Origin of the sequence: Streptomyces sp. NPDC096205 (genome assembly GCF_044763135.1) — a bacterium.
Lineage (GTDB): Bacteria > Actinomycetota > Actinomycetes > Streptomycetales > Streptomycetaceae > Streptomyces.
Window position 1 is genome coordinate 192846 of sequence record NZ_JBIWFS010000006.1, and the last position, 57671, is coordinate 250516.

Sequence of the window (57671 nt, forward strand, 5' to 3'; positions counted from 1 at the left end):
CCTGTGAGGACCGCCACGACGATCATCACCGGTGCCTCCTCGGGTCCGGACCCCGGGATGGCAGGCTTGGGGCATGCGCCGACGCCTTGCCGCCCTCCTGTCCGCGGCCGCCTGCCTGTTGTCCGGGCTCGCCGTGCCCACGACCGCGTACGCCGCCGACGGCGACGAGAGCTTCACCATCGAGGACCCGCGCATCACCGAGTCCAGCGGCCTCGCCGCGTCCCGGCAGCACCCGGGCATCTACTGGACGCACAACGACCAGGACGAGGGCGCCTACCTCTACGCCGTCGACAGCCGGACCGGGGAGACCGTCGCGACCGTCACCATGACCGGCGTCGGCGACCCGCGTGATGTGGAAGCCATCGCCGTGGGGCCCGACAACCAGCTCTACGTCGGCGACATCGGAGACAACGACGGGGTCGTCTGGGACCACGTCTGGGTCTACCGGCTGCCCGAACCCGCCCAGCTCAAGGACCAGACCGTCCGCGCGACCCAGTACGTCGTGAAGTACTCCGACGGCCCCCGCGACGCCGAGTCCCTGCTGGTGCACCCCAAGACCGGCCGCGTCTACATCATCGACAAGGGCGAGGACGGCGGCCATCTCTACTCCGGTCCCGCCGAGTTGTCCGCCTCCGGCACCAACGTCTTCTCGCCCGGCCCGCCCATCGACCTGTGGGCCACCGACGCCGCCTTCTCCCCGGACGGCGAACAGTTCGTCGTACGGGGCTACATGGGCGGCATCGCGTACGACTGGAACGGCGGGCAGCCCCGGCGCCTGGGCCGCGTCAGCGTGCCGCTGGGGCAGGGCGAGTCCGTGTCCTACTCCGCCGACGGCACGAAGCTGATGCTCGGCATGGAGGGCGCCCAGAGCCCGGTCGAGGCGCAGGACGCGCCCGGCGGCGATTCCAAGTCGCCCTCGTCGAAGGGCGGTTCCGGCGCCTCAGGTGACGACGGCGACTCCGGGCTGCGGATCGAGTACGTCGTCGTCGCCGGCATCTGCGTCGGCCTCTTCGGCATCGCCCGGCGCAGGCGCAGGTCCTAGCCGTCCGGCCCCGCCGTAGCGTCCGGCCGCTTCCCCAAGGGCGCGGATCTCAGCTCGGCGCTCAAGGGCCTGCCCGACGACCTGTGCCAGTGCCCGCACTACGGCTATGTGCTCAGCGGCAGGATCAAGATGCGGACGAAGCACGGCGAGCACGTCTACGAGGCGGGCCAGGCCTACTACTGGGCGCCCGGCCACGCCCCCGAGCCGCTGGAGGACACCGAGCTGGTGGAGTTCTCGCCGACCGGGGAGTTCAAAGAGGTGGTCGAGCACATCAGCAGGTCGGCCGAAGGCTGAGCCGAGACGCGCAGGCGGCTGAGACGCGTACGGCCCCGGAGGGCTTCCCCCTCCAGGGCCGTGCCGCAGGACCGTAGGCCGTAGCCAGGATCGCTTACAGGTGCTCGATCACGTAGTCGACGCACTTCGTCAGCGCCTCGACGTCCGCCGGGTCGATCGCCGGGAACATCGCGATGCGCAGCTGGTTGCGGCCGAGCTTGCGGTAGGGCTCGGTGTCCACGATGCCGTTGGCGCGCAGCACCTTGGCGACCGCGGCCGCGTCGACGTCGTCGGTGAAGTCGATCGTGCCGATGACGGCCGAGCGCTTGGCCGGGTCGGTGACGAACGGGTTCGCGTACTTCACGTCCTCCGCCCAGCCGTACAGCGTGCGCGCGGAGGCCGCCGTGCGGCGGGTCGCCCAGTCCAGGCCGCCCTGGCCGTTGATCCACTCCAGCTGCTGGTTCAGCAGGAAGAGGGTGGACAGCGCCGGGGTGTTGTACGTCTGGTTCTTGCGGGAGTTGTCGATCGCCGTCGGCAGGCTGAAGAACTCCGGGATGTGCCGGCCCGAGGCGTGGATCCGCTCGGCGCGCTCGATCGCGGCCGGGGAGAACACGCCGATCCACAGGCCGCCGTCGGAGGCGAAGGACTTCTGCGGGGCGAAGTAGTAGACGTCCGTCTCGGCGATGTCGACCGGCAGGCCGCCCGCGCCGGAGGTGGCGTCGACCAGGACCAGGGAGCCGGCGTCGGCGCCCTCGACCCGCTTGATCGGCATGGCCACACCGGTCGAGGTCTCGTTGTGGGTGAACGCGTACACGTCCACACCGGCCTCGGCGGCCGCCTCGGGGTGCGTGCCCGGGTCGGAGGCGATGACGGTGGGCTCGGCGAGCCACGGCGCGAGCTTGGCGGCCTTGGCGAACTTCGAGCTGAACTCGCCGAAGTTCAGGTGCTGCGACTTGTTCTCGATCAGGCCGTGCGTCGCGATGTCCCAGAACGCGGTGGAGCCGCCGTTGCCGAGGATCACCTCGTAGCCCTCGGGGAGCTGGAACAGCTCGGAGATGCCCTCGCGCACCTTGCCGACCAGGTTCTTGACCGGGGCCTGGCGGTGGGAGGTGCCGAGCAGAGAGGTACCGGTGGCGGCCAGGGCGTCCAGCGCCTCCACCCGCACCTTGGAGGGGCCCGCGCCGAATCGACCGTCGGCGGGCTTGATGTCAGCAGGAATCTGGATCTCAGCCACGAGGTGAGGTTAGCCGGTGGAGGAAACGGGGTCGAAACACCGTCCGTCGGCTGAGACACGCGCGGGGACCGGACGGACTGATTGGCTGGGTGCATGACGGATCTGGAAGCCGCACTGCGCAGGGCCGTCCGGGGCGATGTCCGTTTCGACGTCACCGCCCGCGCCCTGACCACCATGGACGCCTCCAACTACCGGCGTGTCCCGCTCGGGGTCGTCGCGCCGCGCGACGCGGACGACGTGGCGGCCGCACTGGCGGTGTGCCGGGAGCACGGCGTGCCGGTCGTGCCGCGCGGCGGCGGTACGTCGATCGCGGGCCAGGCGACCGGCACGGGCGTGGTCCTGGACTTCACCCGGCACATGAACGGCCTGGTCTCCCTGGACCCCGAGGCCCGCACCGCCGTCGTCCAGCCCGGTCTCGTCCTCGACCGCCTCCAGGAGGCCGCCGCCCCGCACGGCCTGCGCTTCGGCCCCGACCCCTCCACCCACAGCCGCTGCACCCTCGGCGGGATGATCGGCAACAACTCCTGCGGCTCCCACTCGGTGGCCTGGGGCACGACCGCGGACAGCGTGCGGGAGCTGGCCGTCGTCACCGCGCGCGGGCAGCGGCTGCGGCTCGGACAGGGCTGGGCCGGGGCGCCCGAGGGGCTGCGGGAGCTGGTCCTCGGCGACCTCGAACGCCTGCGCACCGGCTTCCCCGACCTGCCCCGCCGTATCTCCGGCTACGCGCTGGACGCGCTGCTGCCCGAGAAGGGCGCGGACGTCGCCCGCTCCTTCTGCGGCTCCGAGGGCACGCTGGGCGTCCTCACCGAAGCGGTCGTCACACTCGTCGAGGCGCCACGCGCGCGTGCCCTCGCCGTCCTCGGGTACGCCGACGAGAGCGCGGCCGCGGAGGCGGCGGCGGGCCTGCTGCCGTACGGGCCGCTGACCGTGGAGGGCATGGCGGCCGACCTGGTGCCGGCCGGCACGGCCGGGCTGCCCCGGGGCGGGGCCTGGCTGTTCGTGGAGACGGGCGGGGAGACGGCGGTCGAGGCACACGCGCGTGCGGAGGCGGTCGTACGGGCTGCCGACGCCGTGGACGCGCGGATCGTCGCCGACCCGGCCGGGCAGCGCGCGCTGTGGCGCATCCGCGAGGACGCCGCCGGCACGGCGACCCGTATGCCCGACGGCACCGAGGCCTGGCCGGGCTGGGAGGACTGCGCCGTACCGCCCGCCCGCCTGGGCGCCTATTTGCGCGACTTCCGCGCCCTGCTCGCCTCCCACGGCCTGCGCGGCAGCCCGTACGGCCATTTCGGCGACGGCTGCATCCACGTCCGTATCGACTTCGACCTGCTGACCGCGCCGGGCGTGGCCCGCTTCCGCCGCTTCTCCGAGGAACTCGCCCGTCTGGTCGTCGCCCACGGCGGGTCCCTGTCGGGTGAGCACGGCGACGGGCAGGCGCGGGCGGAGCTGCTGCCGGTGATGTACGGGCCGGAGACGGTCGCGCTCTTCGAACGCGCGAAGGCGGTCTGGGACCCCGACGACCTCCTCAACCCCGGCATCCTGGTCCGCCCGGCGCCCCTGGACGCCGACCTGCGGTTCGCGGTCCTGCCGCGCGAGCCGGTGGACGTGGCCTTCGGCTACCGGTCCGACGGCGGCGACTTCACGGCGGCCGTACGGCGGTGTGTCGGGGTCGCGAAGTGCCGTACTCCCTCTCCGGCGGGCCAGTCCGTGATGTGCCCCTCCTTCCGCGTGACGGGCGAGGAGGAGCACTCCACGCGCGGGCGCGCCCGCCTGCTGCACGAGATGCTCGCGGGGGAGCTGGTGACCGACGGCTGGCGCTCGCCGGAGGTCCGGGACGCGCTGGACCTGTGCCTGGCCTGCAAGGGATGCCGCTCGGACTGCCCGGTCGGCGTCGACATGGCCACGTACAAGGCGGAGTTCCTGCATCACCACTACGCGGGCCGGCGCAGGCCTGCGGCGCACTACAGCATGGGCCGCCTGCCGGAGTGGCTGCGGTGGGCGGCACGCCTGCGGGCGGCGGGCCTGGTGAACGCCCTGGCAGGGCTACGGCCCCTCGCCCGGCTCGCCCGGCGTCTCGGCGGCATCGCGGCCGAGCGGGAGATCCCGAAGCTGGCGCCCGAGCCGTTCAGCCGGTGGTGGCGGCGCAGGGAACCCGCTGTGGGTCCGGGTGAGCCGGTGGTGCTGTGGCCGGACACCTTCACCGAGCATCTGTCGCCGGGCGTGGGCCGGGCGGCGGTACGGGTCCTGGAGGCGGCCGGACTGCGCGTGGCACTGCCGCCGACGCTCTTCCCGCGCGGGGGGCGGCTCGCGGACGGACGCACCCGGTCCGCGTTCGCGCTGGCGGGAGTCCGCAGGGGGCGGGTGTGCTGCGGGCTGACGTACGTCTCCACCGGGCAGCTCGACCGGGCCCGGAAGGTCCTGCGCGACACTCTGGACCTGATGGAGCCGGTGCTTCGGGCGCGGATGCCGGTCGTGGTGCTGGAGCCGAGCTGCGCGGCGGCGCTGCGGACCGATCTGCCCGAGCTGCTGCCGGACGACCCGCGAGCGGCGCGGCTGGCGGAGCGGGTGGTCACGTTCGCTCAGGCGCTGGAGCGGTACGCGCCCGGCTGGCGGCCGCCGGTGCTGGACCGGCCCGTGACCGGACAGACGCACTGCCACCAGCACGCGGTCCTCGGCGACGCGGCCGAGCGGAGGCTGCGCGCTGCGGCGGGACTGACCGGCGAGCTGTCGGGCGGCTGCTGCGGCCTCGCGGGCAACTTCGGCTTCGAGCGCGGCCACTACGACGTCTCGGTGGCCTGCGCGGAGGAGCACCTGCTGCCGTCGGTGCGGTCGGCCCCGCAGGACGCGGTGGTGCTGGCGGACGGCTTCTCCTGCCGCACCCAGCTGGAGCAGCTGGCCGGGGTGCGGGGGCGGCATCTCGCGGAGGTGCTGGCCGAGGGGCTGGACGAAGGGCCGGCCGACGGGGAGTCAGGGGCGTGAGCGCTGTACATGCCTGACCCTAGTCCATTACCGTGGACTGGCAAGTGCATCGTAATGAACAAGATCCCCTTCGCGCCCAGTCCTCAGGAAGCCCCGTGAGCACTTCGAGCACCACCTCCACGCCCACCACGGTGTCAGCGCCGGTCGCCTCGGCAGGGACCGGCGGGCGACGAGGCGGCTCTCTGGGGCCGGTCGGACTGGTGCTGGCCGGCGGGATCTCGGTGCAGTTCGGCGGGGCCCTCGCCGTGACGCTCATGCCGCGCGCGGGCGCGCTGGGCGTGGTGACCCTGCGGCTCCTGGTCGCCGCGATCGTGCTGCTGATCGTGTGCCGCCCCCGGCTGAAGGGGCACACGCGTGCCGACTGGGGCACGGTGGTGGTCTTCGGCATCACCATGGGCGCGATGAACGGCCTGTTCTACGAGTCCGTGGACCGCATCCCGCTCGGCGCGGCCGTCACCCTGGAGGTACTCGGCCCGCTCGCGCTGTCGGTGATCGCCTCCCGGCGGCTGGTGAACCTCGTCTGGGCCGGGCTCGCCCTCGCGGGAGTGTTCCTGCTCGGCGGCGGGGGCTTCAGTGACCTCGACCCGGTAGGCGTGGCCTTCGCCCTGGGAGCGGGCGCGATGTGGGCGGCGTACATCGTCTTCAGTGCCCGCACCGGCCGCCGCTTCCCCCAGGCGGACGGCCTCGCCCTGGCCATGGCGGTGGCGGCCCTGCTCTTCCTGCCCCTGGGCATCGCCGAGTCGGGCGCCAAGCTCACCGACCCGGTGACGATCGGCCTGGGCGCGGGCGTGGCGATCCTGTCCTCGGTTCTGCCCTACACGCTGGAGTTGCTGGCCCTCCGGCGCCTGCCCGCCTCCACCTTCGCGGTCATGATGAGCCTCGAACCGGCCATCGCCGCGACAGCCGGCTTCCTCATCCTGGACCAGACCCTCACGACCACGCAGTCCGCGGCGATCGCCCTGGTCATCGGGGCGAGCATGGGGGCTGTGCGGACGCAGGTGGGGCGGCGGAAGGCAGTTCCCGAGATCTGAGGGGCCCGGCCTGGTCCTGCCGGACTAGGGTCGGACCCGTGCAGCTCACCGAGACGGCCGACGACCGCCCGCTGATCCCTCGCCCTGAGCGCTCGCCGGGCGCTCTGCGCGCGGCCTGCACCGTCGTGGCCCCCGCGCTTCTCCTGGCCTACGACAGGGCCAAGGACCAGGCGCTGGCCGAGGCCGTCGAGCACGGGTCACTGAAACCCGTGCACGCGTACCTGGCTCACTGGGCCGCTCTGATCGAGATCGAGCGGCACCCGGAGACAGCGAAGCGGTACCACCGCGCCGAATACCTCGCCCGGACAGCCGCCTCTCCGGAGGAGGCCCGCGAGCACCTCACCACGGCGAGTGTCCTCTACTGCGCCGCGGCCGAAGCGACCCCGGGTTGTGGCGGTGTCAGTGCTTGACCGACTCCACGAAGGCGGACCAGGCCGTCGCGGGGAAGCGCAGGACGGGGCCGTCCGGGTTCTTGGAGTCCCGGACGGCGAGGTGGGGCCGGAGATCGGCGACCTCTACGCAGTCCCCGCCGGTGTCACCGCTGTAGGAGGACTTGCGCCAGGTGGCGGTGCCGAGGGGGGCGCACTCGACGCATTCGCCTCCGGTGCCGCCGCTGTAAGAGGACTTACGCCACTCCGCTCGTGTCCGGTTCTGGCCGTTCTGCATAGCGTTCCTCCCGTACGCGGGCGATCAGCGCTGCCGAGTCCTCCACGGAGAGGGCCGCAGCCTGCAGATGATCGTAACGATGCGAACAGTCCCTGACGACAGTCGGGTTGGCGGTCAGGTACCCCTTGTCGTAGTTCTCGGAGTAGGTGATGTCAGGGTCGCTCGTGAAGCGCAGGATGGTGAAAGAGCCTGTTGTGGCCGGGTGCTGACCCACGCCGAGCGGCAGCACCTGGACCCGCAGCTCACGACGGTCTCGCAGACTCAGCAGGTGGGTGAGCTGATCCCACATGACCTCCCGGCCGCCGAACGGTCGGTGCAGCACCACCTCGTCCAGCACTACCCAGGTGAATGGTGGGTCTTCCCGTTCGAGGATTCGCTGCCTCTCCATCCTCGCGGCTACCAAGTCGTCAGGCTTGTCCGCCAGGCCCGCCTCCAGAACCGCCCGCGCGTAGGCCGGTGTCTGAAGCAGGCCATAGACCACCTGGCATTGGAACGTCGCGATGTTCGTCGCCCGCGCTTCCAGCTCCGCGAACGGCTGAAGCCAGCTCGGCAACTGGCTCCGCAGCACCAGCCCGATCAGCCGCGAGAACAACCCGTCCGTCCCCAGCGCCGCGTCCACCCGCTCCGAGAACTCCCGGGTCGGCACCTTCATCGTCGTCTCGATCTGCCCGATCAGGGACCCCGTGCAGAAGACGATCGAGCCGAGGGCCTTCTGGGTGAGCCCGGCCGCTTCCCTGGCGCGGCGCAGCTCATAGCCGTAGTAGTCCAACGGGGACGCGCTCGGGTCGAGTTCGCGGATGTGCACGACGACCACCTCCTGTCACTGACGGTAGCCACCCGAGCGCGCACAGGTCTCGGAATCCGGGAAAGAAATTAATGCAAGCACGCTTGCTTGTTTCTGGCGGCGCTGCCATCCTCGCCGCATGGCCGACCCGACGCCCGTCTTCGACGACCTGCGTGCCGAGAGCGACGAACTCGACCGAGCTGTGGCCGAGTTGGCGCCCGAACGGTGGAGACTGCCCACGCCCGCCCCCCGCTGGACCATCGCCCATCAGATCGCCCACCTCGCCTGGACCGACCACTCCGCCCTGCTGGCCGTCACCGACGCGGAGGCCTTCCAGGGGCTGGTGGAGCAGGCCCTGAAGGCGCCGGAGTCGTTCGTCGACGAGGGCGCCGACGCCGGGGCCGCGCTGCCGCCCGCCGAGCTGCTGGAGCGCTGGCGGCGCGGCCGTGAGGCCCTGGACGCGGCACTGCGGGCGGCCCCTCACGGCGCGCGCTTCCCCTGGTACGGGCCGCCCATGTCGGCCGCGTCCATGGCGACGGGCCGGCTGATGGAGACGTGGGCGCACGGCCAGGACGTCGCCGACGCGCTCGGGGTCGTACGGGAGCCGACGGACCGGCTGCGGCATGTGGCGCGGATCGGGGTGCGGGCCCGTGACTTCGCCTTCCACGCGCGGGGGATCGCCCCGCCGGAGGGCGAGTTCCGGGTCGAGCTTCTCGCCCCTTCCGGTGCCCTGTGGACCTACGGCCCCGAGGACGCCCCCCAGCGCGTCACCGGGCCCGCCCTCGACTTCTGCCTCCTGGTCACCCAGCGCGCCCACCGGGACGACCTCGCGCTGACCGCCGTAGGGGAGGACGCCGACCGGTGGCTGGGCATCGCGCAGGCCTTCGCGGGGCCGCCCGGAGAGGGCCGCGCGCCCAAGGAGGCCTCGGCGTGACCCTCCGCATCGGCAACGCCTCCGGCTTCTACGGTGACCGGTTCGACGCCCTGCGCGAGATGCTCACCGGCGGCGAACTCGACGTAGTGACCGGGGACTACCTCGCCGAACTGACCATGCTGATCCTCGGCCGCGACCGGCTGAAGGACACCTCCGCCGGGTACGCGCGCACCTTCCTCGGGCAGTTGGAGGAGTGTCTCGGCCTCGCGCACGAGCGCGGGGTGCGGATCGTCACCAACGCGGGAGGGCTGAACCCCGCCGGACTCGGGGTCAAGGTACGGGAGTTGGCCGACCGGCTCGGCATCGCCGTCCGTGTCGCCCATGTCGAAGGTGACGACCTCACCCGCGACCATCCCGGCAGCCTCGCCGCGCACGCCTACCTCGGTGGGTTCGGGATCGCCGCCTGTCTGCGCGCGGGCGCGGACGTGGTCGTCACCGGGCGGGTCACCGACGCGGCCCTGGTCACCGGTCCGGCCGCCGCGCACTTCGGGTGGGGGCCGGGCGACCTGGACCGGCTCGCGGGTGCGGTCGTCGCCGGGCATGTGCTGGAGTGCGGCACGCAGGCCACCGGCGGCAACTACGCCTTCTTCACCGACGGCGATACCACCCGCCCCGGCTTCCCGCTCGCCGAGCTGCACCAGGACGGCAGCAGCGTCATCACCAAGCACCCGGGGACGGGCGGCTTCGTGGACGTGGGGACCGTCACCGCGCAGCTGCTGTACGAGACGCAGGGCGCCCGGTACGCCGGACCGGACGTCACGGCCCGGCTGGACACCGTACGGCTCACCCAGCTCGGCCCCGACCGCGTCCGCATCGAGGGCGTGCGCGGTGAGGCCCCGCCGCCCACGCTGAAGGTCGGCCGCAACCGGCTCGGCGGCTGGCGCAACGAGGTCGTCTTCGTGCTCACCGGGCTCGACATCGAGGACAAGGCGGACCTGGTGCGGCGGCAGCTGGAGCCCGCTCTCGCCAAGGTCGCCGACGCCCGCTGGGAGCTGGCCCGCACCGACCGCGAGGACGCCGGCACCGAGGAGACCGCCAGCGCGCTGCTGCGGCTCGTCGTACGCGACCCCGACCAGGCCGCCGTGGGCAAGGCGCTCAGCGGGGCCGCCGTGGAGCTGGCGCTGGCCAGCTATCCCGGCTTCCATGTCGCCGACCTGCCGGGCAGAGGCACGCCCTACGGCGTCTTCGACGCGGTCTACGTCCCCCAGGACGCGGTCGCGCACACGGCCGTGCTCGACGACGGGCGGCGTATCGCCGTGACGCCGTCGGCCGACAGCCTCGTACTCGACGACGTGCCGCAGCCGCTGCTGCCCGCGCCTCTGCCCGCGGGGCCGGTGCGGCGCGCCCCGCTGGGGCTGGTGGCCGGGGCGCGCAGTGGGGACAAGGGCGGGGACGCGAATGTGGGCGTCTGGGCGCGGACGGAGGAGGCCTGGCGGTGGCTGGCCCATGAGCTGACCGTGCGGAGGTTCCAGCAGCTCATCCCCGAGAGCGACGGGCTCAAGGTCACCCGGCACGTCCTGCCCAATCTCCGTGCCCTGAACTTCGTCGTCGAGGGCGTCCTCGGCGAGGGCGTCGCCGCCCGGCACCGCTTCGACCCGCAGGCCAAGGCGCTCGGCGAATGGCTGCGCTCGCGCCACCTGGACATACCGGAGGCTCTTCTGTGACGGTCATCGGCTCGGCCCTGGACACCGCGAGCCCCGACTACCGGGCGAACCGCGAGGCCATGCTCGCCAAGCTCACCGCCCTCGAAGCCGAGCAGGCGAAGGCGCTGGCGGGCGGGGGAGAGAAGTACGTCGAACGGCACCGGAAGCGGGGGAAGCTGCTCGCGCGCGAGCGCATCGAGCTGCTCCTCGACCCCGACACGCCGTTTCTGGAGCTGTCGCCGCTGGCCGCGTGGGGCAGCGAGTACGCGGTCGGGGCCTCGCTCGTCACGGGGATCGGGGTCGTCGAGGGCGTGGAGTGCCTGATCACCGCCAACGACCCGACCGTGCGCGGCGGGGCGTCCAACCCCTGGTCGCTGAAGAAGGCCCTGCGCGCCAACGACATCGCGCTCGCCAACCGGCTGCCCTGCATCAGCCTCGTCGAGTCCGGCGGCGCGGATCTGCCGTCGCAGAAGGAGATCTTCATCCCCGGGGGCGCGATCTTCCGCGACATCACGCGGCTGTCGGCGGCCGGTATCCCGACCGTGGCCGTCGTCTTCGGCAACTCCACCGCGGGTGGCGCCTACATCCCCGGCATGTCCGACCACGTGATCATGGTCAAGGAGCGGGCCAAGGTGTTCCTGGGCGGGCCGCCGCTGGTGAAGATGGCCACCGGGGAGGAGAGCGACGACGAGTCGCTGGGCGGCGCCGACATGCACGCGCGTGTGTCGGGTCTCGCCGACCACTTCGCCGTCGACGAGCACGACGCCCTGCGCCAGGCCCGCCGCGTCGTCGCCCGCCTCAACCACCGCAAGGCGTACGAGGATCCGGGCCCGGCCGAGCCGCCCAAGTACGACCCCGAGGAACTGCTCGGCATCGTCCCCGGTGATCTCAAGGTGCCGTTCGACCCGCGCGAGGTGATCGCCCGGATCGTCGACGCCTCCGACTTCGACGAGTTCAAGCCGCTGTACGGGACCAGCCTGGTGACCGGGTGGGCGTCGCTGCACGGCTACCCGGTGGGCGTGCTCGCCAACGCCCAGGGCGTCCTGTTCAGCGAGGAGTCCCAGAAGGCCGCGCAGTTCATCCAGCTCGCCAACCAACGCGACATCCCCCTCCTCTTCCTCCACAACACCACCGGCTACATGGTGGGCCGTGAGTACGAGCAGGGCGGCATCGTCAAACACGGCTCCATGATGATCAACGCGGTCTCGAACTCGAAGGTTCCCCATCTGTCGGTCCTGATGGGCGCCTCGTACGGGGCCGGGCACTACGGCATGTGCGGGCGGGCCTACGACCCGCGCTTCCTGTTCGCCTGGCCCAGCGCCAAGTCGGCCGTCATGGGCCCGCAGCAGCTCGCGGGCGTGCTGTCGATCGTGGCCCGGCAGTCGGCGGCGGCGAAGGGACGGCCGTACGACGACAACGCGGACGCCGCGCTGCGCGCGATGGTCGAGCAGCAGATCGAGTCGGAGTCGCTGCCGATGTTCCTGTCCGGGCGGCTGTACGACGACGGCGTCATCGACCCGCGCGACACCCGCACCGTTCTCGGCCTGTGCCTGTCCGCCGTCCACACCGCGCCGTTCGAGGGCGTGCGCGGCGGCTTCGGCGTCTTCCGGATGTGAGGGGACATTCACGTGATCAAGAGCCTGCTCGTCGCCAACCGGGGCGAGATCGCCTGCCGCGTCTTCCGCACCTGCCGTGAGTTGGGAATCCGGACGGTCGCCGTGCACTCGGACGCCGACGAGAACGCCCTCCACGCGCGCGTGGCCGACACGGCCGTACGCCTCCCGGGGGCGGCCCCCGCCGACACCTACTTGCGCGGCGACCTGATCGTGAAGGCCGCTCTCTCCGCCGGCGCGGACGCCGTGCACCCCGGCTACGGCTTCCTCTCCGAGAACGCCGACTTCGCGCGGGCCGTCCTCGACGCCGGCCTCGTCTGGATCGGCCCGCCGCCCGAGGCCATCGAGGCGATGGCGTCCAAGACCCGCGCGAAACAACTGCTGGGCATCGCGCCCCTCACCGACGTCACGGACGCCGACCTGCCGGTGCTGGTGAAGGCGGCCGCGGGCGGCGGAGGGCGCGGAATGCGCGTCGTGCGCCGCCTGGAGGACCTGACCGCCGCACTGGAGGGAGCGCGGGCCGAGGCCGCGAGCGCCTTCGGGGACGGCGAGGTGTTCGTCGAGCCCTACGTCGAGAACGGCCGCCACGTCGAGGTGCAGATCCTCGCCGACACCCACGGCACGGTGTGGGCGCTCGGCACCCGCGACTGCTCCCTCCAGCGCCGCCACCAGAAGGTCGTCGAGGAGGCGCCGGCACCCGGGCTCCCCGAGGAGCTCGCGCAGGAGTTGCGGGCGCTGGCCGTACGCGCCGCACGCGCCGTGCACTACACCGGCGCGGGCACCGTCGAGTTCCTCGTCGCCGACGGCACGGCGCACTTCCTGGAGATGAACACCCGCCTCCAGGTGGAGCACCCGGTCACGGAGGAGATATTCGGCCTCGACCTGGTCGCCGAACAGCTCCGGATCGCCGAGGGCCACGCCCTTGCCGCCGACCCGCCACACGCGCGTGGCCACGCCGTCGAGGTCCGCCTCTACGCCGAGGACCCCGCCCGCGACTGGGCCCCGCAGACCGGCACCCTGCACCGCCTCGCCGTCCCCGACGGCATCCGCCTCGACACCGGCTACACCGACGGCGACGACATCGGCGTCCACTACGACCCCATGCTCGCCAAGCTCGTCGCCCACGCCCCCACCCGCGCCGAGGCCCTGCGCAAGCTGGCCGGCGCCCTGGAACGCACGGTCCTGCACGGCCCGACGACGAACAGGGACCTGCTCCTCGCCTCCCTGCGGCACGAGGAGTTCACCGACGCCCGCATGGACACGGGCTTCTACGACCGCCACCTCGCCGAGCTGACGGCACCCGCGCCCGACCCGTACGCCCCCCTGGCCGCCGCCCTCGCCCACGCTCACGGCCGCTCCCGCTTCGGCGGCGCCTGGCGCAACGTCCCCTCCCAGCCGCAGACCAAGCGCTACGAGATGGCCGGCGAGGAGCACGAGGCCCGCTACACGCCCACCCGCGCGGGCTTCCAGGTGGAGGGCGCGCGCGTGGTGCACGCCGACGCGCGTCTCGTCGTACTGGAGGTGGACGGCGTACGGCGGAAGTTCGAGGTGACGGCGTACGGCGACCAGGTCCACGTCAACAACACAGTCCTACGTGCCCTCCCGCGCTTCCCCGAGCCCGAGACCCAGCACGCCCCGGGGTCGCTGCTGGCCCCCATGCCGGGAACCGTCGTCCGAGTGGCGGACGGACTGAAGGCGGGCGTTCTCGTCGAGGCCGGTACCCCGCTGATCTGGCTGGAGGCGATGAAGATGCAGCACCAGATCACGTCCCCGGAAACGGGAACGCTGACGGCTTTGCACGCGGCCCCAGGACAGCAGGTGCAGCCAGGCGCTCTATTGGCCGTGGTGCAAGAGACCCAAGGGGCGCGGGGAACTGCGCGACCAGCCACCGACCACCGGCAGCCCGAAGGAGAGCAGTGACCACCCACATCGAATCCGAAGAGCACAAGGCCCTCCGCACCGCAGTCCAGGCCCTCGGCAGACGCCACGGCCCCGACCACAACCGAGAGCAACTCTGGCAAGAGGCGGGCAAGCTCGGCTACCTCGGCGTCAACCTGCCGGAGGCATACGGCGGTGGCGGCGGCGGCATCACCGAGCTCTCCATCGTCCTGGAGGAACTGGGCGCGGCAGGCGCACCCTTGCTCATGATGGTGGTCAGCCCGGCGATCTGCGGCACAGTGATCGCCCGCTTCGGGACGGAGGCCCAGAAGCGGGAGTGGCTGCCCGCCCTCGCCGACGGCACCCGCACCATGGCCTTCGGCATCACCGAACCCGACGCCGGCTCCAACAGTCACCGCATCACCACCACGGCCCGCAAAGACCCGGCGTCGGCCGACTGGCTCCTCACCGGCCGCAAGGTGTTCGTCTCCGGCGTGGACATCGCGGACGCGACCCTCATCGTCGGCCGCACGGAGGACGCCCGCACCGGCAACCTCAAGCCCTGCCTGTTCATCGTCCCCAGGGACGCGGAGGGCTTCCAGCGGCGGCAGATCGACATGGAACTGCAGGCGGCGGAGAAGCAGTTCGAGCTGACGCTGGACGACGTACGACTGCCCGCCGACGCGCTCGTCGGCGACGAGGACGCCGGTCTGCTCCAGCTCTTCGCCGGCCTCAACCCCGAGCGGATCATGACGGCCGCGTTCGCGATCGGCATGGGCCGCCACGCGCTCGGCAAGGCGATCGAGTACGCGCGTGACCGCACGGTCTGGAAGACGCCGATCGGCGCGCACCAGGCGATCGCGCACCCCCTCGCACAGGCCCACATCGAGCTGGAGCTGGCCCGGCTGATGATGCAGAAGGCGGCCCATCTGTACGACGCCGGGGACGACATGGGCGCGGGCGAGGCGGCGAACATGGCGAAGTACGCGGCCGGGGAGGCGTGCGTGAAGGCGGTCGACCAGGCCGTGCACACGCTCGGCGGGAACGGCCTCACGCGCGAGTTCGGGCTGGCGAAGCTGATAACGGCCGCGCGCGTGGCTCGTATCGCGCCGGTGAGCCGGGAGATGATTCTCAACTACGTCTCGCATCAGACTCTGGGTCTGCCCAAGTCGTACTGACGTCGTACCGATCCGGCACAGCGCCCCGCGAGGAGGAACCGTGTTCCGCAGCGAGTACGCCGATGTTCCGCCCGTCGACCTGCCCATCCACGACGCGGTCCTGGGCCGGGCCGCCGGCTTCGGTGACACGCCCGCGCTCGTCGACGGCACGGACGGCACCACGATCACGTACGCCCAACTGGACCGGTTCCACCGGCGGATCGCCGCCGGACTCGCCGAAGCAGGGGTGCGCAAGGGCGATGTCCTCGCCCTGCACAGCCCCAACACCATCGCCTTCCCGACCGCGTTCTACGCCGCCACGCGCGCGGGTGCCTCGGTGACCACCGTGCACCCGCTCGCCACGGCCGAGGAGTTCGCCAAGCAGCTCGGCGACTCGGCGGCCCGCTGGATCGTCACCGTCTCCCCGCTGCTCGCCACCGCCCGGCGGGCCGCCGAACTCGCGGGCGGCGTACGGGAGATCTTCGTGTGCGACAACGCGCCCGGACACCGGTCGCTGATCGACATGCTCGCCTCGACGGCCCCCGAGCCCGAGGCGGCCGTCGACCCCGCCGAGGACGTGGCCGCGCTGCCGTACTCCTCGGGCACCACCGGCGTACCCAAGGGCGTGATGCTCACCCACCGGCAGATCGCCACCAACCTCGCCCAGCTCGAACCGGCCGTCACCGCGGGCCCCGGCGACCGCATCCTCGCCGTGCTGCCCTTCTTCCACATCTACGGCCTCACCGCCCTGATGAACGCGCCCCTGCGCAAGGGCGCCACCGTCGTCGTACTGCCCCGCTTCGAGCTGGACACCTTCCTGGCCGCGATCCAGAACCACCGGATCACCGGCCTGTACGTCGCCCCGCCGATCGTCCTCGCGCTGGCCAAGCACCCGGCGGTCGCGCAGTACGACCTGTCGTCGCTGAAGTACCTGATCAGCGCGGCCGCTCCGCTGGACGCCCAGCTCGCCGCGGCCTGCTCGCAGCGGCTCGGCCTGCCGCCCGTCGGGCAGGCGTACGGCATGACCGAGCTGTCGCCGGGCACGCACGTCGTCCCGCTCGACGCCATGGAGCAGGCGCCGCCCGGCACGGTCGGGAAGCTGATCGCCGGCACCGAGATGCGGATCGTGTCCCTCGACGACCCCGGCAAGGACCTCGGCACCGGCGAGTCCGGCGAGATCCTCATCCGCGGCCCACAGGTGATGAAGGGCTACCTCGGACGGCCCGACGCCACCGCCGCGATGATCGACGCCGACGGCTGGCTGCACACCGGCGACGTCGGCCATGTGGACGGCGACGGCTGGCTGTTCGTCGTCGACCGGGTCAAGGAACTGATCAAGTACAAGGGCTTCCAGGTGGCGCCCGCCGAGCTGGAGGCGCTGCTGCTGACCCATCCCGGCATCCTCGACGCCGCCGTCATCGGCGCCCACGACGAGAACGGCAACGAGATCCCGCACGCCCACGTCGTCCGCCGGCCCGACGCCGACGGGCTCACACAAGGGGAGGTCATGATGTACGTCGCCGAGCGCGTCGCCCCCTACAAACGCGTCCGCCGCGTCACCTTCATCGACACCGTGCCACGGGCGGCCTCCGGGAAGATCCTGCGACGGGAACTGAGGGAATCACCGCAGGCGCGGGAACTCGGGGAGCTGACGTGACGTTCATCAGTCGTACGCGCACCCGCGGGATCGAGACCCTCGCCCTCGACTCCCCGGACACCCGCAACGCCCTGTCGGCCGCCCTCGTGGGCGAGCTGGCGGACGCGCTCGCGGACTGCGGCAAGGACACCGACGTGCGCGCGGTCGTCCTGACCCACACCGGCAACACCTTCAGCGCCGGGGCCGACCTGCGCGATCCGCCGCACCCGGACACGCTCGTCGCCCTGCTGCGGCAGATCGTGGAGCTGCCCAAGCCGGTCGTCGCCCGCGTCACCGGGCACGTCCGCGCGGGCGGCCTCGGCCTGCTGGCGTGCTGCGACATCGGGGCGGCGTCGAGCGCGTCCAGCTTCGCCCTGACCGAGGTCCGCATCGGGGTCGCCCCCGCGGTGATCTCCCTCCCGGTGATCCCGCGGGCCGACCCGCGCGCCCTCGCCCGGTACTACCTGACCGGGGAGCGGTTCGACGCCGCCGAGGCCGCGCGGATCGGCCTGCTCACGGCGGCGGGCGAGGACGTGGACGCCGTACTGGAGCCGATCCTCGACGGTCTGCGCAGGTCCGAGCCGCGGGCCCTGGCGGAGACCAAACGCCTGCTCACAGCTAGGGTGCTGGAGGCCTTCGACCGGGACGCGGGCCGCCTCACCGCGCTCTCGGCCCGGCTGTTCGCCTCCGCGCCCGCCCGCGAGGGGATGACGGCCTTCCTCGAACGACGGGATCCACCATGGGTGCTGTGACGACAGACGGCACGGGCGCTGTGACGACGGACGGCACGGGTGCTGTGACGACGGACGGCACGGGTGCTGTGACGACGGACGGCACGGGTGCTGTGACGACGGACGGCACGGGTGCTGTGACGACGGACGGCACGGTCGACGGCGCGGCCGGTGACACGGCCAGCGACTCCGCCGGTGACACGGTCGGCGACACCGCCGGCCGTGCCGAGCGCGCCGACCGCGTGCCCAAGCAGGACCGCAGCCGGGCCACCCGGCAGCGGCTCCTGGAGGCCGCCGTGGCCTGCCTCGCCGAGCACGGCTGGGCGGGCTCCACGGTGTCCGTCGTCGCCGAACGCGCGGGCGTCTCCCGAGGCGCCGCACAGCACCACTTCCCGACCCGCGAGGACCTGTTCACCGCCGCCGTGGAGTACGTCGCCGAGGAACGGTCGACAGCCCTGCGCGCCCTGTTCCCCCAGGGCGCGGCCGGTGACCGGCGGGCCGTCGTCGCAGCCCTCGTCGACCTCTACACCGGCCCGCTGTTCCGTGCCGCCCTGCACCTGTGGGTGGCCGCGTCCAACGAGGAGCAGCTGCGCGGACAGGTGACCGAGCTGGAGGCGCGCGTGGGCCGGGAGACCCACCGGATAGCCGTCGACCTGCTCGCCGCCGACGAGACCCGGCCCGGCGTGCGCGAGACCGTCCAAGGCCTGCTGGACATGGCCCGCGGCCTGGGCCTGGCCAACCTGCTCACCGACGACGGGGCGCGGCGGGACAAGGTCGTGGCGCAGTGGGGCGCACTGCTGGAGGAGGCGCTGGGCTGACGCCCCGCAGGGTCGGTGAGGCGCACTGCGGGAAGGGGCGCTGGGCCGGAAGGGGCGCTGGGCTGACGCCCCGCCTCACGGGCTCAGCCGCTCCACCCGCCAGCTGCCGTCCGGCTGCTCCACGTACCGCAGCCGGTCGTGCAGCCGGTTCTCGCGGCCCTGCCAGAACTCCACGCTCTGCGGCGCCACCCGGAACCCGCCCCAGTGCGGCGGCACCGGCACCTGCCCGCCCTCCGGATAGCGGGCCTGAAGCTCGATGTACGACGCCTCCAGCTCGGCCCGGGTCGCGATCACCGACGACTGGCCGCTCGCCCACGCGCCGAGCTGCGAGCCGTGCGGCCGGCTGCGGAAGTACGCCGCCGTCTCGTCCCGCCCGGTGCGCCGCGCGACGCCCGTGACGATGACCTGGCGGGCCATGGCGTGCCAGGGGAACAGCAGCGAGACGTACGGGTTCTCCGCCAGGTCACGGGCCTTGCGGGAGTCGTAGTTGGTGTAGAAGACGAAACCCTGCTCGTCGAAGTGCTTCAGCAGCACCGTACGGGAGCTGGGCCGGCCCTCCGCGTCCGCCGTGGCCACGATCATCGCGTTCGGCTCGAACAGATGAGCCTCGACGGCAGCCAGCTTGAACCAGCGCGCGAACTGCTCCACGGGCGTCGCGGCCAGATCGGTCTCGGAGAGCCCGTCGGTCCGGTACTGCTTGCGCATCGCGGCGGGGTCGGGCACATCGGTCGGCAGGGCGTCTGCGTCGGTCACGCGGCCATCTTGCCGTATCACCCCGCGATCACGGACGGCAATGAAGGGGCACGTGATGGCACTCAGTGCCGCGAACGCTCCCCGAAGTTGGCACTCAGGGATATGGTGCTGATGCCAACCAGGTTGGGTGACCGCCGACCGTACGGGGCATCACTGGGGAGACAGCCCAGGACCGCCAGTCCCCGCACGGACCGTGGAGCCATCGGCGTCATCTCTCGTACTGATCATGAGGAGCCGCATGATGTCCGACTTCGTACCCGGACTCGAAGGAGTCGTCGCGTTCGAGACGGAGATCGCCGAACCGGACAAGGAGGGCGGCGCACTCCGGTACCGGGGCGTCGACATCGAGGACCTCGTCGGCCACGTCTCCTTCGGAAACGTATGGGGTCTGCTCGTCGACGGCGCCTTCAACCCCGGCCTGCCGCCCGCCGAGCCGTTCCCGATCCCCGTCCACTCCGGCGACATCCGCGTCGACGTCCAGTCCGCGCTCGCCATGCTCGCGCCGGTCTGGGGCCTCAAACCCCTGCTCGACATCGACGCCGAAGAAGCCCGCGACAACCTCGCCCGCGCCGCCGTCATGGCCCTGTCCTACGTCGCCCAGTCCGCACGCGGCCAGAGCCTGCCCATGGTCCCGCAGCGCGAGATCGACAAGGCCCAGTCCGTCGTCGAACGCTTCATGATCCGCTGGCGCGGCGAGCCCGACCCCAAGCACGTCAAGGCCGTCGACGCGTACTGGACGTCCGCCGCCGAGCACGGCATGAACGCCTCCACCTTCACCGCCCGCGTCATCGCCTCCACCGGCGCCGACGTGGCCGCGGCACTCTCCGGCGCCGTCGGCGCCATGTCCGGACCCCTGCACGGAGGCGCCCCCTCCCGCGTCCTCGGCATGATCGAGGAGATCGAGCGGACCGGCGACGCCGAGGCCTACGTCAAGAACGCCCTCGACCGCGGAGAGCGGCTCATGGGCTTCGGACACCGCGTCTACCGCGCCGAGGACCCCCGCGCACGCGTCCTGCGCCGCACCGCGCGCGAACTGGGCGCACCCCGCTTCGAGGTCGCCGAGGCGCTGGAGAAGGCCGCGCTGGAGGAGCTCCACAACCGGCGGCCCGACCGGGTCCTCGCCACCAACGTCGAGTTCTGGGCGGCGATCATGCTCGACTTCGCCGAGGTGCCCGCCAGCATGTTCACCTCGATGTTCAGCTGCGCCCGTACGGCCGGCTGGTCGGCGCACATTCTCGAGCAGAAGCGGACCGGACGGCTCGTGCGGCCGTCCGCCCGGTACGTGGGGCCCGGGCCGCGGAATCCTCGTGAGGTCGAGGGGTACACCGACATCGCCCACTGACCTGCGGCTGAAGGAGCACGGGCGACTGCGGGCCGGTTGTGGCCGGCCGCGCAGTTCCCCGCGCCCCTCGGGGCACCGGCTCAGGCCGGAGTCAGCAGCGCCGCGTGATGCCGCTCGGCCACCAGCGGGTGGGCCCGCAGCTTGCCCTTCAGCTCGTTGTAGCCGTACTCCGCGAACAGCGGGTTGGTCGGGTCGTCGGTGACACCCGGGGCCGTGGCGGCGTACGGGAAGGCCAGCGGCTCCACGCGCGCATCCAGCCGCGGGTTGTAGAAGAACGGCACGGAGAAGCGCTCGGTGGCGCCGGGCGGGGAGACCACCCGGTGGTTGGTCGCCAGGAGGTACCCGTTGGTGGCGACCTCCAGCAGCTCGCCCAGATTGACCACGAACGCGCTCGGGATCGGCGGCACCTCATGGAACAAGCCGTCCTCGCGCTGCACCTGGAGCCCGCCCACCTGGTCCTGCAGCAGCAGGGTCAGGAAGCCGTAGTCCTTGTGCGCACCGACGCCCTGGTCGGCCCCGTCCCCGGCGCTGCCCGGGTAGCGCACCAGCTTCAGGTGCGGATGAGCGTGCTCACCGAAGACACGGTCGTAGAAGGCCGGGTCGGCACCGATCGAGGCCAGCAGCTCGTGCAGCAGCTTCTCGGCGACACCGCTGAGCCGCTCGATCCAGGCGAGGGCGGCGGCGCGCAGCTCGGGCAGCGCCTCCGGCCACTGGTTCGGACCCTGCAACCACCAGTACGCCGGCTCACCCGCCGCGGGCACCCGCGCCGGCCGCTCCGCACCGATGTCCAGCTGGTCCCGCCAGTCCTGCCGCCCGCCGGTGCGCTCGTCACCGGTGCGCGTGTAGCCGCGGAAATGCGGCGAGTTCACATTGTCGATCGCCAGCCGCTGCTCCTCCGGCAGCGCGAAGAACCGCCGCATGGCCGTGAGCAGCCGGTCCGTCTCCTCCTGACCGATCCCATGCCCGATGAGCTGGAAGAACCCCACATCATGCGCGGCACTGTGCAGCTGCGCACGCAGCAGCGCCCGCGCCTCGGGGCCACGGTCGGCTGCGGAGAGGTCGATGATCGGCAGTTGCTGGTACGACGGGTTCGTCGAGACGTTCGTCATGGTTGCGCATCCGCGGGTGTACGGGGTCCCGGACGCCGCGAGGGGTGGGGCGGCGCACGGGTGCCAAGTGGGCAGAGAGGCGGGAAGAAACCCAGGAGCTGCCACTGAGGCAGCGAGGAAGGCGGGGCCGGAGGCTCAGACGGAGCGTCGACAGCCCATGCTCGTGACGCGGACGTAGTCCACGTGGCGGCGTCGAACGAGCGAAAGCATGGCCCCAGCGTACTGCGCGCCGAAGAATCCGTACGTGACCCAGGTCACGACCGCAGATCCTCTGGCCAATCTCTCTTCTGCCCTGAAAACGCAGCGACCCGCGAGTCTGGTCCTCCAGCGGAGGAGCCGGCCGGACGTACCGGCGACTCGCGGGTCGGGTGACTGCGTTGGATTGGCCGGCTGCGCGCATCTCTCGCGCGCGGGTCCGGCGCCGAACCGAGTACGACGACGGGCTGCTAGCCCGCAGTCACCTCTTCCGTCCGGTATGCATACATCTGCCGAACCACCTCCTCTCCGAAGTGTCTGCAACCTTAGGAACCGTTCGGCTCCGGCTCAAGCGCTTTTTTCGAGATGGCCCAGAAACAGTGCCGACAGGCGCGGCAGCCGGTGGTGCATCTCTGCGTCGTCGTCGAAGTCGAAGTCCTCGCCCGCGGGGGTGCCGGTGTTCGAGCCGCCGGCTTCGGGATGGGCCACCAGGTAGTCGTCGTACGCCTTGTCGAAGGCGTCCGGGTCACCGGTGAGCTGCTCGTAGGCGTCGTCGGCGGCGTAATTGACCTCCTCGTGGAAGAGGGCCTCGTCGGAGTCCTCGGCCGCCACGGCGACGACCTCGGGGTGGTCGGCGAGGACGTCGGGGGAGGCACAGGCGCGTTCGTACCAGGTGCGGCCCTGGGCTATCAGGCCGGCGCGGAAGTCCATGAAGCTGTCGTCGGAGCAGCCGCCGCCGATGAGGTAGGCGGCGGCCCAGACGTCCCAGCGGTACAGGGCGTCATGGAGAGTGTCGAAGCGGGCCTCGAAAGCGAGGATCTCCTCCTTCGGGCAGCGGGTGAGCACGTCCACCAAGGCTTCGTCGAAGGGCACCTCGTTGGTGGTACGTGCGCGGGCCGTGTCGATGAGCCGCCAGAACTCGTCCGTGTCCATGGGTGCACTGTGACAGGTGGGTCCGACAATCACTGATCCGTCATCGTCGCCAGCAAGTTGGCCACCAGCGGACTCGTCCCGTCCCGGCGCCACGCCGCGGCGACCGTCGTCTCCGCGGTCGGGGGCTGCAGGGGCCGGAAGGCGACGCCCTTGAGGCGGATGCGGCGGATGGCGGCCGGGGCCACGGAGACGCCCAGGCCGGCTTCGACCAGGGCGCAGACCGTCTGCCACTCGACGGCGTGCTGGCCGATGCGGGGTGTGAACCCGGCGGCGGCACAGGCGGCGGTGATGCGGTCGTGGAGGCCGGGGCCCGCCTCGCGGGGCAGCAGCACGAACGGCTGGTCGGCCAGGGCGGAGAGCGGGACCGTACGCGGGCGGGCCAGGGGGTGGGACAGCGGGAGGACCGCCACCAGGGGTTCCGTGAGGAGCGTGCGGAAGGCCAGGTCGGGCGCGTCCTGCGGAGGCTCGCGCAACAGGCCGACGTCGATCGTGCCGTCGCGCAGGGCCGTCAGCTGAGGCGCCGTCGTCATCTCGCGGATGTCCAGCTCGACACCGGGGAAGCGGTGGCGGTGGGCGCCCAGGAGACCCGGCAGGACGGTCAGGGCCAGCGACGCGGCGAAGCCCACCCGCAGCCGGCCCGTCTGACCGCTGCCCACCGCGCGGGCGGCCGCCAGACCCTGCGCGAGCCCGCTGAGGGCCTGGCGGGCGGCGGGAAGCAGCTCCCGGCCCGCCGCAGTGAGCGCCACACGGCCCGGCGGGCGCGTGAACAGCGCATGGCCGACCTTCTCCTCCAGCCGCCGGATCTGCTGGCTGAGCGGCGGCTGGGCGATACCCAGACGGACCGCCGCATGACCGAAGTGGAGTTCCTCGGCCAGGACGACGAAGGCGTGCAGTTGCGGCAGAGGCAGTTCCGGGCGCTCCATGCCCCGGATCATATTGCTCGGCGTATCAGAGCTGTTCACGGTACGTATTCGACGTATCGGATCAGCTCGCCTAGCGTGCCCGCCATGACTGAGCGACGCGCCATTCTCAGCGGTTCCGTGTTCGAGGAGCAGATCGGCTACGCCCGGGCCGTGGTGGACGGCGACTGGGTCCATGTGTCGGGGACGACCGGCTTCGACTACGCCACCATGACCATCTCCGACGACGTCGTCGAACAGGCCGAGCAGTGTCTGCGCAACATCGGGGACGCGCTCGCCGAGGCGGGCTGCGGCTTCGAGGACGTGGTGCGGGTGCGGTACCTGCTGCCCGCGCGCGAGGACTTCGAGCCGTGCTGGCCGGTGCTGCGCCGCCACTTCGGGGACGTACGGCCCGCCGCGACGATGATGATGTGCGGGCTCGCCGACCCCCGGATGCGGATCGAGATCGAGGTCTACGCCAGGCGCCCGCAGACAGGTTGACGACCGCGCGGCCGCAAACGCGTTGACGACCGGGCGGCCGTGGCTGTTCGCTGCTGCCGTGACTGATCTTCGTGTCGAAGTTGTCGAAGTTGTCGAAGGCGAGGACGGCGACGCCATGCTGCGGCAGTGGCAGCACGTCCACAACGTGATCGTGCCGCCCGCCGCGATGTCCCTCGACGAGGTCCGCGAACGCGCCGCACGCCACCGGCTGTGCAACGCCTACGTCGGTGAGGAGCTGGTCGGCTGCTCGACCGTACGGGCGCCGCAGGGCGAGGAGAAGGCGGTGATGGTCATCGCGCGCGTGCTGCCCGGACACCGCCGGCGCGGCTTCGGCACGGCCCTGTACGAGGACGGCCTCGCGCACGCGCGCGTGCAGGGCGCCGGAGCCGTTGACACCTGCGTGCTGGCGGTGAACGAGGAGGGCCTCGCCTTCGCCCACGCGCGCGGGTTCACCGAGACCGAGCGCTACACGCTGCCGGGCGGGAACGACGTATGGGTCGACCTGCGTCTGACCTCCGACAGCTGATGGCCGGATTGCCGCCGTACAACGATTCCCCGGCAATCTTGCGGGAACCATATGTGGGCTGCGTCACGTTCCAGTTGAATGATTGCAAGTGAGCGAACCGACGCGCCGTTCGTGCGGACGCAGCCTGCAGGGGGTCCAGGTGAGTGCTTCACGGCGTAGTGGGACCACAAACGAACTGGGGCCGGACGAGCCCGAGCAGCCCGACCGCGACGGCGCGGACCTGCTCGCCGCGCTCCTCGACGGCATGGACGCGGCCCTGTGCGCCTTCGACGCGGACGGCGTCGTCACGCACTGGAACCGCGAGGCGGAACGCATCCTCGGCTGGACGGCCGCCGAGGCCGTAGGGCGGCCCGGACTGGCCGGCTGGGCCCTGCGCGCCGCCGACGCCGAGGAGGTCGAAGGACGGCTGCTGTCGGCCATGCACGCGCCCGGCCGTCAGGTGCACGAGTTCGCGCTGCTCACCAAGGACGGCGGCCGCGTCCTGGTGCGCACCCAGTCCGCCGCCGTACGCGGACCCGACGGCAAACCCGCCGGCGTGTACTGCGCCTTCAGCGAGGTGCACGCCCAGATCGACCTCGAGCGGTCCATCGCCCTGAGCGAGGCCCTCTTCGAGGACGCCTCCTGGGGCGTCGTGCTCGTCGACGCCGACCTGCGGCCCGCTGTCGTCAACGCCCACGCCGCCCGCGCGCTCGGCACCGGACGCTCCTCCGCACTGGGCCGCCCGCTCGGCGAACTCCTCTCCCAGGGCGTGGAGGAACTGGAGAGCGCCCTCACCCATGTGCTCGCCGAAGGGGCGCCGCCCGCCCCCGCCGAGATCTGGGTGAGCGTACGCACCCCCGACGGCGAACGCCGCCGCTGCTGGCGCTGCGGATTCGTCCGGCTCGCCTCCCCCCTCGCCGAGGAACCCGTCCCGCTGGGCGTGGGCTGGCTCTTCCAGGACGTCACCGAGGCCAAGCAGGGCGACCAGGAAGCCTCGCTGCTGCGGTTCCGCTCCAACCAGCTGCACCGCGCCGCCCGCGCCGCCGCCGAGTGCGAGGACCCCGTCGAGGCCGCCACCGTCCACCTCGACTTCGCCCTCGCCGGATTCGCCGACCACGCGCTGATCGACCGCATCGCGGGCGGCGGCACCGCGGCCGAGGGCGAGGACGCCCCGCCCGTACGGCTCGTACGACTGGCCGCCACCCCCTCCGGCGCCCCCGGCCCCAGCCTGCTCGCCGGCCGCGCGGGCCTCCCGGTCCGCTACCCCGCGGGCCACCCCGCCCTGAGCTGCGTCGACCGCGCCGGCTCCGTACGCGCCAGCATCGGCTCCGCCCCCGCCGACCAGGCCCGCGAGTGGGCCCTGGCCCGCCAGTGGCCCGACGACGCGGTCCACGCCCTGTGCGCCGTGCTGCGCAGCCGCGGCCGGACCCTCGGCGTCGTCACCTTCCTACGAGGCGCAGGCCGCAGCCAGTTCGAGCGCTCCGACGCCGTGTATGCCGAGGATGTGGCGGTGCGGATAGCGGGGGCGCTGGATCTGGCCGGGTTGGTGGGGCGGGAGTGACGGGTCCCTCTCCGGGGAGCCCCGCCCGGCCCGCGCTGGGTCAGTGCCGGTAGAAGATCCGGTCCCGGTACTGCTCCATCACGCGGCTGTTCCACTCGTGGCCGCCGTCGACGTTGCCCGAGCGCAGGAGGGGTGGTTCGAGGCCGCGGTCGGCGAGGGAGCCGGCGGCGGTGGCGAGGACGGCCTGGAGGAGGGCGGTGGTGACGACGGTGGAGGCGGGGCCGAAGGGGGCGGGGACGGTGTCGAGGGTGAGTTCGGCGTCGCCGACGGCGATCTTGGAGTCGAGGACGATGTCGCAGTGGTCCTTGAGGAAGGTGCCGGAGGTGTGGCGGGACGTCGTCTCCGTCGCGTAGGCGACCGAGGTGACGCCGATGACCTTCACGCCGAGGGCGCGGGCGTGCATGGCCATCTCCACGGGCAGCGCGTTGCGGCCGGACAGGGAGATGATCACCAGGACGTCGCCCGCGCGGAGGGGCGAGGAGTCCAGGACGGCGCTCGCGAGGCCGTCGACGCGCTCCAGGGCGGAGCCGAGGGGCGCGGGCATGACGTCGACGCCGACGACTCCGGGGACGGCGAGCAGGTTCATCAGGGCGAGACCGCCCGCGCGGTAGACGACGTCCTGTGCGGCGAGCGAGGAGTGTCCGGCGCCGAAGGCGAACAGGCGGCCGCCCGCGGCGACGGTGTCGGCGAGGAGTGTGCCGGCCGCGGCGACGGCCTCGGCCTCCTCGTCGCGGACGCGGCGCAGCAGGCCGATGGCGGCGTCGAAGTACTGGTCGGCCAGCTTGCTGTCGCCCATGCGGAGCCCCTTCGCTCTTCGCGGTGCCGTGCTCGGGACACCCGGGACGCCCGGGAATCGGTACCCGGGGTGTCCGTGGATGCTGTTGACTGCCTGTGTCGCGGATCACCGTGCGGTCTGGACCAGTGGGATGTCAATACGGCCCCTGGCGCTTCGGGCCGTGCGCTGCTCGGCGGGCAGGAAGCCTCCGGGGCCGGGAGCGGTTGACGGCGGGGGAGGGGGTGCCGGGCGCGGCCGCTTCGGGCTGCGCGGCACGGTTGTCAGTGGTATCCGGCAGAATTGATGCCAGGGCCAGCGCACGGGCCGGAGACCGTCGAGCCTCCGGCAGATCTCACCGAGGGGCACGTATGTCCGGACTGATCGACACCACGGAGATGTATCTCCGCACCATCCTCGAGCTGGAGGAGGAAGGTGTTGTCCCCATGCGTGCCCGCATCGCCGAGCGGCTGGACCAGAGCGGGCCGACGGTCAGCCAGACGGTGGCGCGGATGGAGCGCGACGGCCTGGTGTCCGTGGCCAGCGACCGGCACCTGGAGCTGACCGACGAGGGCCGTCGGCTGGCCACGCGCGTGATGCGCAAGCACCGGCTCGCCGAGTGTCTGCTGGTGGACGTCATCGGCCTGGAGTGGGAGCAGGTCCACGCCGAGGCGTGCCGCTGGGAGCACGTGATGAGCGAGGCCGTGGAGCGGCGCGTGCTGGAGCTGCTGCGCCACCCCACCGAGTCGCCGTACGGCAACCCGATCCCGGGCCTGGAGGAGCTGGGCGAGAAGGACGGCGCCGAGGCCTTCCTGGACGAGAGCATGGTCTCCCTGGCGGAGCTCGACCCGGGCAGCGACGGCAAGACGGTCGTGGTGCGCCGGATCGGCGAGCCCATCCAGACGGATGCGCAGCTGATGTACACCCTGCGGCGCGCGGGCGTGCAGCCCGGCTCGGTGGTCAGCGTGACCGAGTCGGCGGGCGGTGTGCTGGTCGGCAGCGGCGGCGAGGCGGCCGAGCTGGACAGCGACGTCGCCTCGCACGTGTTCGTCGCCAAGCGCTGACGCCTCTCCCGTGTGAGCGGGTGACGTCCGGGCGCGGTGGGGCTGCTGTGGTCCTTCGCCGCCGCGTCGAATCCCGGCCCGGCTGCGTCGAATCGCAGCGGCGGCGCGCCGCGCGTGCCAGGCTGTCGCGTGAGGCATACGACCGGGAGGGGCGGGCGGGCGGATGTGCCGAGAACGAGCGGAGGGCCCCGGCGCCGTGTGGCGCCGGGGCCTGTCCTCCCCTGTGTCGACCCGGAGCCCCGAGCTCTCAGGGTCGTTCCCCTCGGACCGTTTTCCCCGAGCGGTCCGCCTCCCGTTGAAGGTCTCCCCTCGGCGGCGGCGATCATTCCTTGAGCGGTGTCACTCGAATGAGCGGTGTTACCGGGCAAGACCGCGTTTTCGAATAGGGGTTCGATAGTCTGCCGGTGGGCGATCCGCCCGAGCAGCAGCACAACGGCGGTACGGCGGGCAGGGCGCGGACGCAGTACGGGCGGACCGCGCCGCCCGAGCGGGAGCGGGCGGTCCGAGCGGAGCTTGGGGGTACCGGGAGCAATGGCGCGGCGCATCGATGTGACGGGAAGCGGCGGGGTACGCCTCGCGGCATGGGAGTTCGGCGACCCTCCCAAGCCGGGCGACGGACCCGGGCCGGACGACGGACCCGGGCCGGGCGACGGACCCGGGCCGGGCGACGGACCCGGACGGGACGACCCCTTCGGGCTGGGCGACGCCCCCGAGCCCAGTGACGCCCCCGAGCCGGGCAGTGGCTTCGGTGCGGAGGGTGAATCCACCCCCGGCGTGCTGTTACTGCACGGCCTGATGGGCCGTGCCTCGCACTGGGCGTCCACCGCCCGCTGGCTCTCCGGACGGCACCGTGCCGTCGCGCTCGACCAGCGGGGCCATGGACAGAGCGAGAAGCCCCCACAGGCCGCGTACACGCGTGAGGCGTACGTCGAGGACGCCGAGGCCACCCTCGAACAGCTCCGCCTCGGGCCGGCCGTCCTCATCGGCCACGCCATGGGCGCGCTGACCGCCTGGCAGCTCGCCGCGAAACGCCCCGACCTCGTCCGCGCCCTGATCATCTGCGACATGCGGGCCTCCGCCCTCGGCGCGGCCTCGCAGCGCGAGTGGACCGACTGGTTCGAGTCCTGGCCCGTGCCCTTCGCCACCCTTGCCGACGTACGCAAGTGGTTCGGCGAGGACGACCCCTGGGTGGAGCGGCCCAACCCGTCCCGCGGCGCGTTCTACGCCGAGGTCATGCAGGAGTCGCCCGACGGCTGGCGGCCCGTCTTCGAGCCCGGGCAGATGCTGAAGTCCCGCGAGACCTGGGTCTACGACGCGCACTGGGAGGAGCTGGCCCAGGTGCGGTGCCCCGCACTCGTCGTCCGCGGCCTCGACGGCGAACTGGGCCGCGCCGAGGCGCAGGAGATGGTCCGCGTCCTGCCCCACGGCCAGTACGCGGAGGTCGCCGACGCCGGGCACCTCGTCCACTACGACCAGCCCGAGGCGTGGCGGGCCGCGATCGAGCCGTTCCTGGACGGCGTGCTGACACAGTGACGCACTCGGCGCACCTGACACAGTGACGTACCCGGCGCACCCGGCGCACCCGGCGCACCCGGCGCACTCGGCGCGCCCGGGAAACCGTCACGCCTTCTCGATCTCGCCCACGCACCGGAGCACCGCCGCCACCAGCGCCCGGTGCGCCGGAAGCGCCGGCCGGGCCGTGAGGGCGGGATCGCGGGCGCCGGCCAGGATCTCTTCCAGGGCCGAGGCCAGGGCGGGGTCGGTGCGGAAGCCGTCGAGGATGCCGCGGGTGACCTCGGCGGTCGGGCCGTAGGACGTCGCGGCGGCCAGGAGATTGCCCAGGGCCAGGCCCAGATGCATCACCGGCCACAACTCCGGCGCCACGTCCGCCACCTCGCCCCGCAGCGCCGCCAGCGCCCGTGCCGCCACCGGCGAGTCGAACGGCCCCAGCCCCGCCAGCAGGACTCCCGGCTCCCGCTCACCCGCGAGGATCCGCCCCAACACCCCTGCCAGCGGGCCGAACCGGGGGTCCGTCCCGGCGTACCGCTCCAACTGCTGCCGCACCTTCACCCGGGCCGCCGTGTTCCCCCGCTCGGCGGCGACGAGCGCGCCCAGCACGGGCTCCCACGCCAGCGCCCACACGGCCCGCGCGACGGCCTCCCCGGACGGCCTCCCACCGGCCCCCGCCTCCCGCCGTACCTCCCGGACCGCCGTCTCCAGCAGGGCCCGCACCCGGCCCGCGTCCGGCGACAATCGCTCCAGGAGCCGGTCCAGAGCCACCCCGGGCACCTGGGCGACCCGGGCGCACAGCTCGGCCGGATCGGCGGGCAGGAGGGCGGCGTCGGCGCCGAGGACGAGGACGTCGTTCACGACCGCCCCCAGCGCGTCGGCGGTCCGGCCGCCCGTGAGGAGGCCGAGCAGCGCGCCCGCGAGGTGGTGGGCGACGGCGGCGGGGGCGTCACGGGTGTGGGCGTGCAGGTAGGAGCCGTAGTTGGCGTGGCTGACGGCGATCGCGGCGGGGAAGCCGCCCCGGTAGGCGTAGCGCAGACAGTCGCGGCCCCGGGCCAGCGCGAGCGCCCCGCGGCCGCGCGCGTCCTCGACGGTGGCGAGCGCGCCGAACACCTCGCCCAGGTGCAGAGGGTCGTCGGCCGCCTCGAACACCTCCCGGCACCCCTCCAGCACGGACAGCGCGTCGGACAGACGCCCCAGCCGCAGCAGCGGCAGGTAGGCGGGGAAGCGGGCCTGCGCCACATCGATGCCGGGTGCGCCCCGGGAGGCCTTCACCGTGCACAGCTCGGCGTTGAACTTCAGGGCCGTCGCCCACTGTTCGGCCACGATCGCGGCCCGCTGCCCGGTGTCGCAGAACTCCTCCCAGACCTGCCACCACACCGTGCCGTCCGTGGAGCGCGACTCCGAGGTGCGCGGCAGCGCGTCCATACGGCGACGCAGTACGGCCGCCTCGGCCAGCACCTGCGCGGCCCGCCCCTGCTCCGCCAGTACATGCAGCCGGTGCACCTCGCCGACCAGCCCCGCCCAGCCGCCGAGCCCGGCCGTACGGGCGTGGGCGATCTCGGTGCCGGCGAGGTCCAGCGCCTCCTGGAGCCGCCCGTTGCGCACACACAGCCCGACCAGCCGTCCGGCCGCCGCGGACACCCCCGCCGCGTCACCCCGCTCCGACGCCCGCGCCAGCGCCGTACGCGCCATCCGCTCGGCCGTCGCCGGATCGGTCGCCCACAGCACCTCCGCCAGCGCGTCCGTCGGGGGCGCCGTACCGTCATCGGACGCGGCCAGTACGGCGATCCGGCGCAGCACCGGCATCACGCGCGCCACCGTCGGCCGTGAGTCGTCGCGCCGCAGCACCGCCTGCAGCAACGCCTCCGCGCCCTGCGCCAGCCCGATCCGGAGCAGATACGGCGCCGCCGACAGCCCCGCCCGCGCCAGCACCGGCCCCGCCGCCGACGCCCCCTCCGCGTCCGTGCCCTCGCGCCGCCACGCCATCTCGAAGATCCGCGCCCAGTACCCGGCCATCCGCTCGTCGACCAGCCGCCGCAGCTCCGCCCCGGCGCCCGCCCGGCCCTGTTCGGCGACCGCGGCCTGGATGTCGTACGACTGTTTGGCATACGACGATGTCGGGCGCGGCGTGATCAGGCCCTGCTCGGCGAGGGTGGCGAGGCCGGTGGACGGTGGCTCGGCGGGGTGGCCGAGGCGGGCGCGGAGGTCCGGCCAGTTGTGTGCGACGCAGGCGTCGACGCGGTCGGGTTCCTCCAGGCAGCACAGGAAGCGGAACAGGTCGGCGTGGGCGGGGGTCAGGCTGTCGGTGATGCTGTCGGTCCAGGCACTCAGCAGCCGCAGGTGGTCGGTGTCGTCCGGCTCGTCCCGGCCCTGCGGTCGGCCGTCGGTGAAGTCGGTGAAGAAGCCCTCCGGCAGGCCGCCGCCCTCGGACCAGGCCCGTCCCGCCGAGCCCAGCAGTGCCGCGAGCCGCGCCGGGTCGGCGGCCTGCGCGTCGGCCAGTTCGAGGAGCCGGGGGTGTCCTCGGGTCACCTCCAGCAGGGCGGTGGCGTACCGGCGGCCGGTACCTGGGGCCAGGCCGGCCGCCCGGCCCTCGGCCAGCGCCGCCAGGTGGGGCAGCTCACGGGCCAGCAGCAGCGCCTCGTCGGGGGTGAGCAGGTCGACCGGGGCGGTGGGCAGCCGGGGCCCCGCTCCGGGCGGCCGGACACGGCAGGTGAGCAGCGTTCGGCCGGGCCCCGCATGCCCGGACAGGGCTTCCGTCACCCGCGCCCAGCGGGGGTCCCGCCAGGTGCCGTCCGGGCCGAGCAGCGCGTCGACGTGGTCGAGGACCAGCAGGACCCGGCGCCGGGCCAGACAGGATGCCAGGGCGGCGGCGAACTCCTCGCCGTCGCCGAGGGGCTGGCCTGCTTCCCCGGGGCCCGCTTCCCCCAGCCCCACCCCCCAGAGCCCCGACTCCTCCATCCCCGCCGCGAACTCCGCCCTCACGTCCCGCGCGTCCGCGTCGGACTGTCTGCGCTCCGGCACCTTGAACCACACCACCGTCTCGAAGGCGTGGGCGTGGGTCTCGACCAGTTCCCGGGCGCATGCCGTCTTGCCGGCCCCGGGCATGCCCTGGAGCACCGCCCCGCACGCCCCGCTGCCGGGGGCGAGGAGTGTGCTGAGGTGGGCCATGAGAGGGACGCGGCCGACGAAGCGGTCGGGGAGTGGGGGTACGCCGGAGGTGTGGGGCGCTGTGGGCGGGCCGGCCGGGTGCCGGGACGGGGTCAGTCGCAAGGTGGCCGCCCGTGCGCCGAACAGTGCGGGTGTGGCTGCCGAGAGGGCCGGGCCGTGCTGCTGCGCCGTCTCGGACAGTGCACCGGCGAGCGCGCGGGGCAGCGGCAGGCCGTCGACGACGAGCCGCCGGTAGAGGCGCTCGGCCAGCGCGACGGCGAACTCGTCGGCGACGGGATAGCGCATCGCGAGCACGGCACACCCCAGCCGCGCCACCAACTCCCCGGCGACGACACCGACATCGGGTGCGCGGCCGGAGTCGTCCTCGGTCGGCTCCGCGGCGACGACGCTGACATCGGGTGCGCGGCCGGAGTCGTCCTCGGTCGGCTCCGCGGCGACGGTCCTGGCATCGGGTGTGCGGCCGGAGTCGTCCTCGGTCGGCTTCGCGGCGACGGTCCTGGCATCGGGTGCGTGCCCGGAGTCGTCCTCGGTCGGCTCCGCGGCGACGGTCCTGGCATCGGGTGCGTGCCCGGAGTCGTCCTCGGTCGGCTTCGCGGCGACGGTCCTGGCATCGGGTGTGCGGCCGGAGTGGCTCTCGGTCGGCTCCCCGGCGACGACACCGACATCGGGTGCACGGCCGGAGTCGCCCTCGGTCGGCTTCGCGGCGACGGTCCTGGCATCGGGTGTGCGGCCGGAGTGGCTCTCGGTCGGCTCCCCGGAGGCCGTCGGTATCCCCAGCGCCCTGCGCTGTTCCCGTACCGTCAGCGCCGCCGACCAGCAGGCCGAGAGGGTGACCAGGCCGACCCGGCGGGCCGTGGCCAGCAGATCGGCGAGGTCGGCGGCCGTGACGCGGTCCGGCCGGCCGGTGTCGGTCTCCAGGAGCAGCTCGCCGGGTGTGCCGTGGCCGGAGACGTGGACGATGTCCCAGCCGCCCGGCTCGGCCAGCACGGCCCGCAGCCGCTCACGGCTCACCCCGTACTGGAGGACCCGCAGCTCCACCGCGCGCCCGGAGCGGGCCGCCTCGGTGAACAGGCCCGCCAGCGCGGTGCGTTCGCGGCGCAGGTTCAGGGCCCGGCTGCCCTGCGGCAGGCTGAAGAGCGCCAGCACCCGTACCGGGCGCCCACTCCGCTCCTCCGCAGTCGTGGCCTCCTGCCCCACCTGCATCACCGGTGTCACGTCCTGGACGGCCAGCGGCCGCCCCCGCACATGCGCCAGCTCCAGCGGCACGAACAGCAGCCGCCGCGCGGCCGGTACGTCCGCCGGGACCACGACCCGGACCACCGCGGGTGCCGCCGCGAGCAGCAGCGGCCCGATCGGGCCGAGCACCTCCGCACCGATCCAGGCCCCGACCTCCCGCACGATCTCCCGCTCGCGCGCCGCCCGCCGGTCCGGCGGGGCATGCCGGCGCACAAATCCGGCGAGGTCCAGGAACGCCTCGTACTCCGGGCGCGAGACATCGAGCCGTACGTCGTGCCGGGCCCGGACGTCCGGCCCGGTCAGCTCCCAGCTCCACCGGTCGGATCCCGCGAAGTCGCGGACATGCAGACGCAGTTCGCGCACGCTCAGAACCCGAACCGCTGCCGGAGCTGCCGGAGCTGCCGTACGGCGCCCTCCACCTGCCCGCGCGCCAGATGGCCGGGCGGCAGCTCGCGCAGGCCCTGTTCGTACCGCTCGTGCGCCTCGATCAGATGCGTCACCTGCCCGCTCTGGGCCAGCGCGAACAGCACGCCGCCGAGGTTGACCAGCCGTATCGCGTGCAGCGGATCGGCGGGCGGTGTGCCGGCGAGCGCGGCGCGTGCGTGCTGGACCGCCTCGTCGAGAACGGCCGGGTCGGGGAAGCGCCGGGTGCGGCGCAGAAGGGAGTTCGCCAGATTGGACTGGATGCCGGCACGCTCGGGGTGGTCGGCGGGCAGCAGGTCCAGGCTCGAACGGTAGAGGGTGATCGCCTCGTCGATGTCCTGCGCCCGCCCGTCCCGGTCGAAGGCCTCCTGGAGCGAGGTGGCCAGGGACGACATGTGCCGGGGCAGCTCCGGGTCACCCGGCGGTGAGGCCTCGACCGCCTGCCGCCCGTACTCCAGCGACTGTTCCAGCAGGCGTACGTCCCGCTCGCGCTCCCAGCGCAGCCGGGTCAGCATGCACAGCGCCGACAGGGCGGAAGCCTGCCGGACGTCCTCGGCCGGGTACTGGCTCACGGCCTGCTCGGCGGCCCGCGCGGCCCGCACCAGAAGGGCCGGGTCGCCGGTGCGAGCGTACTCCAGCCGCAGCCGGTCGGCGTGGGCCAGCGGCTCCTCCTCGGCGCCCCTGCCCGTACTCCCCGATCGCCTGAACCATCTGGTCACGCCCGCTCCCCCGCTCGTCGGTACGCACGGTGTACCCAACTAGAGGGGCGGGCAGCCCGGTTGATTCAGCCCTTGCTGACCGCCGCCAGGATCTCCGGCAGCCGCCGGGCGGTGCGCGGCGCGGCCAGCCGGAGCCCGGCGAGGGTGAGGAGCGCCCCGTACGCCGTGCCCAGCGGCAGCAGCAGCCACAGCAGGTGCTCGCTGTCCGCGTCGACGTGAAGCCAGATGGTGGCGGCGATGACGGGTGAGCACAGCAGGGCCGATGCGACCATGCCGCCGAAGATGGAGATCCAGGCGAGCCCGGCCTGGCCGGGGACGACGTTCTTGTAGCCCTCCTGCGGAATGGAGTACGGGAAGGAGGCGGAGGTCCACGCCCCGGTCGCCAGCATCGCGCCGAGCAGCGCGAAGGACAGTCCCAGCGCCTCCGGCAGCCGCTCCCAGTCGCCGAGCAGAGCCGTCGTCACGACGGTCACCAGCGTCGCGTACGGCAGCGTGATCACCAGCAGGGCCAGTGCCCGGGCCCGCAGTTCGACGTAGGCGTCCCGGGGGGAGGAGATGGTCATGGCGACCATCCAGAAGGCGGAGGTGTCCTGCCCGAACTGGTTGTACATCTGGATGCCGAGCATTCCGGCGGCGAAGCAGGCGAAGTAGATCGAGCCGGTGCCCTGGAGGGCGTTGAACACGGGCACGATCAGGCCGATGGCGAGCGAGGTCACCCAGGCGGCCTTGGTCTTGGGGTCGCGCCAGATGTAGCGCAGGCTGCGTTCCATCACCGTGCCGGTGCGTCCGGCGGGCAGCAGCCGGGCCAGGCCGGTGGAGGTACGCGCGCGGGGGCCGGGGTCGGCGGCCTGGAGGGTGGAGCCGTCCGGCGAGGTCATCAGCCGGGTCAGCTGCCGCGCCCACACCACGAGCGCCGCGACCAGCGCCGCCACGCTGACCGCGAGCTGCGCGGCGGCCGTGCCGTACGACCCCTCGCTCACCGAGTGCACCGCCCCGAGCGCGGAGGCGGGCGGCAGCCAGCGCAGCACGTCGGCGACCGGGTCGAGCTGCCCTAGCCCGTTGGAACCGAGGCGCTGCACCCCGAAGTTGACGACCTGCGCGCCGACGGCGATCACCAGCCCGCTCAGCACCGCGAGGTCGCGGCCCTTGCGGCTGGTCAGCAGCCGCAGGTTGGCGGCGGCGACGGCCCGCGCGAGCGCCACGCACACCAGCAGCGTCAGCGCGACGCCCAGGACTCCGACGGCGTACGCCGCGCCGCCGTGCGCCACCGCGATCACCGAGCCGACGGCCAGGCACAGCGTGAACAGCGGCCCGATCCCCACCAGCGACGCCACGAGCAGCGCCCGCACCAGCGGCAGGGGCCGCAGCGGCAGCATCACCAGCCGGGTCGGGTCCAGGGTCTCGTCGCCGCTGGGGAAGAACAGCGGCATCACCGCCCAGCCCAGCCCCAGCACGGCCGCCAGCAGGACGACGACGGCGTCCGCGTGGGCGTGGCCGCGCAGCGCGACCAGGCCGAGCAGTTGCCCCACCGCGAACAGCAGCACGATGACGGCCGACGCCACATAGGCGGCCCGGCGTCCGCCGGACTGGCGCAGGCCGTTGCGCAGCAGGGACAGCTTCAGTCGTACGACGGTGGAGGTGAGCGTCGTGGAGGAGGGCGTTGTCGTGGAGGTGGGCGTCGTCATCGCGGGCCGCCGCCCAGCCAGTCGAGGTCGCTGCCGGTGTCCCGTCCGTGGGCGCCGACCAGTTCGAGGAAGGCCTGCTGGAGGGTGGGCGCCTTCCCGCGCACCTCGGCGATCGGGCCGTGCGCCCTGATCCGCCCGGCGGCCAGCACGGCCACCCAGTCGCACAGCGACTCCACCAGCTCCATGACGTGCGAGGAGAACACCACGGTCGCCCCGGACGCCGTGTACCGCTCCAGCACCCCGCGGATGATCTGCGCGGACACCGGGTCCACGCCTTCGAACGGCTCGTCCAGGAACAGCACTTCGGGATTGTGCAGCAGGGCCGCCGCCAGCCCGATCTTCTTGCGCATCCCGGTGGAGTAGTCGACCACCAGCTTGTGCTGCGCGCCCGCCAGGTCCAGTACGTCCAGCAGTTGCGCGGCCCGCTTGTCGACCTCCGCGCCGGGCAGCCCCCGCAACCGCCCGGTGTAGGCCAGCAGTTCCCGCCCGGACAGCCGCTCGAACAGCCGCAGCCCCTCCGGCAGCACCCCGATCCGCGCCTTGACCTCGACGGGGTCCCGCCACACGTCGTGCCCGACGACCTCGACCGTTCCCTGGTCCGGCCGCAGCAGTCCGGTGACCATGGAGAGGGTGGTCGTCTTTCCGGCCCCGTTGGGTCCGACCAGCCCGATGAACCGCCCGGCGGGCAGGTCGAGGTCGATCCCCCCGACGGCGACTTGCTGCCCGAACCGCTTCCAGAGGTCGTGAATACGCACGGCTGACGTCATGAACGCACCTTAGGCGCACGTCCCCAAGGGGCGTGGGGAACTGCGCGAGCAACCACGACGGGCAAGCAGTCGCCCGACTACCGGTCCCGCCCACACGCATAGGCGAGCGGCGACACCAACTCCTCCGCATCCGGCAGCCACCGATTGGCGGGCGTGGGCCGGCACGCCCACTGCACAGCCCCACGAGACCCGAACCGAGTGGGAGGCGCAGCCACGTAATCACCCTCTCCCAGCGCCACGAGGTCCAGCGACGAAGGCGACCACCCCAACTTCCGCACCAGTTCAGGCACCTTCACAGACGCGCCCGGCAGCACGAAGAAGTGCATCCGCCGCTCCGGCGTCAACGTCACAGGACCCAGTGTCAGCTGCATCCGCTCCATCCGGGCCAGCGCCAGGAACCCGGCCGTCTCCGGCACGGAGATCGCGTCGAAGGTGCGCCCGGTCGGCAGCAGGATCGACGCGTTCGGCTGCTTCTGCCACATCCGGCGCGCGACGGTCGCGCTGCCCGTGGCCTGCGTCGCCCAGTCGTCCCGCGCCGGATGCGCCCCGGGCACGGGGCACGCGGGGTTCTCGCAGGAGCAGCGCTGCACCCCGTCGACGGCTTCCAGCCAGGTGCCCGGGAACACGTCCCAGTGGCGCTCCTCGGCGTAGCGTACGGCTGTCTCCAGCAGGGATTCCCCGCGCTGCTGCGGGATCTGCGCGGTCTCGGTGCCCGGGATCGTCTCTTCCACGCTGAACACAACTCCACCGCCCACCGCGGGTTACGGGCGCGCTCGCGCGCGGGGCAGGAGCATCGATTCGGCGTCCGGGGCGCACGGATGCACAGGCGGGGGCGCGCGGGAGGATTCGCGGCGCGGGAAGGGTAGGCACCGGTGGGTCGGCTGCACCTTCACCTCGGTAACTACCCCGGCAATTCTGGCATGCCTCGCATGTGCGGTATGTCCATGGGGCATTGATCTTCACGGCCGGAATTCGTTCCGGAGTCTTTGCAGGACACGTCAACCCGGTGCACGGGCAGGCACCGCAGCCACAGGGGGTCACCAGCATGGCCGCAAGGCCTCTCGTCGCGCGGCAGCCGAACGAACGGCTGCAGGCGCTCATCCAGGAAGCGGGTTGCTCGAACGCCGGGCTGGCCCGCCGGGTCAACATGTGCGGCGCCGAGCACGGTCTCGACCTGCGCTACGACAAAACGTCCGTGGCCCGCTGGCTGCGCGGACAGCAGCCACGCGGACGCGCCCCGGCGATCATCGCCGAGGCCCTCGGCCGCAAACTCGGCCGTACGGTCACGATCGACGAGATCGGCATGGCCAACGGCAAGAACCTCGCCTCCGGCGTGGGTCTCCAGTTCTCGCCGACGGTACTGGGGGCCATCGAGCAGGTGTGTGAGCTGTGGCGCAGCGACGTGGGCCGGCGGGACTTCCTGTCCGGCTCCTCCGTGGCCGCGTCCGCGCTGGTCGAGCCCAGCCGGGACTGGCTGATCTCCTCGCCGGACGCGCAGGTGGCGCGCTCGGCGGGGCCCCGGGTGGGCCTTTCGGACGTGGCCGCCGTACGGGCCATGACGCAGGCGCTGACCGACCTCGACCATCAGTACGGCAGCGGGCATGTGCGCCCGGTCGTCGTGCACTACCTCAACAGCGTCGTCTCCGGGCTGCTCGCGGGCTCGTACCGGGAGGCGGTGGGGCGCGAGTTGTTCGCCGCGGTCGCGCGCCTGACGGAACTCGCCGGGTACATGGCCGTCGACACCGGGCAGCCGGGACTCGCCCAGCGCTACTACATCCAGGCGCTGCGTCTCGCCCAGGCTGCGGGAGACCGCGGCTACGGCGGCTATGTGCTGGCCGCGTCCATGAGCCATCTCGCCGCGCAGCTCGGAAACCCGCGCGAGATCGCCCAGTTGGCGCGGGCGGCGCAGGAGGGGGCGCGTGGAGTCGTGACCCCGCGCGCGGAGGCGATGTTCCTCGCGGCCGAGGCACGCGGGCACGCCCTGCTGGGCGACGTACGCGCGGCGCAGACGGCGAGCGGGCGGGCGCTGTCGGCGATGGAGCGGGTGGACCCCGCCTCCGGGGACGATCCGGCGTGGATCGCGCACTTCGACGAGGCCTACCTCGCCGACGAGTTGGCGCACTGCCACCGCGACCTGGGGCAGGCCGAGGCAGCCGCGCGCTGCGCCGAACAGTCCCTGGCCGGGCATCCGGCCTCGCGCGCCCGGCGCCGTGCCATCGGCTATGTGCTGCTGGCCACGGCCCAGGTGCAGCAGCGGGAGATCGAACAGGCCTGCAGCTCGGGCCTGAAAGCCGTGGAGATCCTGGAGACCCTGCGCTCCAACCGGGGCGCCGAGTACCTGGAGGACTTCCAGCAGCGCTTGGAGCCCTTCCGGGACGAGGCGGTGGTACGGGAGTTCGGGGCGCGGCTGGACCTCCAGCAGGCGGCATGAGCCCTCGTCATGGGCGTACGGCCTTGTAACCGTCGTCACAGGAAGGGAGATCGCTCTCTGAGCTGCGTGGCACGCGGCTCGGGGGACCCGGTAGCGTGAGCCGACGATTGACGAAGGTCCCCCATTGGCAGGAGTCCCGGTGACGCAGAGTGGACAGGGCGAGGAGCCCTCGGCGCGGCCCGCGCGCGAAGGCGTCGTGCTGCCCTCCGACGGCGGCGCGCCGTTGGTGCCGGGCGGCCCGGCCGCCGCGCCGCCCGGCGGCCAGGCGTGGGGCACGCCCTGGGGGCCGGAGGCAGCGCAGCACGACCCGGCGTCCGGTCAGCAATGGCCGACCCCGCCCGACCAGCAGCAGTGGGGCTCCCCGGACCAGTCCGGCTGGTCCGCCGCGCCCGCCCCCGGGCCGGCCCCGTCGGCCGGCCCGCTGCCGCCCGAGACGCCGCCGGGCGCCCAGCCGCCGTACGGCACGCAGGGCGGCGGGTACGGCGGCCAGGGCGCGTACGGCGCTCCGCAGGGTGGTGGTGGTCAGGGCCCGTACGGCGGTCAGGGCCCGCAGGGCGGTGGCGCTCAGGGGTCGTACGGGGCTCCTCAGGGTGCGCCGGGTGCGCACGGTGGTGGTCATGGCGGCGGGCAGGGCGCGTACGGCGCGGCTCCGCTGCCGCCCGCCGTCGACGAGGCCACCCGTTACATACCTCCGGTGGCGGCCGCTCCCGCGCCCGACGCGCACGCGGACGCCACCCAGTACCTGCCGCCCGTGGCACCCGGCGCGCCCGCCGCGCCCGCCGCGGAGGACGGCGCGACGCAGTACCTGCGGCCCGTGAACCCGGGCGCCCTGCCGCCCGAGACGCCGGGCGGCACCTACGGCGGCCCCGGAGCCGCACCCCAGGGTTCCTACGGCGGCCCGCAGGGCGCCCCCTCCGGGGCGTACGGCGGTCCGGGGGCCGAGACGCCCGCCGAGATGACGACGTATCTGGGCCGGGCCCAGCAGTCGGGGCCCGCGGCCGGCGGGTCCGACGCCGACGCCACGCAGTACATCCCGCCCGTGCCCGCGGCCGGCGGTGACCGGCAGGAGCCGCCCGCCGAGTTCGCGGGCCTGTTCCGCAGCGAGCCGGGCGAGGGCGGGGCCACGCAGCAGATGCCGCGGATGCAGGCGCCGCAGGGCGGCTACGCCCCGCAGCCGTCGTACGACCACGCCGGCGGTCCGGGCGGTCCCGGGCACGGGGGCGCGTACCCCGGCGACGGCGGGCGGCGGGACGGCCGGGACGACGGCGGGCGCGGTGGGCGCACCGGTTCGCGGGTGGCGGTCATCGCGGCGGTCGGTATCGGCATCGCGGTGCTGGGCATCGGCGCGGGCGCGCTGATGGGCAGCGGCGGCGGTGACGAGGACGACTCCAAGAACGTCGCCGCGTCGGCCCCGGCGACCGAGCAGAGCACCGAGTCCTCCCCGTCGGCCTCGCCGAGCGAGGACCCGGCGAAGGCGCAGGCCGTGGAGCTGGACAAGCTGCTGGCGGACAGCGGCACCAGCCGCCAGTCGGTGATCAGCGCGGTCGGCAATGTGAAGTCGTGCAGCAACCTCGGCCAGGCGGCCAAGGACCTGCGGGCCGCGGCCGAGCAGCGCAGCGGCCTGGTGACCCGCCTGGAGGCCCTCTCCGTCGACCAGCTGCCCGCGCACGGCGAGCTGACCACCGCCCTGACCAACGCCTGGAAGGCGTCCGCGTCGGCCGACAACCACTACGCGGCGTGGGCGGACCAGGTGGCGGGCAACAAGAAGAAGTTCTGCAAGGGCGGCCAGGCCCGGGCCACCGGGCAGGCCCAGGAGGGCAACAAGGCCAGCGGCACCGCCACCACGGAGAAGAACAAGGCCGCTGGGCTGTGGAACGCCATCGCCCGCAAGTACGGCCTGACCGAGCGGCAGCCGACCCAGCTGTGAGGCGCGCGGGGCGCGGGCGTCGTCAGACGTCCGCGCCCTGGAGTGTCTTCGTCATGTCGAGGAAGCCCTTGCGGGCCGAGACCAGCCGGCCCTCGCGGACCACCTGAAGGGTCACGTCCGTGTTGACCAGGCGGGGGAAGCCGATGGAGGCGAGCCGGTCCTGGAACTTCCAGCGCAGGGTCGGCGTGAGCCCGCCGGTGTCGATCTCCATGCCGTCGTCGAGGGTGCGGCGCACGGTGTCCGGGGACACCTCGCCGCCGCCGATCTTGTCGAGCGCGGCCTTGAGGACGGTGTAGGCGATCCAGGTGGTCTGCACCCCGGCGTCCGCCGGGTCGATCCGGGTGTCGGTGAAGGCCTGTTCGCGGATCACCTTCTTCATGCCGTCCCAGCGCGGGTCGGTCTCCACCGGGTACCAGCCGGTGATGAACGACCCCTCGTACGGCCCCGACCTGCCGCCGGAGGCGTCGATGACGGTCTGGTCGACGCTGCCGAGGACCGTGCCGGTGCGGACGTCGGGGTACTCCGCGCGGGCGCGCCGGAAGGAGTCCATGAAGGTGCCGGTGCGGTCGCCGAGGGCGGAGAGCACACAGCCCGTGCGCTCCGGGTCGCGGGTCGCGCCGCTCAGCGCGGACCGGGTCTGGGTGGAGAACTCGGTGGCGTCCTCCGCGGCCCGTACGTCGTCGGCCTGCGTGTGTCCGCGCGCCTTCAGGCCGGCGTTCAGCATGACGGGGAGTTCGTCGCCGGCGATGGTGTCGGGCCGTACCAGGGAGACGGGGCCGCAGTCGTCGGCGAGTTCCTGGCCGAGGCCGGCCAGGAGGGCGGGCTGGCCGCCGTTGACGGGGTAGGACAGGGGCGAGGTGAACTCGTCGTCGGTGATGCCGTAGCCGCCGATGAAGGGGATGCCGGCGCTCTCCAGGATGGGGAAGAAGGAGTTGGCGTGCTGGCTGTAGGAGCCGACGACAGCGACGGCGTTCTCCTTCACCGCGCGCCGCGCGCACTTGGCGGCCGAGACGGAGTCGTTGCGCTCGTTGCAGGTGGCCACGTGCAGTTTGCGTCCGTTGATGCCGCCGTGGGAGTTGACCCAGCGGGCATAAGCGCGGGCGAAAGCGGGCATTCCGGGCTTGTTGGTGAGGTTGGTGTCCTCGGGGGCCCAGGTCATCACGGTGATCGGGCCATCCCCGTCGCCCCCCGAGACGCCGGGGATGAGCCCGCACCCTGCGGCGAGCGACGCGCACGCCACCAGGACACCCGCAGTGCGGATGCCCGCTCTGACGGGCCTGGTGAGCGTGGGGAGGAAGGTGCTGCGGTCATGTCGCCTGCCGGTCATGTCCACGCACGATTCCGCCACATCCCTAACCCTGGAGTGTCCGTCGGGCAACAGCGGGTGACATCGAGGTGAATTGCGGGGGACCGGTCCGGACCGTGAGACGAGGAACGTACGATCGATGACCGTGCAAGGTTCGGAGAACTCTTCCCGTCGCGGCCGTCGCTCCTCCACCATGGGCGGCATGCCGCTCAATGACATGCCGTGGTGGCGCTGGCGCAGCAACGTGCGCTCCGCGCTGCACATGCTCTCCGACCCCGTCTTCCAACGCGACGTCTGGCTGGCCGGCGTCGACGGCTACGGAGACGTCACCGACGCCGTGTACCGGCTGGTGGAGGACACCTGGCTGGACAACTGGTCCGCCGAGAAGTACGTCGGCACGATCTTCCGCGACTCGCAGGAGGCCGCGCTCGTCGACACCGCCGTGCTGCGGGTGCTGCGGATCATGCACCAGGTCGGCCCGGACGCGCCGGTCTCCTCCTACATGGAGCACCCGGCCTGGCCGGAGGCCGTCCAGGCCGCGCGCGACGCCCACGTACGGATGGCGACCAGCGACGGCGAGGACCCGGACACGCCGCCGCGCACCCTGGAAGTACTGCGGATTCTGACCCGGTCCGCCTAGCGGAACGATTGGGGGCCGTGCTGCCGCGTGTGGGACCCTTTCCTGCATGAACGAACAGCCCACCCGAGCCGCGGCCCCGGCCGAGCAGTACATCCTCACCCTGTCCTGCCCCGACAAGCAGGGCATCGTGCACGCCGTGTCGAGCTACCTGTTCATGACCGGCTGCAACATCGAGGACAGTCAGCAGTTCGGCGACCACGACACGGGTCTGTTCTTCATGCGCGTCCACTTCTCGGCCGAGCCGCCGGTGACCGTGGACAAGCTGCGCGCCAGCTTCGCGGCGATCGGTGACTCCTTCCACATGGACTGGCAGATCCACCGGGCCGACCAGAAGATGCGGGTCCTGCTGATGGTCAGCAAGTTCGGGCACTGCCTGAACGACCTGCTCTTCCGCGCGCGCACCGGGGCACTGCCCGTCGAGATCGCGGGCGTGGTGTCCAACCACACCGACTTCGCCGAGCTGGTGGGGTCGTACGACGTGCCCTTCCACCACATTCCCGTGACGAAGGACACCAAGTCCGACGCCGAGGCGCGGCTGCTGGAGATCGTCCGCGAGGAGGGTGTGGAGCTGGTCGTTCTCGCCCGCTACATGCAGGTCCTCTCCGACGACCTGTGCAAGCAGCTCAGCGGGCGGATCATCAACATCCACCACTCGTTCCTGCCGAGCTTCAAGGGCGCCAAGCCGTATCACCAGGCGCACGCGCGCGGTGTGAAGCTCATCGGCGCGACGGCCCATTACGTCACCGCCGACCTCGACGAGGGGCCGATCATCGAGCAGGAGGTCGAGCGGGTGTCCCACGACGTCACCCCCGACCAGCTCGTCGCCGTCGGCCGCGATGTGGAGTGCCAGGCGCTCGCGCGGGCGGTGAAGTGGCATGCCGAGCGGAGGATTCTGCTGAACGGCCGGCGGACGGTTGTGTTCGCCTAGGGGCTCGGGTGGTTCTGTCGTCTGGCGGCTGCGGGTGATTCGTGGTTTCTCGCGCAGTTCCCCGCGCCCCTCAAGGGGCGCGGGGAACTGCGCGATCAGCCACATACGGCCCGCGGCCGCCGGTGAAACGGCAACCCGCCCCTACAGACGGCTCAGCGACGCCGCAGCGTAGAGCACGTCTCTGATCGCCTCCCGGTCACCGACCTGCCCCACCGCCGCATCCTCCGGCGCGAGCCGCCCGGCGGCGAGGTGGCAGAACTCCACGTCGTCCAGCGCCACATGAGCCACCTCGTGCGCGGCGGAGCCCACCGCCGCGGGGGAGTCGAGCGGGATCAGCCACTCGCCCCCACCCGTGCCCTCGATCTCCAGGCGGAGGGTGCGGCCGGGCTCACCTGCGGGGACGAGATGCCGCTCGGGCCCCGGCGAGGCGAGCCCCGCGCGGCGACGGCTGGCGAGCGCGGTCGGAAGCGTACGGGCGGCCAGGTCGATCATGGCGTTGAGGTGGCGGCCCGAGGGCGCCTCGTACGGGTAGTCGACGGCCTCGGCGATGTCCTCCGCGTGCACCCAGCACTCGAAGGCGCGGTCGATCATCGCGTCGTGCAGCGGCAGCCCGAAGTCGCCGTAGGAGACGGCGAGTCCGCCCGCCGTGCCGCCGGTGAAGGACACCGTGCGCACGATGGCGTGGCTCTGCTCCCGCCAGGGCGCCCGCACCGTGCGGGTGAGCGGGAAGTGGGAGGCCCGCCAGTACGTCTCGGTGCGCCCGTCGGGCGTGCCCGGACCTGAGGCCTCCGCGGCGTCGCCGAGGGGGTCGGCGAGGCCGAGCGCGAGGGCGACCAGGCCGTCGACGGCCAGCAGGTGCGCGATGACTCCGGCGACGGTCGTGCGGCGGCTGGAGGTGTCCCGGTCGGCGAACCAGCGCAGCCGCACGGGCGCGTGCCACTCCGCCTTGCCGAAGTCCTGGAGCAGGGCGTCGAGGCGCGCGGTCTCGGCGTCGTAGGCGGTGGCCCAGGAGGGCACGGGGATGCGCGGCGGGCGCCGCTCCAGGCAGCTCGCCAGGACGCGGGTGCGCAGGGCGGGGTCGAGGTCGAGGCTCTCGGGCCGCTGGAGCAGTCCGACCGCCTCACGCAGCCGCAGTGCCTCCTCGGCGCAGGTGCCACAGGTGCCGAGGTGGTCCTCCACGGCCGCGGTCTCCTCCGGTGAGCAGGCGGCCAGCGCCCAGGCGCCGAGCAGCGCCTTCAGCACCTTGTGCTCCAGCACGAGCGGCGCCGTCTGCGGCGGGTCGGGCAGGTCCGGCAGGGGCATGCCGGTGTCCTCGACGGAGGCGCGGGGCAGCGGTATCCGCGGCGACGGTCCGGGCTGGGGTGTGTCGCCGTCGCCGGGGCCGGGGGCGGGGCCGCTGCCGTCGGAGTCGGAGCTGGAGCCGGAGCTGGCGCCGGAGTCGGAGCGGGAGCTGGAGTCGGAGCTGGAGTCGGAGCCCAAGCCCGAACCCGAGCCGGAGTCGGAGCCCGGCCCCGAGTCGGTCGCGTCGGTGTCGGTCTCGTCCGTGTCGCCGGTGTCTCCGGAGGCGGACGAGGCGCCCGAGTGGGGGCGGTCCGGGTCCGGGTCCGGGTCCGGGTGCGGGTGCGGGTGCTCCCGGAAGGTGTCCTCCTGCCGCTCCTTGTCGTCGTCGGGTCCCTCCGCGAACGGGTTCAGCTCGCTCACGCCGCACCTCCGTACCCCGGCGGGGCGCCGGGGGAGCCGGCGTCATGGGCGGTGGCGAGGAGTTGCAGACCGAGGCGCAGGCGACGGCGGGCCTCGTCCTCGGTGACGCCGAGGTCGGCGGCGGCCTGGCGGTAGTCGCGGCGCTGGAAGTAGGCCAGCTCCAGGGCGGCACGCAGGGGCGCGGGCATGGCCTGGACGATGTAGTCGGCACGGGCGGCGACGGAGGCGTGGCGGACCTTGCGCTCCAGCTCCTCGGTGGTGCCGGCGCCGCCGCCCTGCTCCAGCGCGGCGGTCTCGGTGGCGCGCAGCCGCTGCACGGCCAGCCGGTGGGTCAGCGTGGCCACCCAGGAACGCAGCGGCCCCTGCCGGGGGTCGTAGCTGTCGGGGTGCTCCCACACGTGCGCGAACACCTCGCGGGTGAGGGTGTCGGCGGCGCGCTCGTCACCGAGGACGGTGTGGGCGAGGCCGTGCACGAGCGAGGCGAAGCGGTCGTAGAACTCGCCGAGGGCCGCCGCCTCGCCGCGGGCGAGGCGCTGCTGCATCTTGCGGTCCCAGCGGGGTGGTGCGTCCTTCGTCGCCATACGGCCCCCTCCCTCTGCTCGTGTCCGTCAGTGACAAGCGTGCGTCCACCGTGTTCTCGAATGTAGTCGGCACCTCTGACAACGCACGCTCCTTTGTGGCAATGTGCGCCCCCGAGGACCCTCCGGTGATAGTGGACCTTTGGACTGACTCGATCGAACAGGATCGAAGGCGATTGAAACAAGCCTCTTCTGTTCGGTCTTCGTTTTCCGCGCGGTGTTTCAGGGAACGGCGGCTGGGCAGCCGCGCTGAAAGGAAGCGTAGGAGCTGCTTCCGTTTCCGGGCGGTTCCGGGAAGTTCCGGCGAGCGAAGGGCACGGTGGTGACGTTCAATGTGACCGATGACGAGCGCGGGGACTGGGCCGTGCTCCAAGTGACGGGCGAACTGGACCTGGTGACTTCGCCGGTTCTGCGCCAGCGGGTCCACGACATGGTGGCCGAGGGCCGCCACAGCCTCGTCGTCGACCTCTCCGACGTAGTCTTCTGCGACTCCAGCGGTGTCGGCGTGCTCATCGCCACCCGCCGTCTGCTGCGCTCCTGCCAGGGCCGGCTGCGGCTGATCCTGCCCGCCGAGGGCGCTCCCGACGGCTCCCACGTCAACCGCGTCATCGGCGCCCTGGGCGTACGCCGCCTGTTCGACGTGCACCCCGACCTCGCCTCGGCCGCCGCCGAGGAAGCCCTCCCCGATCTCGCCCCGGCGGCCGTGGAGGAGGAACGCCCGCTGTCGGCGTGACGCCCGGGCACACCTGGGCGCGGCGTGCCACACCTGGGCGCCCTGTGCCACATCGTTGTCCCGGAATTCCCCCGGTCTTGGCACAACCGTCGCTTTCCCGCTCCCACGGGCCGCCCGGCGTCGTACGCTCCGTGCCGGAAACACCCCGACGTGACGTGAGGCGGCCCGAGAAGACATGGTCAGCAGCGAGTACGAGCGCAGGATCGCGGCCAGGTTCGCCGGCTTCGACCAGGACGGCAACGGCTACATCGAGCGAGAGGACTTCTGCGGCGCGGCCAAGGCGCTGCTCGCGGAGTTCGGCACCCCGGCCCGCTCCGACAAGGGGCAGGCGCTGTACGCGGGCGCGGAGGCGTTCTGGCAGGGCATGGCGGGGATGGCGGACCGCGACGGCGATCAGCGCATCAGCCGGGAGGAGTTCGTGAACGGCGCGGTCAAGCGGCTGCGCGACAACCCCGAACGGTTCGCGGAGATCGCCCGCCCCTTCCTGCACGCGGCCCTGGACGTCGCGGACACCGACGGGGACGGCGCGGCCACGGTCGCCGACACAGCGCGCGTGCTCACCCTTCTCGGGGTCGCCGAGGACATCGCGCGCACGGCCGCCGCCGCACTCGACACCGACGGTGACGGCAAGGTCGGCGAGGCCGAGCTCGTGCCCGCCTTCGCCCGCTACTTCACCGTGCCCGAGTAACGCTCCCTGAGCTTGTACTTGAGCACCTTCCGCAAGGTCTCGCCCCGCGGAAGGGCGTCCACCACCTCCAGCCGCTCCGGCAGCTTGTGCACCGACAGCCCTTCCGCGCGCAGATACGCCGTCACGGCGTCCAGGGTCAGCTCCGGGGCCCCGCCGGGCTGTTCCACGACCGCGCAGACCAACTCCCCGCGCTCGGTGTCCGGCAGGCCGATCACCGCGACGTCGCCGACCCCCGGATGCGCGGCCATGAGGTCCTCGATCTCCTTGGCGGAGATGTTCTCGCCCTTGCGGATGATCACGTCCTTCAGCCGCCCGGTGAGCACCAGATGGCCGGCCGCGGTCAGCCGCCCCAGGTCGCCGGTGCGCAGGAACCCCTCCTCGTCGAAGGCCTCCGCGGTCTGCGCCGGGTCGAGATAGCCGCGGCACACCGCCTCCCCGCGCAGCCGGACCTCGCCGTCCACGATCCGTATCTCCATGCCCTGCGGCGGCCGGCCCTCGGTGGTGGCGAGGTGGTCGGGGGTGTCGTCCGGGTCGCCCATGGTGATCATCGGCACCTCGGTCATGCCGTAGCCGTGGGTGAGCGTCACGCCCATCTCCCGGGTCACCGCGTGGTACAGCTCCGGCGGCTTGGGCGCCCCGCCGCCCGCGAGCAGCCGCAGCGTCGGTATGAGCTTCACACCGGGCTGCTTGCGCTGCTCGGTCAGGAACATCGAGTAGAACGCCGTCGACCCGCCCGCGATCGTCACCCCGTGCCTGCGGTACTCGTCGAGCGCCCCGGGGAGCGCGAACTGCTCGAACAGCACCGCCGGGAAGCCGTACAGCAGCAGCATCACCATGTAGTCGGCGCCGCCGATATGGGCGTACGGGAAGGCGATCGAACCGACGTCGCCCTCTTGTGGCCGCAGCGCGTGGGCGAGGCAGGAGCCGCCCGCGATCAGTGAACGGTCCGTGTGCAGAACGCCCTTGGGGGCGGAGGTCGTGCCGGACGTCCAGTAGATCCAGCGCACGGAGGTGCCCTCGGCGGGCAGGGGCGGCAGCACGGCCGGCTCGCCGTCCGGGAGGTCGTCGTACGCCTCGAAGACGCCCTTCGCGCCGAGCCGCCGGGCCATCTCGGTGTGGTCGAAGCCGCGCCAGGTGCCCGGCACGGCGAAGAACTCCGCCTTGGACTCGCGCAGGGCGAAGCCGACCTCGCGGTCGCGGTGGAAGGGGATCACCGGGGACTGGACGGCGCCGAGGCGGGCCAGCGCGAAGGAGAGGATCACCGTCTCCACGCGCGTGGGCAGCTGCCAGGCGACGACCGTGCCGGGGCGCACCCCCATGCCGTACAGGCCCGCCGCCGTCCGCTCGGCACGCGCGCGTAGGGCGCCGAACGTGAGCGTGCGCTCGCCCTGGAGGAGAGCGGGGCGGTCGGGGGTGAGGCGGGCGCGGCGGTCGAGGAGGTCCCACAGGGTGGGGGCGGAACTCGCGTCGTACGGGGTGTCGTTCACGGCTGCACCCTCCTTGGCTGACGACTCGTCAGCTGCCATGCTATCTGACGGACCATCAGATAACTCCGTCGGGTACGTACTCTTCGAGGAGGGCAACCATGGCGGCCGAACTGCCCCGCATCATCAGCGTCGACGACCATGTCATCGAGCCGGCGCACCTCTTCGAGACCTGGCTGCCCGCCAAGTACCGCGAGCGCGGGCCACAACCCCTGACCGCCGGGATCGGTGAACTCGCGTACGTCGGCGGCAAGTACCAGATCACGATGGACCCCGACGGAACGCCCACCGACTGGTGGATCTACGAGGACCTGAAGTTCCCGTACAAGCGCAACATCGCCGCCGTCGGCTTCGACCGGGACGAGATGACCCTGGAGGGCATCACGCGCGCGCAGATGCGGCGGGGCTGCTGGGACCCGAAGGCGCGCCTGGAGGACATGGACCTCAACCATGTCGAGGCCTCGCTCTGCTTCCCGACCTTCCCCCGCTTCTGCGGCCAGACCTTCGCCGAGGCCCACGACAAAGAGGTCGCCCACGCGTGCGTGCGCGCCTACAACGACTGGATGGTCGAGGAGTGGTGCGGCGACAGCGGCGGCCGGCTGATCCCGCTGTGCCTGATCCCCCTGTGGGACATCGAGCTCGCGGTTGCCGAGATCCGCCGCAACGCCGCGCGCGGGGTGCGTGCGGTGACCTTCTCCGAGATCCCCACCCACCTGGGGCTGCCGTCCATCCACTCCGGCCACTGGGACCCGTTCTTCGCGGCGTGCGAGGAGACCGGCACGGTCGTCAACATGCACATCGGCTCGTCGTCGCAGATGCCGGCCGCGTCCCCCGACGCACCGCCCGCCGTGCAGGCCTCGCTGTCCTTCAACAACGCCATGGCCTCGATGATGGACTTCCTCTTCAGCGGCGTACTGGTCCGCTTCCCGCGGCTCACACTCGCCTACTCGGAGGGCCAGATGGGCTGGATCCCGTACGCCCTGGAGCGCGCGGACGATGTCTGGGAGGAGCACCGCGCGTGGGGCGGGGTGCGCGACCTGATCCCCGAGCCGCCGTCGACGTACTACTACCGGCAGATCTTCTGCTGCTTCTTCCGCGACAAACACGGTGTGGCGTCACTCGATGCGGTGGGCCGCGACAACGCCACCTTCGAGACGGACTACCCGCACGTCGACTCCACCTTCCCGCACACCAAGGAGGTCGCCCTCGACCATGTGAAGGGCCTGGACGACGAGACGGTGTACAAGCTGATGCGGGGCAACGCCATCCGCATGCTCGGCCTGGACCTCGACCGCTGATGGACCTGTCGTACACGCCCGAGGAGGACGCCTTCCGGGCCCGGCTGCGCGAGTGGCTCGCCAAGGTGCTGCCCACCCTGCCGCCGAAGCCGCCGCCCGCCGACTGGCCCGCGCGCAGGGCGTACGACCTCGGCTGGCAGCGGATGCTGTACGACGCCGGGTACGCGGACGTGCACTGGGACGCCTCGCCCACCCGGCGGCTGATCTTCCTGGAGGAGACCGAGAAGGCCGGGGCGCCCTATGTGGGGGCCTGCTTCGTCGGGCTGCTGCACGCCGGGCCGACCATCGCCGCCGAGGGCACCCCCGAGCAGCGCGAGCGCTGGCTGGCGCCGATCCTGCGCGGCGAGGAGGTGTGGTGCCAGGGCTTCAGCGAGCCCGACGCGGGCTCCGACCTCGCTTCCCTGCGCACGCGCGCGTGGCGCGACAAGGACGCCTATGTGGTGAGCGGGTCGAAGATCTGGACCTCGCACGCCGAAGTCGCCGACTGGTGCGAGCTGCTGGTGCGGACCGACCCCGAGGCGCCCCGGCACCGCGGCATCACCTGGCTCGCCCTGCCCATGGACGCCGAGGGGATCACCGTACGGCCGCTGCGGACGCTCGCCGGGTCCGAGGAGTTCGCCGAGGTCTTCCTGGACGAGGTGCGGGTGCCGGTCGCCAACCGGGTCGGGGACGAGAACGACGGCTGGCGCGTGACCCTGGTGACCCTGTCCTTCGAGCGCGGCACGGCCTTCGCCGGCGAGGTCGTCGCCTGCCGCCGCGTCCTCGGCGAACTCGCCCGCGAGGCCTGCCGCAACGGCCGCTGGGACGACCCGGCGCTACGGCGCCGGCTGGGCAGGCTCGACGCCGAGTTCCGGGCGCTGTGGCGGCTCACCCAGTGGAACGTCAGCGAGGCGGAGGCCTCGGGGGGAGTGCCCGGCGCAGCAGGTTCGGTTTTCAAACTGAGGTATTCGCAGGCGCGCCAGACCCTCTACGACGCCGCCGCGGACGTCCTCGGCGCCGACAGCCTCGACCTCGACCGGCCCTGGATGCTCGACCGGCTGTCGTCGCTGTCGTACACCATCGCGGCCGGGACGTCGGAGATCCAGCGGACGATCGTCGCCGAGCGCATCCTGGGACTGCCGAGGGGGCGCGCATGAGGTTCCGCCTGACGGACGACCAACGGGCCCTGCGTGAGGGCGTACGCGGGCTGCTCGCCCGGCGCTTCGGGCCGCAGGAGCTGCGCGCAGCCGTCGTACACGGCGGGCGTCTGGACCGGGCGCTGTGGCGGGAGTTGGGCGAGGCGGGCTTCTTCGCCCTGCGGCTGCCCGAGGCGCAGGGCGGCGTCGGACTGGGGCTGCCCGAGGCGGTGTTGGCGTTCGAGGAGGCCGGGCGAGCCCTGCTGCCGGGGCCGTTGATCGCCACCCACCTCGCGGCGGGCACGGTGCCGGGCGCGGCCGGCGGGGAGGCCGTCGTCGCGCGCGTCGACGGCGGGCTCGTGGAGTGGCTGCCGGACGCGGACGTCGTACGGGGTGAGGTGCGGGGGGCTGTCGAGCTGCGGTCGGTGGACCCGCTGACGCCGCTGCACCGGGTGCCGCACTCGTCGGGCGGGACCGACCCCGAGGTCGTGCTGCTCACCGCCGCCGAACAGCTCGGCTCCGCCGGGCGGACGTGCGGCCTTGCAGTGCAACACGCGCGTGTGCGGGAACAGTTCGGCCGGCCCATCGGGGCGTTCCAGGCCGTACAGCATCTGTGCGCCGAGCTGCTGGTGCGGCTGGAGACGGCCCGCGCGGCGGTCTACGCGGCCGCGGTGACCGCCGACCCGGCCGACATCGCGGCGGCCCGGCTGCTGGCCGACGAGGCCGCCGTACGGGGCGCGCGGGACTGCCTCCAGGTGCACGGCGGGATGGGCTTCACCTGGGAGTCGGAGGTGCATCTGCACCTCAAGCGCGCGTGGGTGCGCAGCCGTCGGGCGGGCGGCGGTACGGAGGGCGAGGAGCTGCTGGCGTGCGGGCTGGCGGCCGGGCAGCAGTGACGGGCGGGCGGCCCGCGGTGGAGGCGCGGCGTGCTGCTGGGATGTCGCGGAATGTGGCGCACCGGAATCACGGAGCGTTGATATCGGGTTGTGTCCTCGGCGGGACTCGTCACGTCCCGGAGTCGGTGTCGCGCTCCGGTACCTTGTGTGAGATGCGAGTGGTTCCGAGGACGAGCCATGCCGGAGCTGCCCCTGAGGCGGCCCCGGACCGGGCGGTGCGCGCCGTGGTTCGCGGGGCGGAAGTGCGAGAAGCAGCCGCCTGTTCGACCCCCTGTGGCGAGCGTCGCACAGTATGCCGCACGGGTACTCCTTCGCGCTGGAATATGCCCGAAGCGCTTGTTGGGGTGACTGAACGTCAACCAAGCTGTTCTGCAAGGGATTCACGTTCCGTGACCCTTGCTCTGGCCGTTGTTCTGGTCATGCAGAAAATGGCTACGATCGTGGCCCTCGTGAGGCGCGAGCCTTGGTGTCCGCCGGTTCGGATGGTGTGAGCGGTGCAGGTGCTTCAAGTGCAGCTGGAGGTCCGGCCCGACCCCGCGGAGGTGGGGAGAGCCCGGAGATGGGCCCGTGCGCGACTCGCAGGGGCGGGGGTGGAGGCCGACGAGCCGCTGGCCGAGACGCTGATCCTGCTCGTGTCCGAACTGGTCACCAACGCCGTGGTGCACACCGGCCGTCCGGCCGTGCTGCGCCTGGCCCTGCCCCCCGCCTCCGGGTGCGCGCCGGTGCGCGTGGAGGTCACCGACACCAGTGAGCGCGCCCCTGTGCCGCGCTGCGCCGACGGCGAGGAGACGGGCGGCCGGGGCCTCGCCCTCGTCGACGGTCTCGCCGACCGCTGGGGCTGGAGCCCCGACGGCGCCGGCAAGCGCATCTGGTGCGAGCTGGACCGCTGTTCCGGGCCGCGTGCCGCGACCGTCGCCTACAGCGGCAGCATGCCGGCGTACGAAGGGCTGGCCTACGAGGCGGTCTGACCGTCCGTGCCCCTGCCGTGGTCCGTGATGCGCCTGGATGTGCTTCTGTGCGCTCCGGTCGCAAATGGTGCTTAAGTAATAATTCTCCGTACAGGTGTTGACGTCTCGTGTCCGTTTGATCACGCTTGTGGTCAGCGATTCGCCGCGAGGGGACGGCGAGGGCTTCGGTGACGGGAGCCCTCGGCGAGTGTGGGTCGTGATTCGGCGTCGATTCCCCTGTGGCCAGGGGGTGGGGCGGGTGCGCCGAAGCCGGTCGGCGGCGCGCGATGCCGTGCTCGGGGCGGGTATCTGCGCGCCGCCGGCCGGAGGGGGGCGGTCCCTAGGGGGAGGTGGGGGTGGGCTCTTAGGGGGTGGGTGGGCCCCCGGTTCAGAGAACGGCTACGGGGGCCACGGGAGTTCCGGTCGCGCCGACGAACGGTTCCGGCATCGCCGACAGCAGGAAGCTGTAGCGGCCCTCTTCTCCACAGGCTGTGGACAACTTTTCGAGATTCCAGTTCTGGCCCTGGAGCATGCCCATCTCCACCAGGTGCAGCGCGTGCACCGGCAGCCAGAGGTCCTCGATCTCGGGCGGGAAGACCTCGAAGGTGAGGGTGTCGTCGGCGACCGCCGCGACATCGCGCGCGTGGAACCACTCCGGGGTACGCACCGACAGGCCCGGCGAGGGATACGCGTACGCGTGCCGGTCCCCGGCGAGCAGCAGCCGCATCTGGCCGGTGCGCACCAGCACCACGTCACCGGCACGCACGCGCGTGCCCGCGAATTCCTCGGCCGCCTCCAGGTCCTCCGGGGTGACCGGGTGGCCGCCGTCGAGCCGTTCCACGCCACGCGCGCGTGCCACGTCCAGCAGCACCCCGCGCGAGACGATGTGCAGCGCCTTGTCGATGCCCGCGAACGCGGCCCCCGCGTGTGCGGTGACGGTGTCCGCGGGGCGGCCGTTGTAGAGCCGGCCCGAGTGCGAGACATGGGTGAGGGCGTCCCAATGGGTGCCCGCCTGCAGCCCCATGGTCACCACGTCGTCGCTGCACGCCACCGTGCCCGGCCCGAACAGCTCCTGGTTGACCTGCACCATCGCGTGCAGCGGATCGACCCGTCCCGGGATCATGCCGGTCTGCACCCCGTCCTGGCGCAGTGGCAGCGCGAGCGGGACACGGCGGCCCGTGCGCACCGAGGCCGCGGCCTCGCGCACCACCTCGTCGGTGATGAGGTTGAGGGTGCCCCGCTCGTCGTCGGCCCCCCAGCGGCCCCAGTTGTTGACGCGCTTGGCGATCTCGTGGAACTCGGCCGGCAGTGTCATCCGTGCCTCCCCGGGGCTTGTCCTGGCCCGTCCGTCGGGACTTAGAATCTAACGGACCGTCAGAAACTGCGGGAAGGGGCCGGGCGTGGGGAACTTCTTGACCGGCAAGGTCGTTGCAGTGACCGGGGCCGGGCGGGGCATCGGCCGCGCGGTGGCGCTGGCGGCGGCCGCCGAGGGCGCGCGGGTCGTCGTCAACGACTTCGGGGTCTCCGTCGACGGAGCCTCACCCACCAGCGAGATCGCCGACGCCGTCGTGAAGGAGATCGAGGCCGCGGGCGGCCGGGCCGTCGCGGTCGCCGACGACATCTCCACCATGGCGGGCGGAGAGCGAGTCGTCGACACCGCGCTGGCGTCGTACGGCCGCCTCGACGCGGCGGTCTGCGTCGCCGGGATCCTGCGCGAGCGCATGCTGTTCAACATGACCGAGGACGAGTGGGACCCGGTCCTCGCCACCCACCTCAAGGGCACCTTCACCGTGTTCCGGGCCGCCTCCGCGGTCATGCGCGCACAGCGCTCCGGCACGCTCATCGGGTTCACCAGCGGCAACCACCAGGGTTCCGTGTCGCAGGCCAACTACAGCGCCGCCAAGGGCGGGGTCATCTCCCTGGTCCGCAGCGCCGCGCTCGGCCTGCACAAGTACGGCGTGACCGCCAACGCGGTCGCGCCGGTGGCCCGTACGCGGATGTCGGCGAAGGTGCCGACGGAGCTGACGGAGATCGGGTCGCCGGAGGACGTGGCCGCGTTCGTGGTGTATCTGGCGTCCGAGCGGGCCCGGGAGATCACCGGGCAGGTGTACACGGTCGCCGGGCCGAAGATCGCGGTGTGGGCCCAGCCTCGGGAGCTGCGTTCGGCCTTCTCCGAGGGGGGTTGGACGCCCGAGCGGGTCGCGGAGGTGCTGCCGGGGTCCGTCGGGGTCGATCCGATGCCGATGCTGGAGCGGGTGGCTGCGATGTCGCGTGCCGCGGCGCGGGGAGATCGACCGAACGCCTAGGCGCCATGGGTGGTTGTTCGCCGACGGGGACTGCGGGTCCGTTGTGGTCGGCCGCGCAGTTTCCCCGCGCCCCTATGGGCGGCACTGGTCTCGAGGAGGCTCTGTGGACTTCGGATTTGCTCCTGAGGACGAGGCGTTCCGGGTCGAAGCGCGCGGCTGGCTCGCCGCGCACGCCGAACCCGGCCTGGACCGTCGTACGTGGGAACGGACGCTCGGCAAGGCCGGGTGGATCGGGATCGGCTGGGCGGAGGGCGGGTACGGGAACCGGACCGCCACGCTCACCCAGCAGGTCGTCTGGGCCGAGGAGTACGCGCGGGCGGCGGTGCCCGCGCGGTCCGGGCACATCGGCGAGAAGCTGCTCGCGCCCACGCTCATCGCCCATGGCAGCGAGGAGCAGAAGGCCCGGTTCCTGCCGCCCATCGCCGCGGGGGAGGAGCTGTGGTGCCAGGGGTACAGCGAACCCGGCGCGGGCTCGGACCTCGCCGGGGTGCACACCCGGGCCGTACGCGCGGGCGACGGGACGTACCGGGTCAGCGGGCAGAAGATCTGGACCTCGCTCGCCCATGAGGCCGACTGGTGCTTCGTCCTCGCGCGCACCGACCCCGAGGCGCGGCGCCACCACGGACTGAGCCTGCTGCTGGTCCCCATGGACCAGCCCGGCCGTATCGAGGTACGGCCCATCCGCCAGGCCACCGGGACCAGCGACTTCAACGAGGTGTTCTTCGACGGCGCCCACGCGCGCGTGGAGCATGTCCTCGGCGGCGAGGGGGCCGGCTGGCGGGTGGCCATGAGCCTGCTCGGCTTCGAACGGGGCGTGTCCACCCTCGCCCAGCAGGTCGGCTTCGCCGAGGAGCTGGGGCGGGTGGTGCGTTCGGCCGTGGAGACCGGCGCCGCCGCCGATCCCGTCGTACGCGATCGTCTCGTACGGCAATGGGCGGAGCTGCGCGTCATGCGGTGGCACGCCCTGCGGACCCTGGGAGGCACCCGCAGCCCCAGTGTCGCCAAGCTGCTGTGGGGCGGCTGGCATCAGCGGCTCGGGGAACTGGCCGTGCTGGTGCGGGGCGCGTCCGCGGGGGCCGGGCCGGCCGCGTGGTCGGCGACGGCGCCGTACGAACTGGACGTCGACCAGC

Annotated in this window: 49 protein-coding genes (1 of these 49 only partly in view); 31 read left to right on the forward strand and 18 right to left on the reverse strand. The window is 72.7% G+C overall.

Annotated elements, in window-relative coordinates:
- Window positions 1–73 precede the first annotated feature (73 nt).
- Window positions 74–1042 (forward strand): WD40 repeat domain-containing protein, encoded by a 969-nt coding sequence (locus ACIQ6Y_RS23120; RefSeq protein ID WP_404041836.1) that lies wholly within the window; start codon window positions 74–76, stop codon window positions 1040–1042.
- A 129-nt stretch (window positions 1043–1171) separates the two neighbouring features.
- Window positions 1172–1336, forward strand: a complete 165-nt coding sequence (locus ACIQ6Y_RS23125; protein WP_404041837.1) for a hypothetical protein — start codon at window positions 1172–1174, stop codon at window positions 1334–1336.
- Window positions 1337–1430: 94 nt separating this feature from the next.
- Here the strand turns inward: ACIQ6Y_RS23125 and serC are convergent, their stop codons facing one another.
- Window positions 1431–2549, reverse strand: a complete 1119-nt coding sequence (serC, locus tag ACIQ6Y_RS23130) for a phosphoserine transaminase (RefSeq protein ID WP_404041838.1) — start codon at window positions 2547–2549, stop codon at window positions 1431–1433.
- Between the two features lie 93 nt (window positions 2550–2642).
- Here serC and ACIQ6Y_RS23135 point away from each other — a divergent pair, with 93 nt between their 5' ends.
- From ACIQ6Y_RS23135 to ACIQ6Y_RS23145, 3 genes are all read left to right on the forward strand, one after another.
- Window positions 2643–5528, forward strand: coding sequence for an FAD-binding and (Fe-S)-binding domain-containing protein (locus tag ACIQ6Y_RS23135; protein ID WP_404041839.1), 2886 nt, complete (start codon window positions 2643–2645; stop codon window positions 5526–5528).
- Between the two features lie 95 nt (window positions 5529–5623).
- Window positions 5624–6559: an EamA family transporter gene (locus ACIQ6Y_RS23140; protein ID WP_404041840.1), complete on the forward strand. Its 936-nt coding sequence runs from the start codon at window positions 5624–5626 to the stop codon at window positions 6557–6559.
- A 38-nt stretch (window positions 6560–6597) separates the two neighbouring features.
- Window positions 6598–6969 (forward strand): DUF6247 family protein, encoded by a 372-nt coding sequence (locus ACIQ6Y_RS23145; RefSeq protein WP_404041841.1) that lies wholly within the window; start codon window positions 6598–6600, stop codon window positions 6967–6969.
- On the opposite strand, the gene ACIQ6Y_RS23150 is transcribed toward ACIQ6Y_RS23145, so the two are convergent.
- Complete coding sequence (locus ACIQ6Y_RS23150; RefSeq protein WP_404041842.1) at window positions 6959–7225, reverse strand: DUF397 domain-containing protein; 267 nt, start codon at window positions 7223–7225, stop codon at window positions 6959–6961. The genes ACIQ6Y_RS23145 and ACIQ6Y_RS23150 overlap by 11 nt on opposite strands.
- Complete coding sequence (locus tag ACIQ6Y_RS23155; protein ID WP_404041843.1) at window positions 7185–8030, reverse strand: Scr1 family TA system antitoxin-like transcriptional regulator; 846 nt, start codon at window positions 8028–8030, stop codon at window positions 7185–7187. Before ACIQ6Y_RS23155 ends, ACIQ6Y_RS23150 begins: the two co-directional genes overlap by 41 nt.
- Window positions 8031–8148: 118 nt before the next feature.
- Between ACIQ6Y_RS23155 and ACIQ6Y_RS23160 the strand changes: the two genes are divergently transcribed.
- The 8 genes from ACIQ6Y_RS23160 to ACIQ6Y_RS23195 all read left to right on the forward strand — a co-directional run bounded on the left by ACIQ6Y_RS23160 (window position 8149) and on the right by ACIQ6Y_RS23195 (window position 18419).
- Complete coding sequence (locus ACIQ6Y_RS23160; protein WP_404041844.1) at window positions 8149–8943, forward strand: TIGR03084 family metal-binding protein; 795 nt, start codon at window positions 8149–8151, stop codon at window positions 8941–8943.
- Entirely contained in the window at window positions 8940–10607 is a 1668-nt protein-coding gene (locus ACIQ6Y_RS23165) for an acyclic terpene utilization AtuA family protein (protein WP_404041845.1), read from the forward strand. Before ACIQ6Y_RS23160 ends, ACIQ6Y_RS23165 begins: the two co-directional genes overlap by 4 nt.
- A complete protein-coding gene (locus ACIQ6Y_RS23170) occupies window positions 10604–12202 on the forward strand; it encodes an acyl-CoA carboxylase subunit beta (protein ID WP_404041846.1) in 1599 nt (532 codons plus the stop codon). The genes ACIQ6Y_RS23165 and ACIQ6Y_RS23170 overlap by 4 nt, the downstream gene beginning before the upstream one ends.
- Before the next feature lie 12 nt (window positions 12203–12214).
- A complete protein-coding gene (locus ACIQ6Y_RS23175; RefSeq protein ID WP_404041847.1) occupies window positions 12215–14119 on the forward strand; it encodes a biotin carboxylase N-terminal domain-containing protein in 1905 nt (634 codons plus the stop codon).
- A complete protein-coding gene (locus tag ACIQ6Y_RS23180; protein WP_404041848.1) occupies window positions 14116–15255 on the forward strand; it encodes an acyl-CoA dehydrogenase family protein in 1140 nt (379 codons plus the stop codon). The genes ACIQ6Y_RS23175 and ACIQ6Y_RS23180 overlap by 4 nt, the downstream gene beginning before the upstream one ends.
- A gap of 40 nt (window positions 15256–15295) precedes the next feature.
- A complete protein-coding gene (locus ACIQ6Y_RS23185; protein WP_404041849.1) occupies window positions 15296–16891 on the forward strand; it encodes a 4-coumarate--CoA ligase family protein in 1596 nt (531 codons plus the stop codon).
- Window positions 16888–17622, forward strand: coding sequence for an enoyl-CoA hydratase family protein (locus tag ACIQ6Y_RS23190; RefSeq protein WP_404041850.1), 735 nt, complete (start codon window positions 16888–16890; stop codon window positions 17620–17622). Before ACIQ6Y_RS23185 ends, ACIQ6Y_RS23190 begins: the two co-directional genes overlap by 4 nt.
- Before the next feature lie 221 nt (window positions 17623–17843).
- Window positions 17844–18419 (forward strand): TetR/AcrR family transcriptional regulator, encoded by a 576-nt coding sequence (locus tag ACIQ6Y_RS23195; protein WP_404042158.1) that lies wholly within the window; start codon window positions 17844–17846, stop codon window positions 18417–18419.
- Between the two features lie 75 nt (window positions 18420–18494).
- On the opposite strand, the gene pdxH is transcribed toward ACIQ6Y_RS23195, so the two are convergent.
- Window positions 18495–19172, reverse strand: coding sequence for a pyridoxamine 5'-phosphate oxidase (gene pdxH / locus ACIQ6Y_RS23200; RefSeq protein ID WP_404041851.1), 678 nt, complete (start codon window positions 19170–19172; stop codon window positions 18495–18497).
- 241 nt (window positions 19173–19413) lie between these two features.
- On the opposite strand from pdxH, the gene ACIQ6Y_RS23205 reads away from it, so the two are divergent.
- Window positions 19414–20514, forward strand: coding sequence for a citrate synthase 2 (locus tag ACIQ6Y_RS23205; RefSeq protein WP_404041852.1), 1101 nt, complete (start codon window positions 19414–19416; stop codon window positions 20512–20514).
- A gap of 80 nt (window positions 20515–20594) precedes the next feature.
- Here the strand turns inward: ACIQ6Y_RS23205 and ACIQ6Y_RS23210 are convergent, their stop codons facing one another.
- From ACIQ6Y_RS23210 to ACIQ6Y_RS23220, 3 genes are all read right to left on the reverse strand, one after another.
- Window positions 20595–21623 carry an isopenicillin N synthase family dioxygenase gene (locus ACIQ6Y_RS23210; RefSeq protein ID WP_404041853.1) on the reverse strand — a complete coding sequence of 343 codons (1029 nt, stop codon included), beginning with the start codon at window positions 21621–21623 and terminating at the stop codon, window positions 20595–20597.
- Between the two features lie 543 nt (window positions 21624–22166).
- Entirely contained in the window at window positions 22167–22751 is a 585-nt protein-coding gene (locus ACIQ6Y_RS23215) for a DUF4240 domain-containing protein (protein WP_404041854.1), read from the reverse strand.
- A 29-nt stretch (window positions 22752–22780) separates the two neighbouring features.
- Window positions 22781–23674 (reverse strand): LysR family transcriptional regulator, encoded by an 894-nt coding sequence (locus ACIQ6Y_RS23220; RefSeq protein ID WP_404041855.1) that lies wholly within the window; start codon window positions 23672–23674, stop codon window positions 22781–22783.
- Window positions 23675–23758: 84 nt separating this feature from the next.
- Here ACIQ6Y_RS23220 and ACIQ6Y_RS23225 point away from each other — a divergent pair, with 84 nt between their 5' ends.
- The 3 genes from ACIQ6Y_RS23225 (at window position 23759) to ACIQ6Y_RS23235 (ending at window position 26217) form a co-directional block, all read left to right on the forward strand.
- On the forward strand, window positions 23759–24151 hold the full coding sequence (locus ACIQ6Y_RS23225; protein ID WP_404041856.1) for a RidA family protein: 393 nt from the start codon (window positions 23759–23761) through the stop codon (window positions 24149–24151).
- Between the two features lie 58 nt (window positions 24152–24209).
- Window positions 24210–24677: a GNAT family N-acetyltransferase gene (locus ACIQ6Y_RS23230; RefSeq protein ID WP_404041857.1), complete on the forward strand. Its 468-nt coding sequence runs from the start codon at window positions 24210–24212 to the stop codon at window positions 24675–24677.
- A gap of 139 nt (window positions 24678–24816) precedes the next feature.
- Window positions 24817–26217 (forward strand): PAS domain-containing protein, encoded by a 1401-nt coding sequence (locus ACIQ6Y_RS23235; protein WP_404041858.1) that lies wholly within the window; start codon window positions 24817–24819, stop codon window positions 26215–26217.
- Between the two features lie 40 nt (window positions 26218–26257).
- On the opposite strand, the gene ACIQ6Y_RS23240 is transcribed toward ACIQ6Y_RS23235, so the two are convergent.
- On the reverse strand, window positions 26258–27013 hold the full coding sequence (locus ACIQ6Y_RS23240) for an SIS domain-containing protein (protein ID WP_404041859.1): 756 nt from the start codon (window positions 27011–27013) through the stop codon (window positions 26258–26260).
- Between the two features lie 347 nt (window positions 27014–27360).
- On the opposite strand from ACIQ6Y_RS23240, the gene ACIQ6Y_RS23245 reads away from it, so the two are divergent.
- Window positions 27361–28053, forward strand: coding sequence for a metal-dependent transcriptional regulator (locus tag ACIQ6Y_RS23245; RefSeq protein WP_404041860.1), 693 nt, complete (start codon window positions 27361–27363; stop codon window positions 28051–28053).
- A gap of 531 nt (window positions 28054–28584) precedes the next feature.
- On the forward strand, window positions 28585–29586 hold the full coding sequence (locus ACIQ6Y_RS23250; protein ID WP_404041861.1) for an alpha/beta fold hydrolase: 1002 nt from the start codon (window positions 28585–28587) through the stop codon (window positions 29584–29586).
- Between the two features lie 87 nt (window positions 29587–29673).
- Here ACIQ6Y_RS23250 and ACIQ6Y_RS23255 read toward each other — a convergent pair whose 3' ends face one another.
- The 5 genes from ACIQ6Y_RS23255 to ACIQ6Y_RS23275 all read right to left on the reverse strand — a co-directional run bounded on the left by ACIQ6Y_RS23255 (window position 29674) and on the right by ACIQ6Y_RS23275 (window position 38303).
- Entirely contained in the window at window positions 29674–34332 is a 4659-nt protein-coding gene (locus ACIQ6Y_RS23255) for a CHAT domain-containing protein (RefSeq protein ID WP_404041862.1), read from the reverse strand.
- Window positions 34333–34334: 2 nt separating this feature from the next.
- Entirely contained in the window at window positions 34335–35111 is a 777-nt protein-coding gene (locus ACIQ6Y_RS23260) for a hypothetical protein (protein ID WP_404041863.1), read from the reverse strand.
- 65 nt (window positions 35112–35176) lie between these two features.
- A complete protein-coding gene (locus ACIQ6Y_RS23265) occupies window positions 35177–36796 on the reverse strand; it encodes a transporter (protein ID WP_404041864.1) in 1620 nt (539 codons plus the stop codon).
- A complete protein-coding gene (locus ACIQ6Y_RS23270; protein WP_404041865.1) occupies window positions 36793–37563 on the reverse strand; it encodes an ABC transporter ATP-binding protein in 771 nt (256 codons plus the stop codon). Before ACIQ6Y_RS23270 ends, ACIQ6Y_RS23265 begins: the two co-directional genes overlap by 4 nt.
- 77 nt (window positions 37564–37640) lie before the next feature.
- Window positions 37641–38303 (reverse strand): bifunctional DNA primase/polymerase, encoded by a 663-nt coding sequence (locus ACIQ6Y_RS23275; protein WP_404041866.1) that lies wholly within the window; start codon window positions 38301–38303, stop codon window positions 37641–37643.
- Window positions 38304–38608: 305 nt separating this feature from the next.
- On the opposite strand from ACIQ6Y_RS23275, the gene ACIQ6Y_RS23280 reads away from it, so the two are divergent.
- Both ACIQ6Y_RS23280 and ACIQ6Y_RS23285 read left to right on the forward strand, forming a co-directional pair.
- Window positions 38609–39994, forward strand: a complete 1386-nt coding sequence (locus tag ACIQ6Y_RS23280; protein WP_404041867.1) for a transcriptional regulator — start codon at window positions 38609–38611, stop codon at window positions 39992–39994.
- Window positions 39995–40133: 139 nt separating this feature from the next.
- The gene (locus tag ACIQ6Y_RS23285) at window positions 40134–41921 is read left to right on the forward strand and encodes a hypothetical protein (RefSeq protein WP_404041868.1); all 1788 of its coding nucleotides are present in this window, start codon (window positions 40134–40136) and stop codon (window positions 41919–41921) included.
- A gap of 22 nt (window positions 41922–41943) precedes the next feature.
- On the opposite strand, the gene ACIQ6Y_RS23290 is transcribed toward ACIQ6Y_RS23285, so the two are convergent.
- A complete protein-coding gene (locus ACIQ6Y_RS23290) occupies window positions 41944–43248 on the reverse strand; it encodes an ABC transporter substrate-binding protein (RefSeq protein ID WP_404041869.1) in 1305 nt (434 codons plus the stop codon).
- A 118-nt stretch (window positions 43249–43366) separates the two neighbouring features.
- Between ACIQ6Y_RS23290 and ACIQ6Y_RS23295 the strand changes: the two genes are divergently transcribed.
- Complete coding sequence (locus ACIQ6Y_RS23295) at window positions 43367–43867, forward strand: hypothetical protein (protein ID WP_404041870.1); 501 nt, start codon at window positions 43367–43369, stop codon at window positions 43865–43867.
- Between the two features lie 46 nt (window positions 43868–43913).
- Window positions 43914–44795: a formyltetrahydrofolate deformylase gene (purU, locus tag ACIQ6Y_RS23300; protein WP_404041871.1), complete on the forward strand. Its 882-nt coding sequence runs from the start codon at window positions 43914–43916 to the stop codon at window positions 44793–44795.
- Between the two features lie 141 nt (window positions 44796–44936).
- Here the strand turns inward: purU and ACIQ6Y_RS23305 are convergent, their stop codons facing one another.
- Entirely contained in the window at window positions 44937–46274 is a 1338-nt protein-coding gene (locus tag ACIQ6Y_RS23305) for a zf-HC2 domain-containing protein (protein WP_404042159.1), read from the reverse strand.
- A gap of 218 nt (window positions 46275–46492) precedes the next feature.
- Window positions 46493–47077 carry a sigma-70 family RNA polymerase sigma factor gene (locus ACIQ6Y_RS23310; RefSeq protein ID WP_404041872.1) on the reverse strand — a complete coding sequence of 195 codons (585 nt, stop codon included), beginning with the start codon at window positions 47075–47077 and terminating at the stop codon, window positions 46493–46495.
- Between the two features lie 316 nt (window positions 47078–47393).
- Here ACIQ6Y_RS23310 and ACIQ6Y_RS23315 point away from each other — a divergent pair, with 316 nt between their 5' ends.
- Both ACIQ6Y_RS23315 and ACIQ6Y_RS23320 read left to right on the forward strand, forming a co-directional pair.
- The gene (locus ACIQ6Y_RS23315; protein WP_404041873.1) at window positions 47394–47807 is read left to right on the forward strand and encodes an STAS domain-containing protein; all 414 of its coding nucleotides are present in this window, start codon (window positions 47394–47396) and stop codon (window positions 47805–47807) included.
- Between the two features lie 175 nt (window positions 47808–47982).
- A complete protein-coding gene (locus ACIQ6Y_RS23320) occupies window positions 47983–48495 on the forward strand; it encodes an EF-hand domain-containing protein (protein WP_404041874.1) in 513 nt (170 codons plus the stop codon).
- On the opposite strand, the gene ACIQ6Y_RS23325 is transcribed toward ACIQ6Y_RS23320, so the two are convergent.
- Window positions 48474–49982, reverse strand: coding sequence for a class I adenylate-forming enzyme family protein (locus tag ACIQ6Y_RS23325; protein WP_404041875.1), 1509 nt, complete (start codon window positions 49980–49982; stop codon window positions 48474–48476). The two genes, ACIQ6Y_RS23320 and ACIQ6Y_RS23325, sit on opposite strands and share 22 nt — an antisense overlap.
- A gap of 98 nt (window positions 49983–50080) precedes the next feature.
- On the opposite strand from ACIQ6Y_RS23325, the gene ACIQ6Y_RS23330 reads away from it, so the two are divergent.
- The 4 genes from ACIQ6Y_RS23330 to ACIQ6Y_RS23345 all read left to right on the forward strand — a co-directional run bounded on the left by ACIQ6Y_RS23330 (window position 50081) and on the right by ACIQ6Y_RS23345 (window position 54256).
- Complete coding sequence (locus ACIQ6Y_RS23330) at window positions 50081–51277, forward strand: amidohydrolase family protein (protein WP_404041876.1); 1197 nt, start codon at window positions 50081–50083, stop codon at window positions 51275–51277.
- Complete coding sequence (locus ACIQ6Y_RS23335) at window positions 51277–52413, forward strand: acyl-CoA dehydrogenase family protein (RefSeq protein ID WP_404041877.1); 1137 nt, start codon at window positions 51277–51279, stop codon at window positions 52411–52413. The genes ACIQ6Y_RS23330 and ACIQ6Y_RS23335 overlap by 1 nt, the downstream gene beginning before the upstream one ends.
- A complete protein-coding gene (locus ACIQ6Y_RS23340) occupies window positions 52410–53288 on the forward strand; it encodes an acyl-CoA dehydrogenase family protein (protein WP_404041878.1) in 879 nt (292 codons plus the stop codon). The genes ACIQ6Y_RS23335 and ACIQ6Y_RS23340 overlap by 4 nt, the downstream gene beginning before the upstream one ends.
- Window positions 53289–53797: 509 nt before the next feature.
- Window positions 53798–54256 (forward strand): ATP-binding protein, encoded by a 459-nt coding sequence (locus tag ACIQ6Y_RS23345; protein WP_404042160.1) that lies wholly within the window; start codon window positions 53798–53800, stop codon window positions 54254–54256.
- A 367-nt stretch (window positions 54257–54623) separates the two neighbouring features.
- Here the strand turns inward: ACIQ6Y_RS23345 and ACIQ6Y_RS23350 are convergent, their stop codons facing one another.
- Complete coding sequence (locus tag ACIQ6Y_RS23350) at window positions 54624–55550, reverse strand: cyclase family protein (protein WP_404041879.1); 927 nt, start codon at window positions 55548–55550, stop codon at window positions 54624–54626.
- Window positions 55551–55635: 85 nt separating this feature from the next.
- Between ACIQ6Y_RS23350 and ACIQ6Y_RS23355 the strand changes: the two genes are divergently transcribed.
- Together ACIQ6Y_RS23355 and ACIQ6Y_RS23360 are read left to right on the forward strand one after the other, a co-directional pair.
- Entirely contained in the window at window positions 55636–56541 is a 906-nt protein-coding gene (locus ACIQ6Y_RS23355; protein ID WP_404041880.1) for an SDR family oxidoreductase, read from the forward strand.
- A 103-nt stretch (window positions 56542–56644) separates the two neighbouring features.
- Window positions 56645–57671 carry the 5' portion of an acyl-CoA dehydrogenase family protein gene (locus tag ACIQ6Y_RS23360; protein ID WP_404041881.1) on the forward strand. Its footprint extends 110 nt past the window's final position, so the window shows 1027 of its 1137 coding nt (coding positions 1–1027); its start codon is at window positions 56645–56647; its stop codon lies beyond the right edge, outside the window.

What these genes read in the sequence shown, in the direction of transcription:
- ACIQ6Y_RS23335 (WP_404041877.1), top strand. Translation starts at nt 51,277, where the DNA reads ATGGACCTGTCGTACACGCCCGAGGAGGACGCCTTCCGGGCCCGGCTG.
- ACIQ6Y_RS23215 (WP_404041854.1), bottom strand. Translation starts at nt 22,751, where the DNA reads ATGGACACGGACGAGTTCTGGCGGCTCATCGACACGGCCCGCGCACGT.
- ACIQ6Y_RS23265 (WP_404041864.1), bottom strand. Translation starts at nt 36,796, where the DNA reads ATGACGACGCCCACCTCCACGACAACGCCCTCCTCCACGACGCTCACC.
- ACIQ6Y_RS23350 (WP_404041879.1), bottom strand. Translation starts at nt 55,550, where the DNA reads ATGACACTGCCGGCCGAGTTCCACGAGATCGCCAAGCGCGTCAACAAC.
- ACIQ6Y_RS23250 (WP_404041861.1), top strand. Translation starts at nt 28,585, where the DNA reads ATGGCGCGGCGCATCGATGTGACGGGAAGCGGCGGGGTACGCCTCGCG.
- ACIQ6Y_RS23210 (WP_404041853.1), bottom strand. Translation starts at nt 21,623, where the DNA reads ATGACGAACGTCTCGACGAACCCGTCGTACCAGCAACTGCCGATCATC.
- ACIQ6Y_RS23295 (WP_404041870.1), top strand. Translation starts at nt 43,367, where the DNA reads ATGACCGTGCAAGGTTCGGAGAACTCTTCCCGTCGCGGCCGTCGCTCC.
- ACIQ6Y_RS23160 (WP_404041844.1), top strand. Translation starts at nt 8,149, where the DNA reads ATGGCCGACCCGACGCCCGTCTTCGACGACCTGCGTGCCGAGAGCGAC.
- ACIQ6Y_RS23310 (WP_404041872.1), bottom strand. Translation starts at nt 47,077, where the DNA reads ATGGCGACGAAGGACGCACCACCCCGCTGGGACCGCAAGATGCAGCAG.
- ACIQ6Y_RS23280 (WP_404041867.1), top strand. Translation starts at nt 38,609, where the DNA reads ATGGCCGCAAGGCCTCTCGTCGCGCGGCAGCCGAACGAACGGCTGCAG.
- ACIQ6Y_RS23205 (WP_404041852.1), top strand. Translation starts at nt 19,414, where the DNA reads ATGTCCGACTTCGTACCCGGACTCGAAGGAGTCGTCGCGTTCGAGACG.
- ACIQ6Y_RS23320 (WP_404041874.1), top strand. Translation starts at nt 47,983, where the DNA reads ATGGTCAGCAGCGAGTACGAGCGCAGGATCGCGGCCAGGTTCGCCGGC.
- ACIQ6Y_RS23330 (WP_404041876.1), top strand. Translation starts at nt 50,081, where the DNA reads ATGGCGGCCGAACTGCCCCGCATCATCAGCGTCGACGACCATGTCATC.
- purU (WP_404041871.1), top strand. Translation starts at nt 43,914, where the DNA reads ATGAACGAACAGCCCACCCGAGCCGCGGCCCCGGCCGAGCAGTACATC.
- ACIQ6Y_RS23125 (WP_404041837.1), top strand. Translation starts at nt 1,172, where the DNA reads ATGCGGACGAAGCACGGCGAGCACGTCTACGAGGCGGGCCAGGCCTAC.
- ACIQ6Y_RS23245 (WP_404041860.1), top strand. Translation starts at nt 27,361, where the DNA reads ATGTCCGGACTGATCGACACCACGGAGATGTATCTCCGCACCATCCTC.
- ACIQ6Y_RS23120 (WP_404041836.1), top strand. Translation starts at nt 74, where the DNA reads ATGCGCCGACGCCTTGCCGCCCTCCTGTCCGCGGCCGCCTGCCTGTTG.
- ACIQ6Y_RS23240 (WP_404041859.1), bottom strand. Translation starts at nt 27,013, where the DNA reads ATGGGCGACAGCAAGCTGGCCGACCAGTACTTCGACGCCGCCATCGGC.
- ACIQ6Y_RS23150 (WP_404041842.1), bottom strand. Translation starts at nt 7,225, where the DNA reads ATGCAGAACGGCCAGAACCGGACACGAGCGGAGTGGCGTAAGTCCTCT.
- ACIQ6Y_RS23225 (WP_404041856.1), top strand. Translation starts at nt 23,759, where the DNA reads ATGACTGAGCGACGCGCCATTCTCAGCGGTTCCGTGTTCGAGGAGCAG.
- ACIQ6Y_RS23135 (WP_404041839.1), top strand. Translation starts at nt 2,643, where the DNA reads ATGACGGATCTGGAAGCCGCACTGCGCAGGGCCGTCCGGGGCGATGTC.
- ACIQ6Y_RS23220 (WP_404041855.1), bottom strand. Translation starts at nt 23,674, where the DNA reads ATGGAGCGCCCGGAACTGCCTCTGCCGCAACTGCACGCCTTCGTCGTC.
- ACIQ6Y_RS23340 (WP_404041878.1), top strand. Translation starts at nt 52,410, where the DNA reads ATGAGGTTCCGCCTGACGGACGACCAACGGGCCCTGCGTGAGGGCGTA.
- ACIQ6Y_RS23290 (WP_404041869.1), bottom strand. Translation starts at nt 43,248, where the DNA reads ATGACCGGCAGGCGACATGACCGCAGCACCTTCCTCCCCACGCTCACC.
- ACIQ6Y_RS23270 (WP_404041865.1), bottom strand. Translation starts at nt 37,563, where the DNA reads ATGACGTCAGCCGTGCGTATTCACGACCTCTGGAAGCGGTTCGGGCAG.